This is a genomic window from Serratia sp. H1w, from assembly GCF_000633355.1.
Lineage (GTDB): Bacteria > Pseudomonadota > Gammaproteobacteria > Enterobacterales > Enterobacteriaceae > Chania.
On the sequence record NZ_AYMQ01000055.1, the window covers coordinates 1 to 57,671 of the forward strand.

Here is a 57,671-nt window from a genome sequence, read left to right on the forward strand (position 1 = left end):
CTTGAGGTTTATTGGGTATATCGTATTCATAAGCTTGTTCCAATAAAAAGTATTATGCACGCGCAGTGACTCGCGTGATTATCTAATCCTGTAAAATCAAAATAGATTTCAGAATAGATTCCCTGGGTGTGGCTCACTTACTCTAAATTCCATATTAAATCCCCCATCACGTTATTAGCGTCTTACTAACAAATCAGACATACTTTTTACACCAAGCTTTTTTAAGGCGTTTATTTTATGACTGGTGATAGTTTTAACACTTCGATTACGTGTTAAGGCAATATCAACGAGGGAGACGCCCCTCATTATATCGTTCAAGGTGCTTAACTCCGGCGTGGTTAACTTCCTCTTATAAAAGTCATAACATTTGAAATTTTCGCTGCGGCCAGACTGCATACAGCCATTCATGGCGACTTCTATTTTTTTAATAAAAACATACAATTGATGAAAGAACGAAACCATATCCACATCTTTATCGATGCAGACAATAGATTCATCCTGGGTATCATTAATTAATGTCGTCAGATATTTTTTATCATGTAAAAAAGCACAATGGGTAATAACTTCCTCATCGCAAAACTGCTGAGGAAGGCTTTCAAACAGCTTGACCAAATCAAAGAAATTACCGCAACTATCAATAACAACGCCGTTGTAGTAGCTATTGTCATCCTGCCGGGATTTAAAGGCGAGATAGTTGTTAAAAAAAACCAGCTTTACCTCAGGTAAATAGCTGCGCTCTCTTCTTAACGTCGAAAAGACATACAGCAATGCCAGTCTTAAATAAGAGTTATTCGTTATGCAAGCGACCCTTACCTGGTTCATCTTCAAGTCCCTTTTTTGGTACTGCCCTGGAAAACCGATATTAGTAGTGCTGCGGTTTCCTGGCACTCCGGCCGGATGTAAGCCCACTACCTTTTGCAACTGAGGTTATTAGATAGGAACGACTCTGAGGAAGATGTAAGAGAAGGTTGATAGTTTCTAGGAAAAGTCTTGAAATGCAGTTTTTTACCAATTAAATCAACACCATTTTAAACATTCGAATATCAAAAACCTTCTTGGTAATTAGGAATAACAGCGTATTTACGGACTTTATTCTTAATTCGGCAATAAAATAATAATTAAAGTGGTAGCTATTATCATTTACGGTTGAAGTGAGCAACATTACCCCCCTGGAAGTGCAAAGTTTTATTAACTTGCTAATTCAGCTCTACGTGATGATCACCAGCCACACCCAGAGGGGGACTAGTGGCTTGCAATTCGGAAGTAGGCTCCGATTCGGCCTTCTGTGCTGCCAGGCCGGAGTCGCGACTTAGCGCTCACAGCATAAACTTATGCGAAAATGTCTTTTTCCCTTTTTCATCCCGCCAACCCGCGCCAACGCTTGCTTCAGATGATTATTCCCCAGTGGAAACAGTGTAACCACCGCAGATGGATTTATTCGCCGCGCATCGCTGCGTAAATTGTGATCCCGATCACTCGTACAGCTGTCGTACGAGGTGCGTATTCACCTGAGATGAGCGCTACTATGTTAAATAATAAAGAAAAACCTGCATCATCACCCTGGCTGGCGATCTTCTCGCTGACGGTCGCCTGTTTTGTCATGGTCACCACCGAGTTCCTGCCCATCGGGTTACTCACCAACATCGCCCCCTCCCTGGATGTCAGCACCGGTAAAGCCGGTCTGATGGTCACCATACCCGGCGTGGTCGCCGCCGTGGCGGCTCCCGTTCTGAGCCTGCTCTCTGGACGGCTTGATCGACGGTTGCTGATGCTGGGCCTCTCCACACTGCTGATCGTTTCCAATCTGGTTTCCGCGTTGGCGGTCAACTTCCCCATCATGCTGCTTGGCCGCGTGCTGCTGGGCGTCTGCGTCGGCGGTTTCTGGTCTTTCGCCGCCAACTATGGCCGCCATCTGGTGCCGGTTGCCAGCCAAGGCCGGGCGACCGCGCTGATCCTGAGCGGCATTTCCGTCGGCGCGGTATGCGGCGTCCCTGCGGGAGCATTGATTGGCGATCTGTTCGGTTGGCGCGCCGCGTTCTTTGGCGGTGCGGCACTGGCTGGCATCGTGTTGTTGGCACAAATGCGCCTGCTCACCTCGGTACCACCAAGCCGCCCGGTAACGCCGAGCGATCTGCTGTTGCCGTTCCGTTTGCCGATGGCACGTATTGGGCTAATCGCTATCGTGCTGCTGTTTATCGGCCACTTTGCCGCCTACACCTACCTGCGCCCGCTGTTGCAACAGGTCTTCGTCCTTAGCCCGACGGCTATCTCGTTGCAACTGCTCGCTTATGGTGCCATTGGTTTACTGGGTACCTTCCTAGGGGAGCGGCTGGCGGAGCATAGCCTGCGCGCCACCTTTATCCTGATCACCGCCATGCTGGCCGCAATCCTGATTGTTTCGCCAATCCTGAGCGGGATCCCTGGAGCTACCTTGATGGTGTTGGTCTGGGGGTTGGCATTTGGCGCGGTGCCGGTCTGTGCCACCAACTGGATGTTTGCCGCCGTTCCCCAGGCCCCCGAAGCCGGGCAGGCATTATTGGTGTGTGTGATCCAGATTGCCCTGGCCTCGGGTGCGCTGCTTGGCGGCGAAGTGGTTGACTGGCAAGGCGTCAGCAGCGCGATGCTGTTCGGCGGCGCACTGATCCTGTCGGCTATGCTGGTATTTGGTTGGTCATTACGCAGCAGCATGATTAGCATTAAGCAGCCATAATCATTATTTCCCTGTAGAAACAGCCCCGGCAATGTGCCGGGGCAAGGTATCGAGAGCGTTATGGATCACCATCTGCTAGCTATTCGTGTGTTTAATCGCGTGGTGGAAACCGGCGGCTTTACCCGTGCCGCCGATTCGCTGCGTATGCCAAAAGCCACCGTCACCAAACTGATCCAGAACCTGGAAAATCACCTGCAAACCAAACTGTTCCAACGTACTACCCGCAGCGTTTCGGTCACCTCAGAGGGCGAGTGTTATTACCGGCGTACGGTAAAATGGCTGGCGGAGTTGGAGCAGATGGAAGGCTGCATGACCGAGTCGCAATCCGCACCGCAGGGCGTATTGCGCATTGATGCGGGAGGTTCTACTGCAAGGTTGGTGCTGTTGCCCGCCCTGCCTGAGTTTATCGCCCGCTATCCCCAGATCCAGATCGACCTGGGCGTGGGCGATCGCAACATCGATTTAATCAATGACAGTGCAGACTGCGTGATCCGCAGCGGCCCTTTGGCCGACTCTAGCCTGATCGCCCGGCGCTTGTTCGCATTGCAATGGGTGACCTGCGCTACGCCAGCCTACCTTGCCCGCCACGGCACTCCACAACATCCTTGCGATCTCGAACAGGGATATCCGCTGGCACACTATCGCCACGCACTGAACGACCGTATCCAGCCGCTGCAATTTGTCGATCAAGGCAAAACCATTGATATCCTGCACCGCTACCAGGTCAGCGTTAACGAAAGTAACGCGCATCTAGCCTCCGGGTTGGCTGGCCTGGGTATCATCCAAACACCTCGTTTTATGGCACAGCCGCACCTGGACAACGGCGAATTGATCAGCCTGTTGGATAATTGGCAACCACCGGATGAACAGATGTACGTGGTTTATCCCTCCAACCGCCATCTCAGTGCCAAACTGCGGGTGTTTATCGAGTGGGCGGTAGAGCGATTCCAATCGCTTGCCTGAGGGATCTGCAGGAAGTCTGTGGTAATATTGAGCGTAATATCATTTTGATCCTGTAGGCACACCATGGCATTCATTCCAAAAAACTACGCGAGGCTGGAAACCGGCTACCGCGAAAAAGCACTGAAAATCTTCCCGTGGGTTTGCGGGCGCTGTTCACGTGAATTTGTTTACTCCAACCTGCGTGAGCTAACGGTGCATCACATCGATCATGACCACAGCAATAACCCAGAGGACGGTAGCAACTGGGAAATGCTGTGCCTGTATTGCCACGATCACGAGCACTCAAAATACACCGAAGCCGACCAGTATGGCTCCACGGTGGTCGCTGGTGAAGATGCACAGAAAGACATAGGGCTAGCCACGCATAACCCCTTTGCCAATCTGAAAAACATGATGAAAAAGTAGACTCCACCAGTTAATTGTAGGGGCGCTGCATGCTGCGCCCGATTAGCCACACGCAGCCCCCGATTATCCACACGCTGCGCCCAGTTCTCCCTTTGCCTGCTTGCTACCTTAATCACCGCTCAAATTAACAACTTGCCAAGCTATTAACTTAGGCTGAATTAGCGCCTTTTCGTGGCTTTCCGCCAACTTAATAACCTATCAAGTTATTAAGTTGCCAGATAAACAAACCCGCAAGTTAAGACTTTAGCTACTTGGCAAGTCGCCGCCAATGGGGCATATTGTCGTCATACGCACTTGTTAACTCATTTAATTACCAACCTAACAAGCGCATTAACTTATTAAGTTAGTTGGTTGATAAGTTATCCGCTTGGCAACTTGAGAGATGGCAGCATGATTGTTTTGATCGGTTCGCAGAAAGGTGGCGTCGGGAAATCGACCATGGCGGTAAACATCGCCGGATATCTGATCCTCAAAAAGAAAAAAACGGCCATCATCGTCGATGCCGATGACCAGAAATCCATCATGACCTGGTTCAACGACCGCCAGAATGTCGAAGGCGTGCCACAGATCCCGGTGGTAGCCGCCTCTGGCAAGATCAAAGAAACCCTGCTGGAACTGAATCGTCATTACGATTATGTGATTGTCGATACCGCTGGCCGCGACAGTGCAGAATTGCGCTCTGGGCTACTGGCCGCCGATCTGTTTATCTCGCCGTTGCGCCCTTCACAGATGGACCTGGATACCATCGGCTACCTGTCCGAGATGTTCTCCACCGCGCAGGAATACAATGAAAAGGTGAAAGGCCACATTGTGTTGAACCTGTGCCCAACCAATATCTTCATTAACGAAGCCAACGAAGCGGCCGAAGTGCTGAGCGAATACCCAGAGCTGAAGCTGGTGAACAATCGCCTATGCGATCGCAAAATTTATCGCGATGCCTGGGGCGAAGCGCTAACCGTACATGAAGCGAGCAATGAAAAGGCCCAGCACGAAATCGAAAGCCTGGTAACCGAGGTGATCCTGTGAAAAAGCGTACCCCAACGCACCGCATGTCCGAAGATGAATTTATCAACAGCGCCACGTCGCATACGTTGATTGTTCCCGCCCCTGCCGCAGCCGCCGAAAAACCCCAGGGCCGTAAGCGCATCTATAAAGCGCTGTCCGTCAGCCTGACGGATAACCACGTGGAAATGATCGACGACGTGATTGGCCATGCCGCGCGTAACGGCATCGTACGCATTACCCGTTCCGACGTGATCAAGTTGGCCATCGACAGCCTGGCCGACAAGAGCGAGGCGCAGTTGCTGACGCTGCTAAAGAAGATCTGACCACTCAAAAAATTGCCAGCTTAACAAGTTAACAAACTCGGAAGCTGGCAAGTTTAAGTAATAGATTAACAAGCTGACAACTTATTAACTTACTAAATTAATGATATTGATATCAAAGCCTTAATTCAGAGGCAGCATCCCCATTCGCTGCAAAATCTGCTGTCCTTGTGCACTGAGAATGAAGGCGACCAACTCCTGCGCTGCCACACTCCCCTCCTCCAATAGACACAATCCATAAGTCACCTTGAAGTCGAGCGCGGCTGGCAAACTACGCACTTTTACCTCTGGACAGGTGGCTAATGCCTCGGCATAACTGGCGTAGCCAAGGAAGATATCTGCCTGATGCGTTGCAATCAGATATTCCGCCGCCAGCCGGCCTGCCGGTATCGGTGCCGAATCTGCTCCTCCGACCAACGCCACCGCCCTACTACGCAACACGTCCCCCTGCCCTGGCAATAATTGCTCCAGACGATCGAATAACTGTTGGGCATAATCGCCGGAAGGGTCGGCCAGCGGCGTCGAGGTGCCGACCTGCCATTGGGGATCACACAGTAACGCCAGTAAATCCGGCTGCGTTAACGCCGGAATATTGCGCACCGTGGCACACAAGTGATTACAGGTAAACGGCTGCACCGCCTGCTCAATACCATTAGCCACTAATCGCTGTGGATGTTCAAGGTTGGCAGAGGCGAATATCTGCGGCCTTACGCCTTGTTCAATACGTTGCCGTAATAATCCAGCCGGGCCAAAGGTGGCTTCAACTCGCTGACCGGTTTGTTGCTCGAACTCTGCCAGCAGTGGAGTGAACGCCAGCCGCAGGCTACCTGCGGCAAACAGAGTTATGCTATTCACGGTTACGCTCCCGCAGGCTGTGGAAGATGGGCACCAACGTTTCCAGATGGCTACCAGCAAAGGGCACTGATAACCGCTCAATCGGCAGTTGAAACAACGGCGAGAGATTTTCCGCCGTCAGCACCTGCTGACAATCACCTAACTGATGCCGTCCTTCCGCTCCCAGCAATAATGCCCGATCCGCCACCGCATGGGCGTGGTTGGGCTGATGAGTAGAAAAGATCACCGCCATTTGCCGTTCACGCGCCAGTTGGTCGATCATCGTTAGCACCTTGTCCTGATGGTGCAAATCCAATGCCGAGGTCGGCTCATCAAGGATCAGAACTTCACAGGCCATCGCCAACGCACGGGCTATCAGCACCAATTGGCGCTGCCCGCCGGAAAGGCTGCCAAACTCACGATCGGCAAATGCCAACATATCCAGCGCATGCAGCGCCTGTTTGGCTAACTGATGATCCTGAGCCGAAGGCGAGCGAAATAGCTTCACATGCCGCGCCCGCCCCATCAGCACAATATCCAGCACCTTGTAGGCAAACGGCGGCGTGAAATATTGCGGCACAAATCCTAGCCCGCAGTGACGAGACACGCTCCCTTGGTGCAACGGTAAAGTGCCCAACAAGAGTTGCATCAAGGTGCTTTTGCCACGCCCGTTGGGGCCAAGCACCGCCAGCACTTCACCCCGTTGCAGTTGCAAATCGAGCTGCTGGAACAATGTTGGCTGTCCTGGCCAGCCAAAGCTCAGGTTGTTGACCTGTAAGAGCGTTTCAACCATTCCAACCTCTCACTTGCGCCCGCCGCAACAGCAAAGCAAACAAAGGCGCACCAATTAACGCGGTGAGAATGCCCAGCGGGATTTCGCTGCTGCTCAACGTGCGTGCCAAATCGTCGATCAACACCATATACAACGCCCCAAGGCACATGGCAGCCGGTAATAGACGCCGGTGGTCTGGCCCCACCAGCAAACGGGCCAAATGCGGGATCAGCAGGCCCACCCAACCAATACTGCCGCTGACGGCCACCTGTGCGGCCACAATCACCGCGCATAGCGTCAGGATCAACCAGCGGGTGCGTTCAACGTTAATCCCCAGCGCGGCGGCATCTTCATCCCCCAAGGAAAGCAGGTTGATGCGCCAGCGCAGGCCTAGCAACAGGCCACCGGCCAGCAGCAACGGCAGGAATAACATCAGTAGTTTGTGGCTGTTGGCAGTGGCAAAACTGCCCAACAACCAAAATACGATGCTGGGGAGCTTTTCTTCGCTATCGGCCAGATATTGCACCAGGCTGACACAGGTAGAAAAGAAACCGCTGAGGATCACCCCGGCCAACACCAGCGAAAGAATATTGCGCCGGGCGATGGCGCTGGTGATGGCAAAAATCAGCAACAACGCCGACATGCCGAACACAAAGGCACAGAACAGTAGCATCAACATCGGCAGGCCCAGCAGGATAGCCAAGGTCCCGCCAAAGGCCGCCCCGGAGGAAACGCCGATAATATGCGGATCGACCAACGGGTTACGAAAGACCCCTTGCAGTGCCGCCCCACATAATGCCAGAGCCGCCCCCGCCCCCATGGCTAACAGCACACGTGGGACACGTACACCAAGGATCACCTGCCGCTCGATTGCCGTGATATCTGCATGCTGGCCGATAAACGGTTCCAGCAAAATCATCAGGCTATGACCAGCCGATACCGGATAACGGCCAATGCCCAAAGAAAGCAGCGCACAACAGGCCGTTAGCAGTAGTAATAACCCCAGCTTCATTTCACGGTCTGGCAGCAACTGGCGCGGTAATAGTGCTGATAATACGCATCGACATGTTGCTGTAGATCGACATCGTGAAAACGCTGTGGGTAGAGCGCTTTTGCCATCCAGAGTTCCCCCAACGCCAGGGCTTCCGGCATTGGATAGCCCCAGGCTTTGGCATATTCTGGCATCAGGTAAACCCGTTTGTGTTTCACTGCATCAATCTGCTGCCATTGTGGTGAAGTGAGGATCTGCTGTACGACTTCAGGATAGCGCTCCTGCACAAAGATAACCGCCGGGTTCCACTTCAGCACATCTTCGATCGAAACCTGCTTGAAGCCCTGGATATCTTTTGCCGCTACGTTGACAGCGCCTGCGTGCTGCATCATCAGACCGGTGTATTTACCCGAGCCGTAAGTGGTGAGATCCGGGTTAGCCATATAGACCCGCACCCGCTGTGCCTCTGGAATATCTTGCAGGCGAGCGGCTACCTGTGCGCGCTGTTGGAAGACATCTTTCACCATCGCCTCCGCCTGGGCCTCACGCCCCATCACTTTGCCAATCAGGCGGATACCGTCCTGCAAACCGAGGTTATAGGCCTGATCTTCATCTTCCAGCACCGGGTTGATTTTCCCGGCCTGATCCGCCGGTTCACGACGCAAAGAAATGGCTACCACCGGAATTCCTACCTGCTCGATCTGGGCGATCATATCCGCCGGAGCATAGTTGGCGACAAACACCACCTGCGGATGCAGGCTCAGCAAGCTTTCGATATTGACCGCCGTGAGATCGCCCGGCATTGGCATCTTGGCCAGGCTCGGAGCCAGACGCAGATAGTTTGGCCCCAGCTGTTTCTGCCAGCTGCTGAGCACCCCCACCACCTGTGGCATGGCATCAAGCTGTACTAACAGGTTTAACGTCTGATGTTGTAACACCACGGCGCGGGTGATGTGATCCGGCAGGGTGACGGTACGGTTCAGTTGATCGGTGACCTGGCGCTCCGCAAAAACGCTGGAGGAAAAAACAAGCAAAATCAGTAATAAGCGAGGAATACGTTTAAACATAAGGTGGTCTCTATGGGTTATCGTTATATATAAAATCATATAGCGATAGCCACATTGAAACAATCAGCCGGATCAAACAAGACATGAAAAGGTGAATAGATAGCGAAAGCGCCCCCCCTCACCCTAGCCCTCTCCCAAAGGGAGAGGGCTAGGGTGAGGGGGGAATAAACGTTAGCGATTAACCGAGCGGGCAATGCGCGTATAAGTATGCCAAACACCACGGATCGCCACGCTGTAGGCAAAAATATTCTCCGGCAGCGCCAGGCCAAGGTAACCGGTATCGCCGATATGGTGCAGATCGGCCCCGGCCATTTTGCTCATCAGGGCAATCTGGCGGATGGTTTGGACATCGGCCCCTTCCTGAGAAGTACCGATGGCGGTCATCGCCAGCGCGCCCTGCTGCTGAGTGAAGGCAATCAACGCAGCGACCTTTTCCTGCGACATGCCGGGGATGGTTCCCGGTGCGGGCAGCAGGACGCTATCGGCGCCGTTTTCGATAAACAACGCAATATCCTGTTCGGTGATTAACTGGCTGCCACTTTCGCGCACAATCCCGGCACTGTGCATCTTCCCGGTGACCAGCACCAGCTTGTCACCCACTTCATCACGAATGTGTTTCAGCGCCTCGGCGATGGCCTGGTTGCTGACGCCGTTGTTCGGGTTGCCGGTCAATACCACCATGCGGGCACCCAGCTCATACAGTTTACGGGCGTTTTCTGCCGTGGCGGCACGCCCTGCCGTCATCTGCCAGAACTCATTATGCGCGGTGGCAAACGCCGGATCGACGGCCTCCAGGTTTACGCCAATAACGCGCCTGGTCAGCCGTTGTAGCTCACGTATGGCGTCTTCGGGTGCAACATCGGCAGGCAGCCCGGCAATATGCGGCTGATTAACATCGAACAGATTCAACAGCAGCAGGTCGGCCCCCTGGCTGGCGGCCAGTTCGGCATTGGTGACGTTATTGAGCAATGGCTGAGTCACCGCAATACTTTCACTGACCAGGATACGCCCTTCACTGGCACGGATGGCGTAGATCAGCTCGTCTTTGCTGATGTTGGCCAGATCGCTGGCGCTACAGTCCAGATATCTCTTCATGGTGCACTCTCCCGATGGTTGTTATCGAACCTGTTGGCGACGAATGAGGCTTCTATTGTCACTCGGTCCCCTCACCCTCTCCCAAAGGGCGAGGGGACCGAACGTGCCATAATTTGCCCCCCGTATCTGACCTTGACACGGGCGCAGCATGCAGCGCCCCTACCGTAGTGCAACATTGCCAACTAACGACGCAGGACTAGTTCCCTCTCCCTGTGGGAGAGGGTTGGGATGAGGGGGATACAGCGAGTGTAAACACTCACAAACTTACTTCAGAGTAAAGCTCTGCTGTTGCACGTTGTCCGAGTCCAGACCGACAAACACGTTGAATTTGCCCGGCTCCGCGCTCCATTTCAGGCTGGCGTTATAAAACTTCAGATCATCCTCGGTAATGGGTAATTCCACCCGCTGTTGCTGCCCCGCATGCAACGTCACCTTCTTGAAGTTACGCAGCTCCTTGACTGGGCGGCTGACCGAGGCGGTCACATCCTGCACATACAGCTGTACCACGGTAGCGCCGTTGTACTTGCCGGTATTTTTCAGCATCACGCTGGCGGTAATTTTGCCATCGCGCGCCATTTCCGGGCTGGAAAGCTTGAAGTCCGACAGTTCAAACTGGCTATAACTCAGGCCATAACCGAACGGGTACAACGGGCCATTTGGCGAGTCAAAGTAACGCGAGGTGTACTTGCCTGGGTTTTCCTTACCGAACGGACGGCCAGTATTCAGATGGTTGTAATACATCGGGATCTGCCCCACCGAACGTGGGAAGGTCATGGGCAGCTTGCCGGAAGGGTTATAGTCGCCAAACAGCACATCGGCGATGGCGTTGCCGCCTTCGGTACCGCTGTACCAGGTTTCCAGCATGGCGTCTGCATGTTCACTTTCCCAGCTCAACGCCAGCGGGCGGCCATTCATCAGCACCAGTACCAGCGGCTTGCCGGTGGCTTTCAACGCCGCAATCAGATCGCGCTGGCTTTGCGGAATAGTGATATCTGCCCGGCTGGAGGCTTCATGGGCCATCCCCTGCGCTTCACCCACTACCGACACCACTACGTCGGCCTGTTTGGCGATGTTCACCGCTTCATCGATCATCTGCTGTGGCGAGCGCGTGTCAAAGGCCACCGCGGGCTCATATTCATTCAGATAATCGATAATGCTTTTATCCTGCGTGATATTGGCCCCTTTGGCATACAGGATGTTGGCCTTATCCTTCACCGCGTTCTGCAACCCTTCGCGCACGGTGATCGACTGCTTCACCACGCCTGCCGCCGACCAACTGCCCATGATATCGCGCTGGCTGTCGGCCATCGGCCCGATCAACGCAATGGTGCCCTGCTTTTGCAATGGCAGCGTCTGGTGGTCATTTTTCAGCAACACCATGGTCTTGCGGGCAATCACGCGGGCTTCCGCACGGTGCAGACGGCTTTCGGCATTGGTATCCTGCGGATCGGAGCCCACCGGGCCAAGGTGGTTATACGGATCTTTAAACAGGCCCATATCATATTTGGTATTGAGCACATCGCGGCAGGCGCGGTCGATCTCGCTTTCTGAAACCAGGCCCTCCTTCACCAGCCCTGGCAAGTATTGGTCGTAATACTCGTCGCTCATGCTCATGTCGACACCGGAGGTGATCGCCAGGCGCACCGCGTCACGCGCATCCTGCGCCACGCCGTGTTTAATCAGCTCTTTAATCGCACCGTGATCGCTGATGGTAATGCCTTTGAAACCCCATTGGTCGCGCAACAAATCTTTCAGCAGCCACGGGTTGGCGGTCGCAGGCACGCCGTTGATCGAGTTGAGCGATACCATCACGCCACCGCTGCCGGCATCCACCGCCGCTTTATACGGCGGCAGGTAATCCTGATACATACGCAACGGGCTCATATCAACGGTGTTGTAGTCGCGCCCCCCTTCTGTAGCACCATACAGGGCAAAGTGTTTCACGCTGGCCATCACCGATCCCGGCTTGGACGGATCGCCATTCTGGTAGGCATCCACCATCACTTTAGCGATCTTCGATACCAGCCAGGTATCCTCACCGAACCCTTCGGAGACCCGGCCCCAGCGCGGATCGCGGGTAATATCCACCATCGGCGAGAAGGTCATGTTGAGGCCGTCGTCGCTGGCTTCCTGTGCCGAAACGCGGCCACTCAGAGCGATAGCCTCCATATCAAAGCTGGCTGCCAAGCCCAGGCTGATTGGGAAAACGGTACGCTGACCGTGTACCACGTCATAGGCAAAAAACAGTGGGATCTTCAGGCGGCTGAGCTGCATGGCCTGATCTTGCATCACGCGGATATCATGGCGAGTCACGGTATTGAAGATGGCGCCGATCTGCCCTTTACTGATGCCATCACGGATGGCCTCTTTCGGGTTATCCGGCCCAACGCTGATCAGGCGCAACTGGCCGATTTTCTCTTCCAGCGTCATCTGTTTCATCAGGTTGGCGACAAAAGCATCACGCTGCTGCGCATTGATCCCCTGCGTCACGCTGGTTTCCTGCGCAAAAACCGGGCTGATAGCCAGACCGGACAACATACTCACCACACAAAGCCATTTCATATTTTGATTCTCAGGCACGTCCCCGCCGCCAGTGGCGGCCAGGCATATTAATAGATGTGAGCACGCAGTTTGCCATAGCAGAATCAATTCGTCTGCGTTGACGTCAACAGATGATGCAATCTGGTCCGGCTGGCTTGTGCCTCGGCCCCCAACCACTCGACCAGTCGGGTTAATGAAGCAGGCACCACCGCGTGTTCGGGATAAACCAGATAATAGGCGGCACCGCTGACCACGCTGATGGGGAACGGCGTGATGATGCGGTTAGCCTGAATATCCTCTTCCAGCAGGCACAGATCGCCGATGGCGATACCACAGCCCTGCAACGCAGCGCTCATGGCCAGATCGAGCGTATCGAAATGCTGTGACTTGGCGGAAGGCAAGGTGGTCTGCCCCGCCGCCTTCAACCACAGCAGCCAGTCGCGGCGATCGCGCGTGGGATGCAGCAAGGTGGTCTCTGCCAAATCGGCAGGTTCCACAGGTTGAGCCAGATCGGGCAGATAGTTTGGGGTACAGACCGGCGTCAGGATCTCATCAAATAAATGGTGTACCACCAGCCGTTTGCCCTGCGGCTTGCCGAACACCACCGCCGCATCGAAATGTTCGCTGCCAAAATCCAGCCCGTGTGACACCGACGCGGTCAGTTCGATGTGCATCTCTGGCCGCTCATTCTGCAGGCGAATGATGCGCGGCAATACCCAGCGCATCGCGCAGGTTGGGCATTTGACGCGCAACGTCCCCGGCTGTTCCCCGGCCTTGGCCAGCGCTTGTGCCAGTTGCTCTAACGCCAGCTGTACCGGTGCCAATAGCTGCGCACCCTGTGGCGTTAGCGTCAGCCCGCGCGCTCGGCGGCTGAACAGCGGATAACCCAACTGCTGTTCCAACCCCAGGATCTGGCGGCTGACCGCGCCCTGTGTCAGATGCAGCGTTTGGGCTGCATGGGTAAAATTGAGGCGCTCGGCCACCACCACAAAGGTTTTCAGCACGTCGAGCGAGGGCAATGATGTTTGCATAACAAGTCTCAATAGCTGCATTTATTTTCATTACCAGCCATGATCTGACTGCATGGCAAGCATGACGAATTTTCTCTTGTTAGCCCATCCTAACTGATGCTTAATCATTCGACACCCGATTCTTTTGCCAGGAGCCCACCATGCAGAGCGCCTGCTCGCAACGTTCGAAACTGCCGGACGTTGGCACCACCATTTTCACCGTTATCGGCCAACTGAGCGCCGAACATCACGCCTTGAATCTGTCGCAAGGTGCTCCCAATTTTGCCTGCGACGTGCAACTGGTCGAGGGCGTTGCCCAAGCCATGCGTGCAGGACATAACCAATACGCCCCGATGAGTGGCGTGGCCGCACTGCGTCATGCACTGGCGGACAAAGTTGAACGTCTGTATGGCGCACGCTTCGACGCCGACGACGAAATCACGGTGATCGCCAGCGCCAGCGAAGGGCTGTACTCCGCCATCAGTGCGTTAGTGCATCCCGGTGATGAAGTGACCTATTTCGAGCCGGCCTTCGACAGCTATGCCCCTATCGTGCGTCTGCAAGGTGCCACGCCGGTAGCCATCAAGCTTTCCCTACAGGATTTAACCATTGACTGGGATGAGGTCGCCGCGGCAATCAACAGCAAAACCCGCATGATTATCGTCAACAGTCCGCACAACCCTACCGGCAGCGTATTTACCGAGCACGATATCGAGCGCCTGACGGCCCTGACCCGTAACACCGATATCGTCATTCTTTCCGATGAAGTGTATGAGCACGTGGTGTTCGACGGCGGCATCCATCACAGCATGGCCTGCCATCCTGCTCTGGCAGAGCGCAGCGTGATCGTCTCTTCCTTCGGCAAGACCTATCACGTCACCGGCTGGCGCGTGGGCTACTGCATGGCACCGGCCACCCTGATGGAAGAAATCCGCAAGGTGCACCAATTTATGGTGTTCTCTGCCGATACGCCGATGCAATATGCCTTTGCCACCGCCCTGAATAATCCACAGAGCTACCTGGGCTTGGCGGAGTTCTACCAGCAAAAACGCGATCTGCTAGCCAACGCGCTGCAAAGTTCGCGCTTTGAATTACTGCCCAGCCGTGGCAGTTTCTTTATGCTGGCCCGCTTTAGCGGTTTCAGCAATGAAAGCGACAACGACTTTGCGGTGCGCCTGATCCGCGAAGCGAAGGTTGCGACCATCCCGCTGTCGGCCTTCTACAGCGACGGCACCGATACCGGCATTATCCGGCTTAGCTTCTCAAAAGATAATGACACCCTGTTAGAAGGCGCTCGCCGCCTGTGCCAGGTGTGATCCATTGATTGCTTACCATGGGAAAAAGACCTCGATGAAGAAAACATTAAAGACGCTGATCGCCGCAGGATGTTTACTGGCAGCCGGTTCCACGCTAGCGACAGAGAACAGCCTGCGCTTTGGCCTTGAAGCGCTATACCCGCCCTTCGAGTCCAAATCCGCCAGCGGCCAGTTGGAAGGGTTTGATATCGATCTGGGTAACGCCGTGTGTGCCGCCGCGCAGGTCAAGTGCAGCTGGGTAGAAACCTCGTTCGACAGTCTGATCCCGGCGTTGCAGGCGCGCAAATTTGACGTAATCAACTCGGCGATGAACGTCACCGAACAGCGCAGGCAGGCGATTGCGTTTACCGATTCGATCTATCAAGTACCCAACCGCCTGATCGCCAAGGCCGACAGCGGCCTGAAACCCGATGCCAAATCACTGGCAGGTAAACATGTCGGCGTGTTGCAGGGCTCGATTCAGGAAAACTACGCCAAGGCGCATTGGGCACCTGAGGGAGTCGATGTGGTGTCCTACCAGGATCAGAATCAGGTCTATCTGGACCTTACCGCTGGCCGCCTGGATGCCACCTTGATCATGGCTCCTGCCGGCCAGAGTGGATTCCTGGCGCATCCAGATGGTAAGGGCTTTGCCTTTGTTGGTGATGCGGTACAGGACGACAAAATCCTGGGAGAAGGCATCGCCTTCGGCTTGCGTAAAGACGACACCGCAACGCTGAAAAAGCTCAACGAGGCCATTGCCAAGGTGAAGCAGCAAGGCACCATTGGCGAGCTCTCCAAGAAGTACTTTGGCGATATCGATGTGACGGTGAAATAAAATCGATATCCTCTGGCACTCTTCAGCTGCAAGAGTGCCAGGAAACTCAATTTACTGGCGATCAAACACCGAGCTGTTTAACCCGCGATCCTGCTGATGCCGCTCCAGCGCCAACTCAATCAATGCAGTAATCAACTCGGTATAGCTCACCCCGCTGGCTCCCCACAATTTCGGGTACATGCTGATATTAGTGAAGCCGGGCAGCGTATTAATTTCGTTGATAATAACCTGGTTATCCGACGTCAGGAAAACATCGACGCGTGCCATACCTAAACAATCCAGCGCTTTGAAGGCCTGCAATGCCACATCGCGGATTTTGTCGCTAACGTCCTGCTCAAGATCCGCTGGCACCACCACCTGCGCGCCCTGCTCATTAATATACTTGGTGTCGTATGAATAGAACTCATCGCTCAGAACGATTTCGCCACACACGCTGGCCTGCGGATTATCGTTACCCAGTACCGCGCACTCAATCTCACGGCCAACAATGGCCGACTCCACCAGTACTTTGTGGTCAAAACTGAATGCCAAAGCGATAGCCTGTGCGAACTCTGCCTCATCATGTACCTTGCTGACGCCAACGGAGGAACCCTGGTTCGCCGGTTTAACAAACAGCGGTAACCCAAGGCTTGCCGTTAATTGGGCAAAAGTGTATTTGTTGCGATTAGAGCGCGTCAGCGTCACAAAGGGTGCCACGGACAACCCGGCATCGCGCAGCAAGCGCTTGGTGACGTCTTTGTCCATGCTGACCGCTGAACCCAGCACGCCCGCACCAACAAACGGCATGTTGGCCATACGCAGCAATCCTTGCAGCGAGCCGTCTTCCCCCAGTGTGCCATGCACGATCGGGAATACCATGTCGAGCTGCCCCAAGGCACCGGCACCATCGGCCTGGATCAGCTGTTGTTTCTCATACCCAGGGACCAGCGCCACGTTTTTATTCGAGTGGTTCAGCGCGATCAACGCCGGGTTTTCCGCATTCAGCAGGAAGTTGGAGGCATCGTTAAGGTGCCACTGCCCCTGCTTATCGATCCCCAGCAGCGTGACGTCAAACTTGTCTTTATCGATGGCATCCAGAATGTTTTTTGCCGACTGTAGCGAAACCTCATGCTCCGCCGATTTGCCCCCAAAGATCACCCCAACACGTAGTTTAGTCACGCCCTAAATCCTTCTTGAAAATGTCATGGCAACAAAGCCAGCCTTCACAATAAACGCATTGAGCAGCCCCGGCAATTACCATTCGGCCGAAAATGCTGACGCCACGGAATGACAAACCAGCAGCATCCAAAACGTATACACTTCGTATATTTTTGACTTCAGGAGTAGGTTATGGGGATCGTAAAAATTTCTGATGCCTTGCATGACGATCTCAGGCTCGCCAGCCTGACCATGTCGCGTTCTATCAACGCACAGGCAGAACATTGGATCAGGATCGGCCTGCTGGCAGAGCTCAATCCTGAGCTAACCTATCCGCAACTGGTAAAGAAAATGATGAAAGAGAATGCGCTGACGCTAAAGGAGATTGTCGGGTGAAAGATATTGTGATCAAAACGCCGCAGGAGATTGCCATCATGCGTCACTCCGGCGCACTGCTGGCCAAGGTGTTTGCTATGCTCGACGAGGTGATCGGTGAGGGGATCACCACCATGGAAATCAATGACCGTACCGAAGCCTTTATCGTTAATGAGCTGAAATCGCGCCCCGCCAGCAAAGGCCAGTATGATTTCCCTTACGTGCTCAATACCTCGATCGACGAGGTGATCTGCCACGGTATCCCTTCCGCCAGCAAAATCCTGCGTTCCGGAATGATCGTCAACGTAGATATTACGCTGGAAAACAACGGGTTTATTGCCGACTCCAGCAAGATGTATTGCATCGGCCAGATCACCCCGGTGGCCAAGCGGCTGGTCAATAACGTGTATGAGTCGATGTGGCAAGGTATCCGAACCGTGAAGCCTGGTGCTACGCTAGGTGACATCGGCCACGCCATCCAGCGCCATGCCGAACAGGCGGGTTACAGCGTGGTACGGGAATATTGCGGACATGGCATTGGCCGCGAAATGCACGAAGGCCCGGCGGTGCTGCACTTCGGCCAGCCTGGCACCGGCACGGTGTTGCAGGAAGGCATGGTGTTTACCATCGAACCGATGATTAACCAGGGCGACCACCGCATCAAACAGAAGAAAGATGGTTGGACCGTGGTCACCCGCGATAAAAAACTTTCCGCCCAATGGGAGCATACTGTGGCGGTCACTGCCGACGGCGTGGAGATCCTGACGCTGCGCGCAGAAGAACGTGAGGCGGGATATCAGGAACGCTATTAACAATTAAACTCCCGTTACAATCAGGCGGGTGACATGGAGATGGGCATGACGCAGGCATTTATCACTCAGTTGAAAAATATCGTCGGTAGTGCGCAAGTGCTGACCGGCGAGCGTAGCACCGAACGTTATCGCAAAGGCTTCCGCTCCGGCGGTGGCAAGGCATTAGCCGTAGTGTTCCCCACCCGCCTGCTGCAATTGTGGCAGATCCTGCAAACCTGCGTCGCTGCTGACAAGATTGTCATTATGCAGGCGGCCAATACCGGTTTGACCGAAGGCTCCACCCCCAGCGGCCAGGATTATGATCGCGAGATTGTGATCGTCAGCACCTTGCGGCTCGATCATATTCAGGTGTTGGATAACGGCAAGCAGGTGGTCGGTTTCCCTGGCAGTACGCTCAATAAGCTGGAAAGGTTGCTGAAACCCTATGGCCGCGAACCGCACTCGGTGATCGGTTCTTCGTGCATTGGCGCTTCGGTGATCGGTGGGATATGCAACAACTCTGGCGGGGCGCTGGTCAAACGCGGCCCGGCCTATACCGAAATGGCACTGTACGCCAAACTGGACGCCGATGGTCAGCTACGGTTGGTCAATCATCTGGGGATCAAGCTGGGCGATACGCCGGAAGAGATCCTCACCCGGCTGGAAAAGGGTGATTACCGGCCTACGGATGTTGAACACGGCGAGCTGCGCGCTTCGGATAACGAATACGCCAGCCGGGTACGTGATGTGGATGCCGACACCCCTTCCCGTTTTAACGCCGATAAACGCCGCCTGTTCGAAGCCTCCGGCTGTGCCGGTAAGCTGGCGGTGTTTGCGGTACGTCTGGATACCTTTGCCAAAGAAGACAAAGAGCAGGTGTTCTATATCGGTACCAACGATACCGCCGTCTTGACCGAGCTGCGCCGCCATATGCTCAGCCAATTTGAGAATCTGCCGGTGGCGGGTGAGTATATGCACCGCGATATTTTCGATATCGCCGAGGTGTATGGCAAAGACACCTTTATGATGATCGACAAGCTCGGCACCGATCAGATGCCGCGCTTCTTCACCCTGAAGGGCCGGGTGGACGCCACGCTGAATAAACTGCCGCTGCTCCCGCACAATCTCACCGACAGTCTGATGCAAAAGCTGAGCAAGTTGGCTCCTAACCACCTGCCGCCGCGTATGAAACAGTATCGCCAACGCTTTGAGCACCACCTGCTGCTGAAAATGGCCGGACCGGGGATAGCGGAGGCCCAACAGTATCTGCAAAGCTACTTTGCCCAGGCAGAGGGGGACTTTTTCGTCTGTACGCCCGAAGAAGGCAAGAAAGCGTTCCTGCATCGTTTTGCCGCAGCGGGAGCCGCCGTGCGTTATCACGCGGTACATGCCGATAAGGTAGAAGATATTTTGGCATTGGATATCGCCTTACGCCGCAACGATAGCGAATGGTTCGAAACCCTGCCCGCGGAAATCGACAGCCAACTGGTGCACAAGCTGTATTACGGCCACTTTATGTGCCACGTATTCCACCAGGATTACGTAGTGAAAAAAGGGGCAGACAGCCATGCGCTGAAGGAGCAGATGTTGGCGATCCTCAATCAGCGTGGTGCGGAGTATCCCGCCGAGCACAACGTCGGCCATCTGTATCATGCCAAAGCCGATTTACAGGCGTTCTATCAGGATGCCGATCCCACCAACAGTTTTAACCCCGGCATTGGTAAAACCAGTAAGCAAAAACACTGGGGTAACAACATCCAGTAACATTTTATCCTGCCCCTCACCCTAACCCTCTCCCCAAGGAGAGGGGACTGAACGTGCTACACATTGACTTCTGCACCTACCTGCGGCTCTGGGCACACTCCCTCTCCCCATCACTGCGCATATAGTATCCCTAAGCTCTATATCGGGAGAGGGCTGGGGTGAGGGGCTATTTCGATATATTAGGCCCCCTCATGCGGGGTGCTGACGCGCTACCGCCCTTTTTGCCCCTCCTTCTTAGCCCTGTCGTCTAGACTTAATGTTCTGCATAAGGCGTCTGTCAGGCGTCAACATGAGCGACGAAAGGAGCATTTCATGCCGTACCAGACAGTAAACCCTTTTAATAATCAGCTAATTAAAGAATATACCCCGCATAACGACGATCAGGTGGAGCGGGCCTTGGCACAAGCCGATGCGCTTTATCACTCCGACTGGGCCAAAGGTGATATCACTCAGCGCCTGCCGGTGCTACACAAATTGGCCGATCTGATGGACAGCCGGGTGGAGGAACTGGCTAACATTGCCAGCGTTGAGATGGGTAAACTCATCGCCCAAAGCCGTGGCGAGGTCAAACTGTGCGCCCAGATTGCGCGTTACTACGCCGATAATGCGCAAAAATTCCTGGCTCCGGTACGCTATGAGTCCAGCCTTGGCGAAGCCTGGGTGGAGCATCATCCCATTGGCGTGTTGATGGCGGTCGAGCCCTGGAACTTCCCTTTTTACCAACTGATGCGCGTGCTAGCCCCTAATCTGGCGGCTGGCAACCCGGTGTTGGTCAAACATGCCAGCATCGTGCCGCACTGCGCCGAAGCGTTCGAAAAGCTGGTCCATGAAGCCGGCGCGCCAAAAGGTGCCTATACCAACCTGTATATTTCCCAGGATCAGGTAGCCGATATCATCGCCGACGATCGGGTGCAAGGTGTGGCGCTGACCGGTTCGGAAAAAGCGGGCAGCATAGTGGCGGCTCAGGCAGCCAAAAAGCTGAAAAAGGCTACGCTGGAGCTTGGCGGTAACGACGTTTTCGTGGTGCTGGATGACTGCGATCTGGATAAAGCTGCCAAGGTGGGCGCGCAGGCAAGGCTGAACAATGCCGGGCAGGTGTGTACCGCCGCCAAGCGTTTTATCGTGCAGGAGAAAGTGGCAGAACAGTTCCTGCAAAAGCTCACCGACCATTTCCGCGCGGTGAAAATGGGCGATCCACTGGACGCATCAACTACGCTCGGCCCGCTATCCTCCAAGTCCGCTCTGGAAGGGCTGATCGAACAGGTCAATGACGCGGTGAAACAAGGGGCCAAACTGCATCTGGGCGGCAAAGCGCTCCAGCATGAGGGTAACTTCTTCGAACCGACCATTCTCACGCATATCAGCCGTGACAACCCGGCCTATTTTACTGAATTCTTCGGCCCGGTGGCTCAGATCTACGTGGTGAAAAATGACGAAGAGATCGTTAAGCTGGCTAATGACTCCCACTACGGGCTTGGCGGTGCCATCTTCAGTAGCAATATCGAGCGCGCCAAAAAGCTGGCCTCCGGTATCGAAACCGGCATGGTGTATATCAACTCATTGACCGATACCGCGCCTGAATTGCCGTTTGGCGGTGTGAAACGTTCCGGCTTTGGCCGCGAACTGTCGGATCTGGGGATCAAGGAGTTTGTGAACCAGAAACTGGTGGTGGTGAGCAATAGCTAATGCTTTAGCCTGACGTTCCCTCTCCTTTTCAGGAGAGGGAAACCCAAATCCTACGGATTAAGCTTGGCCAGCCCCTCAACGGCCATTTCAAGATAGGCGCGTGGGCAGCCGAGGTTGATGCGGATAAATCCCTCCCCCTGCTCGCCGAATGCACACCCCATCGAAGGCGCAATCTTGGCCTGCTGACGCAGGGCTAACTGCAAAGCTTCATCATCCAACCCCAACGCACGGCAATCCAGCCAGGCCAGGTAAGTGCCCTGAGCGGTCACCATTCGGCACCAGGGAACCGCCTGCTCCAACGCCTGTGCAAACCAGCGCCGATTCTCGGCCAGATAAGCCAGCAAGGCATCCAGCCACGGGCCGCCCTGTTGGTAGGCTGCGGTCGCCGCCGTCATGGAAAGCGCGTTGAAAACATCCAGCCCGTGCGCATTGAGCCGTTTGACAAATTGCTCACGCAGCGCCGTATGCGGGATCAAGAAGTTGGAGATGCGCAGCGACGACAGCCCAAAGGTTTTACTGGCCGAGGTTGCCACAATCACCCTATCGTGCCACTGCGGCCCAAGGTGTAACACCGAGGTAAAGCGAGCTTCCGGCAGTATCAAATCCGCCCAGATCTCATCAGAGATCACCGTCACCCCGTGTTGCTGGCATAGCGTCAGCAATTGCGTCAGTTCCTGCCGATCCCAGCAACGGCCGGTCGGGTTATGTGGATTGCACAACACCAGTAACGGCGGCTTCTCGCGCTGCAACAACTCGACCAACTGGATAAAGTCAAAGTGATACTCTCCTTCCCGCTCCTGTAGCGGATTCTCCAGTACCCGTCGGCCATTGAGAGTGATCACCTTCTTGAAGGAGCCGTAATAAGGCCCTTGTACCACGACGCCATCACCGGGTTGACTGAGCATCTGGATCAGCAGCGCAATCCCCGGTACAACCCCTTCGATCGAGGTGAACCATTGCCGCTCGAGCGATAATTGGTGACGTTGAGCAAACCACTCAATGGCAGCACGATAGTAGTCATCATCACGCTCGCTATAGCCAAATACGCCATGATCGACGCGCGCATGCAGCGCCTGCTGCACCGCCTGCGGGCAAGGAAAGTCAAAGTCGGACACCCACATCGGCAACAGATCGGTTTCACTCAATTGCAGATAGTGCTCCATGAAATCCCATTTCACCGAGCTGGTGTGATGGCGATCGACCACCTGGTTGAAATCAGGCTGCTTCATTTGGCGTCTCCTGTTGCTGAACCTCTGGGGCTAGTTTGGCGATGCCAAAACCAGTAAAACCGTAAATCAAGGCGAAGAAGACCGCCGCATAACACTGTACCGCCCAAGGCAACAGATCCAGGGTGCTGACACCCAACGTTGTCGCCATATAAACACCCGCCGCCGTCCAGGGAATAAGGGGTTCAATCACCGTTCCGGCGTCTTCGATGGTGCGTGACAGGTTGGTGTTGTCCAATCCCATACGGCGATAAGCGTCCTTATACAGCTCTGCCGGAATGAGCAGCGCCAACTTGCCATCGCTGGTAGCCCCGGTGACCAGGATCGTGGTTCCCACCGTGGCAGCGATCAGTTGGCCCGTGGTATGCACCACTTGCAGCAACCGGTTGATAATTACCGTCAGCGCACCGGTCAACGTCAGCGCTCCAGCAAACGAGAAGGCACACAATACCAGCAGGATGGTACTCATCATTGAGAACATGCCACCCCGGTTAAGCAAGCGCGGAACATCGGCGATCACGCCGCTGATATCGTGCCCACGTTCAGCAAACATCGACAGATTGAAGCCATCCATCAACGCGTTCAGGCCTTGCTGCAGGTTAAAGCCCTGCATTACCACGGCGAGACCGATCGCCAGCACGCAGGCCGCCAGCATGACAGGGATCACTGGCCGTTTGGTCACTGCGCCCCACAGCACCAGCACCGGTGGCAGGATCAGCAGCAGGTTGAAATGGTACAAGCTTTCCAAGCCTGCAATGATGTCGGTCACCCGTTGTGGCGTGGCAACCGTCCCCACCACGCTGCTATGACCCGCGATCAGATAAACGGTTGCTGCCAGCACAAAGCTGGGCAGTGTGGTGTACATCAGGTGTTTGATATGTGCATAGAGATCGGTTTCGGCCACGATAGCGGCAAAGTTGGTCGAATCCGACAGCGGAGAGATTTTATCGCCGAAGTAGGCACCGGAAACCACCGCGCCCGCCGCCGCTGCCAATGGCACATCCAGCCCTGCTGCAACCCCCATCAGCGCGACGCCGACGGTCCCCGCAGATCCCCATGAAGTGCCGGTACAGACGGAAATCACGCTGGTGAGGAAGAAGGCCGCGATCAGAATATATTGCGGGCTGATCACTTTCAGCCCCCAGTACACCATGTAAGGAATGGTGCCGCTGATCATCCAGGTGCCAATCAGCCCGCCGACGCAGATCAGGATCATGATCACCGGCATGGCCTTGGCCAGTTTGCTGACGATCGAGTTGATAATGTCATCCCAGCGATAGCCCTGCCACAATGCCAGCCCGGCAGCAACGGCCGCCGAAAGCAGTAACAGCGGTTCAATACGTAATTCCCACACTCCATAACCGACGATCAACAGCGTCAGCATGGCAACGATCGGCAGCAAAGCCAGCCAAAGGTTGAGCGTTTTCTTACCATCCATAGGTCACCCCGAGTTGTTATTGATGTGCCGCTAGCGTAGTGGTTCCAGCTTTACCGGGGTGTGAGCTAGCGCCTCAAGCCATGTAACCGCTTTCATGGCGCATAACTTTGTGATGTAGATCTCGGTACAGGCACTAGACAGGCGATCCCTGCCAGCGAGTAACCGAGTCACGCAGCACCAGTTCGGCGCTAAACATGTTATTTTGCGGCGGTAGCCCAAGCTGTTGCTGGCTCAGCAGTGCCAGCTTGGCCGCCCGTTTGGCCATACGTTCGATGGGATAGTGCATGGTACTTAACGCCGGATACAGATAGCGCGCCAGCACCACATCATCAAAGCCGATAATCGACAACTGCTGCGGCAAGGGGATTTGGCGCTGATGCAAGGCTCGCATCATGCCGGCGGCCATCACGTCGTTAAACGTCACCGCGGCCGTAAAGTGATGATTGCTGGAAAGTATTTGCTCTGCGGCCAATTCGCCCCCCTCCTCATCAAAGGGCACGCTAATCACCCACTCTCCTGGAACGTCGATCCCCGCCTGTGCCATCGCGTTGCGATAGCCTTGCAAACGCAGCTTGCGATCATCGATAGGCAAATCGGCGGTCACACAGGCAATGCGCCGATGCCCCTGTTGCAGCAAATATTCGGTCGAAGCCTGAGCCGCACTGACGTTATCCAGCCAGACGCAGCGGTTGGCAATGGCAGGAAAGTAGCGATTGATGATGACCATTCCGGGGGTATGCGCGGCATAGCGCAGCACATCGGCATCGCTCATGCGGGTGATATGGGCGACAATCGCCTCACAACCCTGATTAATCAAAAAATCCAACCCGGCCTTTTCGCGCTCCGCCTGATGCCCACCACTGCACACCATCAGCTTGGCCCCTTCTTTGCGGGTCACTTCCTCCACCCCACGAGCCAGACGCGAGAAAAAGGGATCGGCCAGGTTACCGGTCAACAGCCCCAGCATGTTGCCACTGCGTTTGGCTAACGCCAGTGCCGCCGCGTTGCGGTGGTAATTAAACTCGCGCATCGCTTTTTCGACACGTTCGCGGGTCACCGGCTCGACATAGGCGGTATTGTTGATCACCCGAGAGACCGTCGCAGCGGAAACCCCGGCTCGCTGCGCCACCTCTTTCATTGTCGCCATCAATTGTTCCATTTAATACTATTTATTGGGTTGATAATAAGCAGGCGGGAACAACAAATCCAGATGGGTGAGTACGGCTTCTTGCAATAAAAAACCCCTCAAACCACAGGGTATGAGGGGTTACGATCGCGCTAACGTTAAAATAGCCAGGAACCATACCCCCATAGCAGCACCGTCAGCCCTAACAGCAGCTCAAGTACCAGAATGCCGATAGCCAAGGTCGAACTCGAGAAAATAAACCCCTCTTGACGGTCGATATTCAGGAAGTGCGGGATGCCGAGATACAGCAGATAGCCCGAGTAGGCCAGACCGATAACCCCGACAAACAGACACAGCCAGACCACCGGATACAGCGCAATCAGACCACTAAGGAACATCGGGGTAGCGACATAGCCCGCAAACACCATGCACAGATGCAGGCTTGGCCGCGACTCATAACGTCGGGCCATCCAGTGGATCACTTTGCCCATGACTGCCACACCGGCCAGCATCAGCAGATAAAATGCCACAGCGGTGTAGAACGCGGTGAACATATCCAGGCGGATCGCCTGCCCCTCACCAGAAAGCCAGCCCGTCTGAGTGGTACCGATGAACGCACTGATGACCGGTATCAACGCCATTAACAACACGTGGTGGGTGTATAGGTGCGTGACGCTTTCATTCTCGCTTTTGATCTGTTTTAACTCGGCATTGGGATGTGCCAACAGACCCCAGACATGATTGACCATGAGACACCTCCTCATTTCGCCGCAACCGCAATCGGCGAACGGAAACACACCACTGGCGGCTCAAACACCGCGCGAGGGTTGCGGTTAGAGGACTCTAGCCCCTGGTTCAATTATAGTCTTTGGCCGAAAAAACGTACGCTCCCGCGGCCAGTAGGTTACTCTGACTATAATCAATATGTTGCGCTATCCGATGGAGGGAAACCATGACCAGCAAGATCCGCACCCGCCAAAGCGGGATCAATAACGTGCAGGCCGGCCAGAACGTAATGGTGATCGAACCCAGCAATCTGTACGGCTGCCAGTTGGCTGACGACGTGTTTGTCGGCCCGTTTGTCGAGATCCAGAAAAACGTCAGCGTGGGCGCTCGCAGCAAGATCCAGTCGCACAGCTTTATCTGTGAATACGTCACCCTGGGCGAAGATTGCTTTATCGGCCATGGCGTGATGTTTGCCAACGACCTGTTCAAAGATGGATCTCCCAACGCCGATCCGGCAAGCTGGGGACACACGCGGCTCGGTAACCGGGTTTCAGTGGGCTCTGGTGCAACCATACTGGCCGTTGATATCTGCGATGACGTGGTGATTGGTGCCGGTGCGGTGGTCAGCAAGAGCATTACCCGCAAAGGCATCTATGCGGGCAACCCCGCGAAACTGCTAAGGGAGCTGGAATAATTGCATCAGGCGATCGGCATCGAAGCTATCAGCGCACTTCCCTTCGGTTACCTGGAATACGGTGATTTCTCCTTTTCCGTCGCCTGTTATGCCCAACCCCGTTTTGATCAACCTGTCGAACAGTGGCCAACCCAGCCGGTGCTCCCTTTCAATAAGGCCTATCCGCTGGCCCCGTTCCTTAATGACGATGGGGAAACCTTCCTCGCTCGTTATCAGGGAGAGGCCGTGGGCCACATCACGCTCAGCAAAAACTGGAACGACTATACGCTGATCGAGGAAATTGCCGTCAGCCGCCATGCCCGCCGCCAAGGCGTGGCCACAGCACTCTTGGATGCCGCACGCCTCTGGGCACGGGATCAGGACACTGCCGGGCTGATGCTGGAAACGCAAAACAATAACCTGAACGCCTGCCGTTGCTATCAGCGCTATGGCTTTGTACTGGGCGGCATCGATCATTTACTTTATCGTGGGCAGCCGGACATTGCCGATCATGAAATCGCCCTGTTCTGGTATCTGCCGTTCAATAACGAAGTGGGTTATTGATAGCTGGCGCAAGCCATACTGGCCGCATACATGATCGTTTGGGAGAGAGGGATGCGTTACCTGACCCTGATAATATTCAGCACGATACTGATGGGTTGCAGCGGTAAACAACCGGCCAAAATCCCGGTAGAATCACCACCACCACAGGTGAAATCTCTGACAATGGCGATAGCAATGGACGATTACACAGTAAACAAACTGCAAGCGGCACTGGCATTGCGTGCAGCGGTGCCGAAGATCGATAAAGGGCGGGCCATCGAGCTGCTCTCACAGACTTTTCTGGATACCCCTTACGTGGCCAACCGGCTGATCGGTTCCGCGACCACTGCGGAACAGTTGGTGATCGATTTCCGCGGGGTGGACTGCTTTACCTATCTGGATTACGTTGAGGCGCTCAGAACCGCCACCAGTGAAAACCAGTTCGTCGAAAATGTGATCCAGACGCGCTACATCAATGGCGATGTCAGTTTCCAACAGCGCAAGCATTTCTTCACCGACTGGGCGCACACCCGTCAGATACTTGCCGACGACGTCACCGCACAGCTCAGCCCACATGCCGTTACCGTGGTCAAACAGCTCAACCGCAAAGCGGATGGCGAACTCTATCTGCCTGGCGTCGCGGTAACCGAACGCAGCGTGACCTACATCCCCAGCGAATTTATTGACCAGCAACTGATAAGCCAATTGCAGACCGGCGACTATATCGGCATCTACACCAAGCTGCCTGGGCTGGACGTAACCCATACCGGTTTCTTTATCATGACCCAGGGCGGGCCCGTGCTGCGCCATGCCTCCTCACGCCCGGAAAACAGGAAAGTGATGGACTCGGCCTTTGCCAGCTATGTGCTGAATACGCCAGGCATCGTGGTGCTACGGCCACGCTGATCGATGAGTTATTAGCTAGATGATTTTATGCTTAACAACGATTTGACTTGGCTACGGCCATAGGTTTAGCTGTTGACACAATACTGACCGATCTTATTGTTTTTACAGGGAGTCACTCATGGCAATTGTTTGGCGCGGCACGGCTTTGGCCGCAGCATTGGCAGCAACGCTGTTATTACAAGGGTGCGATCAGAAAGCCGATCAGAACCATATCAAAGTTGGCGTGATTAACGGCGCCGAGCAGGACGTGGCAGAAGTCGCCAAACGGGTCGCCAAAGAGAAATACGGCCTGGACGTTGAACTCATCGGTTTCAGCGGTTCACTACTGCCCAATGATGCCACCGACAAGGGTGAACTGGATGCCAACGTGTTCCAGCACCGCCCTTTCCTGGAACAGCAAAACAAAGATCACGGTTATAAACTGGTGGCGGTAGCGAATACCTTTGTTTTCCCGATGGCCGGTTATTCGAAAAAGATCAAATCGCTGTCCGAGTTGCAGGACGGCGCAGTGATTGCCATCCCTAACGACCCGACCAACCTGGGCCGCGCGTTGTTGCTGCTGCAAAAGGTTGGGCTGATCGAGCTTAAGCAGGGTAAAGGCCTGCTGCCCACTTCGCTGGATATCAGTGCCAACCCGCACAATTACCAGATTATGGAACTGGAAGGCGCGCAGCTACCCCAACTGCTGGACGATCCGAAAGTTGCCGTGGCGGTGATCAGCACCACCTACATCAACCAGATTGGCCTGACGCCGACCAAAGACGGGATTTTTATCGAAGATAAAGATTCGCCGTACACCAATATCGTGGTGGCACGCGAAGATAATAAAGATGCACAGAACGTGCAGAACTTCGTTAAAGCCTACGAGTCCGATGAAGTTGCCAAAGCGGCAGAGAAGATCTTTAACGGCGGTGCCGTCAAAGGCTGGTAACACCTTTCTCTCGATTGCAGGTGCCGGTTAGCGGTGCCTGCAACATTTCACTAAAAATTCCCCGTCGCCCTGCTTGACCCTCACGTAACGTCAGGCTGTAGTATCTCTGCACACACCAGGGAGATATTCAGCATGTTATTGAAAGTCGGCGAATTGGCTCGTCGTTCGGGGATCACCGTAAGAACCTTGCATTACTACCACAGCATTGGGTTGTTGATCCCCTCGGCACGTTCCGATGCGGGTTATCGTTTGTATAACCGGTTGGATATTACTCGCCTGCACCATATTCAAGCCTTGCGGCGGATGGGGGTGGCACTGGCAGAAATCGAATCCATTCTGGCGCACTCCGGGCTGGCGTTGCCAACGGTGATTGAACAGCAGATTGCCATGCTCGATCGGCAACTGACGCAGATAACCACGCTGCGCAACCGTCTAAAGCATATGCACGCCCAATTGACCCAGGGTAATGAACCCGAACTGAATGATTGGTTGACCACGTTGGAGATGATGACCATGTACGACAAATACTTTACCGCCGACGAACTGGCGCAACTGCCGTTCTATCAGGCCGATGAGACGCGTAATCGGGAATGGCAGGAGATGGTCAGCAGCGTACGGCTGTTGATGGAGAGTGGGGTACTGGCCGAAGATCCGCGTGCTCAGGCCATTGGTCGCCGTTGGATGTGCACGCTGGAGCGTGACACCGCAGGCAATCCGGCTTTCCTTACTCGCCTCAACGCCATGCACGCCGATGAGCCTTCGATGCGCGAACAAACGGGGATCACGCCAGCGATGACCGATTACATCACCCGTGCCTTTGCCGAAACCAAGCTGCGAATCTATCAGCAATACCTCTCTGCCGACGAATATGCCTATGTCCGCACTCACTATTTTGACCGCATTCATGAATGGCCGCCGCTCATTGCCCAATTCCAGCAGGCCATGAAGCAGGAGGTTTCGCCCGATTCGGCCCAAGCGAAACGGTTGGCGGCCCTTTGGCTGGAGCTGTTCCAGTCCTATGCCAGTGACAATCCGGCCACCCAGATGAAGATCCGCCAGGCAATGGAGCAAGAGCCGACCTTGACCGAAGGTACCTGGCTCACTCCTGCACTGCTGGACTATCTACGCCAGTGCATCATGCAGCTGATGCGGGGATAAGCGATTTCCCCTCACCCCACCCCTCACCCACAGGGCGAGGGAGCTGGTACGGAGCTGTTGTCAGGAAAATGAGCTAACTGTCCATCGCGTTTTCTTATCATCGCCAGATAAAAAGCCAATTTATCTGACCGACGGAAGAAGTGCATAATGCCTTTATGCTCTGATTTCTCATCATAAAAGGGAACATTATGTCACTTGCCACCCTGCCGCAAACCACGCTGAGCGTCACGGATGCCAGCATTGAGGATATGGCCGCCATTCAACAGATCTACGCCCATCATGTGCTTTATGGCCCGGCCTCGTTCGAAGAAACGCCCCCGACGCTGGAAGAGATGCAACAACGCCGTAATAACGTCTTGGCTGCGGGGTTGCCGTGGCTGGTGGCGAAGATGGAGGAGCGCATCGTGGGGTATTGTTATGCCACCACATACCGGCCACGGCCCGCCTATCGCTATACCATCGAAGATTCGGTTTATGTCGCGGAAGGCATGCAGGGGCACGGTATTGGCAAGGCATTGCTTGGCGCATTGATTACCCGCTGTGAAGGCGGCCCGTGGCGGCAAATGTTGGCAATGATTGGCGATGCCGCAGGCAACGCTGGCTCTCTGGCCCTGCACCGTAAGCTAGGTTTCACCAGCATCGGCACCTTGAGCGGCGTAGGGTTTAAATTTGGCGGCTGGCTGGATACGCACATCATGCAGCGGCCACTGAGCGACGGTAATCATTCGCTGCCTTAACCCGTTTCCGGGCAAGCTGCTGATTTTCATCTATAGTTAATTCTGTCGTGGCTTAGCGATCTCAGCGTGCTTTCACGCACTCACTAAACATACTCAGTCGGGAGAGACGGATGAAAATTTTTCTGTGGATTATTGCGATTATCTTTATTGTTGGCCTGTTGACCATTACTGGCGTATTTAAACTGATCTTCTAGTACTGATTATTTGCATGATTGGGCGCATTAATGCGCCCAAAGTGTGAGGCTGGTGAAGGTTTGCCCACAAACTAAAAGGCCCCGCAGGGCCTGTTAGTGTTACGCTTTAAAACGGGAACGTAGCGCGCTTATCCCAGAAACCACCACCATCACCACGCCACCGGCAATCAGGCCAAACAACGCATTCAGCAGCGTTGGAGTGACGCCCCCGAGGATTTCACCGACGCCTGGCACCACCGTAGAATAACTCGCCCAGTCGGTAAACAGGTGATGCACCGGCGGTAACCCGTGGGTCAAGATCCCGCCCCCCACCATAAACATGGCCAAGGTACCCACCACCGACAGCGTTTTCATCAGGTAAGGTGCTGCGCTGACAATACCGCGCCCTATCGATTGTGCCAGTGCGCTACGCTTACGGGCCAACCAGAACCCCAGATCGTCCAGCTTGACGATGCCCGCGACAATGCCATACACCCCGGCCGTCATCACAATGGCGATACCACACAGCACAATCACCTGCTGGCTAAAGGTAGCCCCGGCGACGGTCCCCAGCGTAATCGCAATAATCTCGGCGGAAAGCACAAAGTCGGTGCGAATTGCGCCTTTGATTTTGCGCTGTTCATATACCGCAGCGTCCTCACTGGTATCCAGTTCCGCTTTCTCTTCTGCCTCTGCGCCCTTGCGGTGCATCAGGCTGTGGTAAACCTTTTCAAATCCCTCAAAACAGAGGTAAGCCCCACCGACCATCAGCAACGGCGTAATTGCCCAAGGGGCGAAAGCGCTGATCAGCAATGCCAGCGGCACCAGGATCGCCTTATTGATAAACGAGCCTTTGGCCACTTTCCATACCACAGGGATTTCGCGATCGGCCTTAACACCGCTGACCTGCTGGGCATTGAGCGCCAGATCGTCTCCCAGCACCCCGGCGGTCTTTTTGGCCGCCATTTTCGTCATCAGCGAAACATCATCCAGTAACGAAGCGATGTCGTCGATCAGGGTTAATAAGCTACTGCCTGCCAAAATGCACTTTCCTTATCAAAAGGTGAAATCACCCTACCGGTTTAGCATAGCGGGTTGAAAACATGAAGGGGGGAAATCTTAATGAAAGAACGGAGGTTTTAACACACGGATGGGGAAACGATAACCTGCCGTGCTGGACGGCAGGTTAATAAAAACGTTATTCCGTGTCGTTCTTCGCCAGGGCTGCATCTTTCTGGCGGCGATAATCTCGCGCCGCAGCAGGGATCGGCGTCACTTTGCCGGTTTCAATCCAGGTACGCAGACGGCTGGCATCGGCGAAATGGGTGTATTTGCCGAAGGCGTCCAACACCACCAATGAAACAGAGCGGTTGCCGATCACGGTACGCATCGCCAAGCAATGCCCGGCCTGATTGGTAAAACCGGTTTTGGTCAGCTGGATATTCCATTTCTGGTTGTAGACCAGGTGGTTGGTATTGCGAAACGGCAAGGTATAGTTGGGACCCTTGAAGGTCGCCATCCGCTCGGTGGTGGTGCTCAACTGGCCGATCAGCGGGTATTGCTTGGTCGCCAACATCAACTTGGTGAGGTCGCGGGCAGTAGAGACGTTATGAATCGATAATCCGGTCGGTTCAACATAATGCGTATTGGTCATCCCCAGCGCTTTGGCCTTGGCATTCATCGCCCTGATAAATGCGTCATAACCACCAGGATAATGATGCGCCAGACTGGCCGCAGCACGGTTTTCCGACGACATCAGCGCCAACAACAGCATATCCTTGCGGCTGATTTCGCTATTCAAACGCACCCGGGAGTAGATGCCTTTCATTTCTGGCGTCTGGCTGATATCAACCGACAGCATTTCATCCAGCGGCAGGCGGGCATCCAATGTCACCATCGCCGTCATCAGCTTGGTGATTGAGGCGATAGGCACCACTTCATCGGGGTTACGTGAATAAATCACCCGATGGGTTTGCATATCCAGCACCATGGCACTGCCAGAGGCCAGTTCCGGCTGGTTGGCGTGCACTGCGGCGGTTTTTTCACTGGCTAATGCACGCGGCACCAAGCCGGTACCCGCTTGCAACGCGAGTAGGGTTAGAACCAAAACACGGATTTTCACAAGTATTACTCTGTAACGGAGGAGAGAACCGACTGCGATGAATTATAAGTGAGGGCTATAGAATTGCACTGTGATTGTGAGCAGCTATTTGTGACAAATCTTAACGGCGCAAAATTTGTGCAAACCGCGAGCGTACTGGCTTGTACGCCCGCGAGATAAAAGTTACAGCGCTGGCTGCCAGGCAGATTGCGGCAACAGGTACAATCCGGCCTCATGCTGCTCACCGACCCCGACAATATGCCCGATCCCGGCGGCCATCACGGCCAGGGTCACATCGAAGGCGTTCAGGCTATCACCGTAGCCCGCCGTCAGGTTGAACATCGACCCGTTGGCCAACAGATACAGCGTCTTATCTGCCAGTTGGTAAGCATTCACAAATGGCATTGGCTCGTGGTGCGGCAAGGCTTGCAGGAAAGCCACGTCGATCTCTTCAGCCACATGCCCAACGTTGAGGATAAACACCCCATCCTTGGCCCGCTCCAGATGCCGTGCAGACAGCACGTTCTTGGCTCCGGTAGCCGTGGCAATGACGTCGGCCTGCTCTACGGCAGTGGCTAAATCAACCACCGCCCAACCATCGTAACGCGCCTGCAAAGCACGGGCCGGATCGATTTCCGCCACGATAACTTGCCCGCCGTAGGCCTTGGCAGAAGCGGCAACCCCCTGGCCAACCAGCCCGTAACCAATCACCACCACACATTTTTCGTGCAGCGTCAGGTGAGTGGTCTGGAAGAAGGTATGCCAGGCGGTCAAGCCAACCATATGGCGATTATGCAGCCCTTCTTTTACCGGCAGGTCATCCCAGTTAAAGATCGGGTAACGTGGGGCAATACCTCCCAGGCGGCTGATGCCTGAACCGGTCGCTTCCAGCCCGGCCTTGATCTGCGGGCCGTTAGCGGATTGGTGCAAGCGGGTGGTCAGATCGGCTCCCATCTCGCACAGGTGAGTCGGCCCCCAGGCCAGCGCACGATCGAAAGAGTCAGACCAGTCGGCATCGCTCATATCACGCCAGGCGTGCGCCTCGGTACCGTGGCGTTCCAGCCAGGCCACTACATCATCCTGCACCGTGGTCGGGTTGCAGGTGGTGAGATAGATGGCGGCCCCTTTGTCCAACAGCCCGGCAACCAACGGCGCCATTTTCAGATCCAGGTGCATATTGCACGCCAGACGCACACCATGCAGATCCGGTAACGCCGCCACTGCCGCTCGGGTGCGCGGCATATGACGCATGGCCCACTTCAACTCACTGTCAAAATCCTGATACATCAGTTACTCCTCTACTACGCCACGCCGCCGGGGCATGGCCGAATGATTCCATCTGAACCGCATGGCGGCTATTATCACTCAGATCGAACGCAAAAACCGAGGTGACTATCATGGCAGATAAGTTAGTGATTGTTTTTCCGATCTACCAAGGCGTGACGCAGTTGGATTTCACCGGGCCACACCAGTTTTTATCTCGTTTACCTGGAACTGAGGTCATTGTTGCTTCTATGGGAGGGGAAACGGTCACTGCGGATGGGTTGCATTTTGCGGCACTGCGCTCACTTGAGATGATTGAACGTTGTGATGTCTTATGTGTTCCCGGTGGAGGTGGCTGTACCGCAGCCATGCAGGATGCAAATTTCCTTAAGCAAATTCGCCGTCTGGCAGCCGGAGCCCGGTACCTGACCTCCGTATGCACCGGTTCCCTGATCCTGGCCGCGGCGGGATTACTGAAAGGCAAACGCGCGACCTGCCACTGGTCAATGCGCGACAGCCTGGCGTTGTTTGGTGCCATTCCTTGTAATGAGCGTGTGGTGCGCGATGGCAATATCATCAGCGGTGCAGGCGTTAGCGCTGGCATCGATTTTGCCCTCACGCTGATTGCCGAACTGCATGGGCAGGAAACGGCTCAGGCGATCCAGCTCTCGATGGAATATGCCCCGGCTCCTCCTTTCGCAGGAGGAAACCCCGAGCCTTCCCCTGCCGCGATTGTGCAACAGGTGCAGGCCGCGATGGCGGAAAACCTGCAGCGCCGCAAAGACTTGGTGGCGCAAATCGCGGCCCAGTATCAATAATAGCGTTAGAACAGGTAACGCACGCCTAAAGCAACCTCGCTGGAAACCAGGCGTGCTTTCATTTGCTCATCTTTCAATCCACGGGCGTTGGTGAAGTTATTATAACCACTTTCAATATTGCCCATGTCGACGTAGCGGTAGCCTAAATCAACGCTGAGGCGCTCCAGCGCGGCATAGCTGACCCCGGCACCTACAGCATAGGCCAGGTTATTTTGCGTGCTTGAGGCATATTGACGTGACGTATTACCCTGCCAACCATCGGACTTCACCTTGGCGATCCCCAGGCCCACAGTACCATACAGCGAGAAATTGTAGCCTAACGCATAGTCGCGATAAACGTTGAGCATCAGACGTTCAGCGTCCACTTTATGGTGGTTGTAGCTGCTGGCAAAAGTCGTTGAACCGCTGGTGTATTCACTTTTCTTTTTGAACACATACTCCGCCTCGCTGCGCCAGCCATTGCCAAATTGGTAGCCTGCGGCGATAGCACCGTTATAGAAGTTGTGTTTTTCATCACCGCTGACAAATTGCCCCACGCCAGGGCGACTGCTGGTATCCATATTCTCGGCAGATTGTCTGGCATGCAGTAGTTTCGCCGCAGCGTAATAACCGGACAAATAATCATCGGCAACAGCGCTAAAGGACATAGCGGCTAAAGAAACCAGCATTAAGGCAGGTTTGATATTCATGCGTTCCTCGCTTGAAAAGGTTATTTATGATGAGTAATAAAGACGCATCTAAAATAACCAGCGAGACGCAGTAGAACAATTCGGTCAATTACCTAACCTTCTAGGTATTTTTACTTAACTCTTTCCAGGGAGAATAACGCCCCATAAATTTTCATTAACTTCACCGAAGAGTTAATACCCAATTTGGCAAACACATTGGCACGATGGGCCTCCACCGTGCGCGGTGAAAGGGTCAGCTCATTGGCAATTTCCTTACTCGATTTTCCTGCCATAATCAGCCCGGTTATCTCTTGTTCCCGTGCCGACAGGGTGCTGATTTTTGCTGTCCGTTCAGCCGTTTCTTGCCGCTGTTGCTGTAAAACTCGCTGATGCTCCAGAGCGCCACTCACCGTTTCGATCAGTAAATCGGCGTCAATCGGTTTGGTCAGGAACTCGAACGCCCCATTTTTGAAGGCTCGGCGGCACAGCTCAATATTGCCGTGCCCGGTCATAATAATCACGGGCAATGCCAGACCTTGCTGTTGCCACTCTTCCAGCAAGATTAAACCACTTTTACCCGGCATACGGATATCCAGCAACAAGCAGCCGGACAACGCCTGCGGTTCAGAAATCTGCTGCTGAAAATCCAGGGTATTTTGGAATGTTACCGTTCGCCAGCCCATGGTGGCCAATAGCGAACTGAGTGAGCAGCGGATGGCATGATCGTCATCAATCAGATAGATAAGCTGTTCCATCACTCCTCCTGAGTGTTAAGCGGGAAACACAGCGTAAAACAGGCACCTTGGCTGGCAATATTTTCCGCGCTGATCGTACCGTTAAGGCGTTGAACCAGGGTCTCCGTCAGTGCCATTCCCAACCCCAATCCCTGTTGGCGGGTGGTGAAGAAAGGAATAAAGATCTGCTGCAAGGCTTGCTCAGAAAGGCCAGGGCCACCGTCGGTGATCGTCAGCCGGATAGCTTGATCCGAATACTCGGCATCAATGGCCACCCAAGCCTTGCCCGGATTGAGGTGTTGCTGGGCCTGAATGGCATTGGTCACGATGTTATGAAAAATCTGTTCGACCTGCAAAGGATCGGCCCACAACGTCGGCAACGTGGCCGGTAGGCGGTTAATGACCTTCACCTTTCCGCGGCTGATCTCAACTTCCAATAGCATCGTGACACGCAGCCAGACCTGATGCAGATCGACCTGCTGGTAAACCACGTGGTCATGGGACAACTTGTGCCGGAACTGCAACAACAACGTGTCGATCCGTTTGATTTGTATCACCGCGGCATCAAGCAGTGGCGCGGCTTGATCCGCCTGTTGTTGGTTAATCAGGCGCAAGGCAGCCTGGTTATAGCTCAATATGGCCGTCAGCGGCTGATTCAATTCATGCACCATACCGGCGGTAATTTCCCCCATGGCGTTAAGCCGCGTCAGTTGGGAGAAATGTTCACGCAAAACGGCAATATGGTGTTGGCGTTTTTGTTGCCGATACTGGCCGATAAAATAAACGACGGCAGCCCAGAAAACAGACAATAGTAAACACATCAGCCAGGGTAAACGAGCCAAATCCGGATCGTTACCGGCGGATAATGCAAAAGGTTGCAAGGCGCTGTTTACCCCTTTATCCCAACGCCAGTAGGTAGTTTTGGCTCCATCTCCCTGTTCGAACAAAGGCATATTGCGCCAACTCAGGCTAATATGGCGAAAGTCATGGCTCTGAGGAATTTCAGCCAGTAGTGTTCCAAGATCAATCAGCAGCGAAAAATGCGGGCTCGCCAGCCAGTAAGTCCCCTCTCCGGTTGGCATCAACGTTGGGTTGGTATCCACCTTGGGCACAGGTTTCCAAGCAACAATCTGCGGAAATTTTTGCTGCACAATGGCAGGATCGCTGGTCACGGACAGTAAAGAAAGCACCGTTTCAAGCTGGGATAATTTAACCGTAACCTCGCGATATAAAATGCGATAGGTAACTGATTGCTCTTCATATTGCTGTTGCAAGGCATAAATTATCACCCCGCTGCCTGAAAGCAGGGATAAAACCAACCAGAGACCCACTTTGAGCATATTAACTCCATGTCATGCAGACGCCTTTATTAATAACGGATTAAACACTATGCCAATGCAACAATCTATTATTAAGATCGGGTTGCCTCAATTCATCTGCCGTTGCCGTGACAGGGTGTTATAATCCTATTTCCTCGTGACCAAGGAATAACAATGACAGATTTGGCCCACTACATTACCCAATACGGCTACTGGGCGCTGCTGATTGGCTGCCTGCTCGAAGGGGAAACCATCACCCTGTTGGGAGGAATTGCGGCACACAACGGGTTGCTACGCCTGCCACTGGTGATTGCGGTAGTGGCGTTTGGCGGAGCCTTGGGCGATCAGGTGCTCTATTTTGCCGGACGTCATTTTGGTGGACGGGTACTTGCCCGTATCGAGAGCCAACAGGCGCGTATTGAACGCGCCCAGAAACTGATTGCCAGCCACCCGATCCTGTTTGTGATTGGCGTGCGTTTTATGTACGGATTCCGTCTTATCGGCCCGGTACTGATCGGTGCCAGCAAGCTGCCCCCATCACGCTTTATCCCGCTGAATATCCTGGGCGCTATCCTGTGGGCAACGCTCTTTGTATTACTAGGCTATTTTGGCGGCCAGGCTATCAGCAGCTTTGTCAGCGGCAGTGATAAAAAACTGTATAGCCTGCTGCTCTGCGTGGTGGTGATCGCCGCTATCTTCTTGCTGCGCTACTGGTGGCGGCGGCGTCAGACACAATAAGGCTACTTGTTAAACATCAGCTTCAGGCCCAACAGGGCTAAAACACTGCCGCCCAGGCGATCGAACCAGGCTTTGAAACGTAAGTAGACGCTACGTGGGCGCGGTGACGACAGCACAAACGCCACAAAGGCATACCACAGCAGGTCGACGACCAATGCGATCAATGGCAGTACGATATACAGCACCATCGGGATTTGATGGCTAAGCAGCGCCGCAAATACGCTACCGAATACGATGGCGGTATTGGGGTTGCCAAGTTGCGTCAGTAGCCCGGTGGTAAACGCTCGGCGCAAGCCTAACTGTTGGCCGCCAACGGCTTCGATCATCAACGGTTGATTGGCTCCGCGCAGCATTTTGAACGCCAGATAGATCAGATAGGCACCCCCTAGCATTTTCAGTGTGGTATACAGCCAAGGCAATGCCAGCAGCAGCGATTGCAACCCCAATAACGCAATCAAGGCGAAGATAAAGCAACCGATCCCCATCCCCAATGCCACCGCCATCCCATCGCGCCGTGACGAAGCCACCGCGGTGCGCGCTACCAGAATAAAGCTTTGCCCAGGGCTCATCGCCCCTAGCGTTATCGCCCCGGTAATACTGAGTACCGACAGCATCGTTTCGTTGATCATGTCCTTTCCCTTCAGCGGATCCCGTCATTCAAATTAACGCGGCGGCCAAAATAAAAGCAACAGAAACGTGAAAATACGGGAGTCAAACAGCCGCTCTCCCACAGGGAGAGGGAGCCAGTTCAGCGTCGTTGGCAGCTAATGTGGCACTGCGTAGGGGCGCTGCATGCTGCGCCCGTGTTAAGGTCAGATGCGAGAGTAAAACTGTAGCACGTTTAGTCCCCTCGCCCTGTGGGAGAGATTTAGGGTGAGGAAGGCATCATCAATGCTACCAGTTCCCGCGCTGCCTTCTGTTGCGGCTGATTCTTCAACCAGATCAGGTGTACCGGCAGGCGTAATTCATTTTTGGTATTTTTAAATTTCAACCGGATCAACCGGCCCTGCTCCAGCAAGGGTGCCGTTAACGACAGCGGGAAATTGCCCCAGCCCAGCCCGGCTTCCACCATGCTTAACGCCATCGGCAAGCTGTCGGTACGCCAGAAGGATTCCGCTACCTGCGGGCGTTTGTCGGCCATAGGCAAGTCGCGGCTGGCCACCACGATCTGCCGCACGTTGACCAGTTCCTCCAGAAACAACTCTGCACCCGTCGCTCCCAGGGCCAAATGCTGCGCCGCAATGGTTGCCACTAACGACTCACTCCCCACGAAGTGAAACTGTTCCTGGCTGTTCACATCCAGCCCGCCGAACGCCAGACACAGGCTAACCCGCTGCTGATGTAACAGATGCAACACCTCATCCTGCGGCGCGGTCAGTACCTCGATATCCAACAAGGGGTAACGTTCGGCCAACGTTTTCACCGCCACCAGCAGATCGCTGCTGTTGATATCCGATGCTACACCGATCGACAACCTGCTCTCCAACCCCTGAGAAAGCTCAATGGCATGGATCTGCAACTGCTTGAGCTGTTCGGCGATCAGGCGAGCGTGGGGAGCCAGCGCCAATGCCAGCGCGGTGGGCACCGGTTCGCGGTGCGAGCGGTCAAACAGCTGAAAGCCCAGCTCCGCCTCCATATTGGCGATCCCCATGCTGACCGCCGAAGGCACACGCCGCAACGCCCTGGCCGCCGCAGAAAAAGAACCGCGATCCAGCACCGCCAAAAACAGTTCGATATTGTCACTGGAAAAATTCATCGCCTCATCTATCAGTTAAACTGACAGCTCCTGACTTTATCTATCAATAGCATTGACGCTATCTTACGCATCGGGTTGCCGGACGTCATCAGGCACGAAACATAAAGCAGGAGAAAAACATGCAAGGCGTGAAACGCAAACTGGTCTACGTGACCGCTTATGAAATTATCGGCATGGTCATTTCGGCCCTTGGGCTGGCACTGCTTTCCGGCACCGCCCCCAGCAGCACCGGACCTTTGGCGGTGATCATCACCACCATCGCCGTCAGTTGGAACGTGATTTACAACTACCTGTTCGAATTCTGGGAAAGCCGCCAGGCTTCGCGTACCCGCACGCTGAAACGCCGCATTCTGCACGCGGTAGGCTTCCAGCTGACGCTGGTGGTGTACCTGATCCCGCTGATCGCCTGGTGGATGGAGATTTCTCTGGTGCAGGCCTTCCTGCTAGATATGGCGCTGATCGTGATCATCCCTTGCTATACCTTTGTCTTTAACTGGGCCTTCGACAAGATATTCGGGTTGCCGACCTCCGCCCTGCCTGCCGCAGAGTCGGTCTGAGTGACATTGTCTCCCTCTGTCTGGATAACGCAGAGGGGGACATTATTGGTTGATATTCGTCATAACCTTCTGCTTCCCCAGTCATAATCAATATCCCCGCCTATTCCCTCCAAGCCGCAGTTTTTTTGCCTCAATGGTGCAGAACGGGTAGCATGCCTCGCCGTTATTTACGCTACGGCTAACAGTGGAATGATGCCATGACGTCATCCCCAAGAGGCAAACAGACAGGAAACAGGACGAATAATGCACTCAGACAAAACGCCTGCACACGATCTACAGGCGGCGAGAAAACGTTGGTTGGATTCGCACGAATCCGGTTACCACAAAAGCATGGGCAAACGGCAGATACAAATGATCGCCATCGGCGGTTCTATCGGTACAGGTCTGTTCCTGGGTACCGGGGCGCGTTTGCAGATGGCTGGCCCAGCGCTAGCGCTGGTCTATCTGGTTTGCGGCATCTTTTCTTTCTTCATCCTGCGCGCCTTGGGCGAACTGGTATTACACCGCCCTTCCAGCGGCAGCTTCGTTTCCTATGCACGTGAGTTTCTGGGTGAAAAAGCCTCCTACGTGGCAGGCTGGATGTACTTTCTCAATTGGGCGATGACCGGCATTGTCGATATCACCGCCGTGGCGCTGTATATGCATTATTGGGGTACCTTTGCCGAGGTTCCACAGTGGCTGTTTGCCCTGGGGGCGCTGGGGATTGTGGCCACCATGAATATGATCGGCGTGAAATGGTTCGCCGAAATGGAATTCTGGTTTGCACTGATCAAGGTCGCCGCCATCTCTCTGTTCCTGGTGGTGGGAGTCATCTTCCTTGGTGTCGGTACGCCGGTAGCCGGTAACCCAACCGGTATCCATCTGGTCACCGATAACGGCGGCATGTTCCCGCACGGTCTATTGCCTGCTCTGGTGTTGGTACAAGGGGTGATTTTCGCCTTTGCGGGTATCGAACTGATCGGTACTGCCGCTGGCGAGTGCAAAGACCCGGAAAAAATGATGCCGAAAGCGATCAACAGCGTGATCTGGCGTATCGGCCTGTTCTATGTCGGATCGGTGGTATTGCTGGTGCTGCTGTTACCGTGGAACGCCTATCAGGCCGGGCAAAGTCCGTTCGTTACCTTCTTCTCCAAGCTAGGTGTGCCTTACATCGGTACCATCATGAATATTGTGGTTCTGAATGCGGCCCTTTCCAGCTTGAACTCTGGTCTGTACTCCACGGGCCGGATCCTGCGCTCGCTTTCCATGGGCGGTTCAGCGCCCAAGCTGATGGCTAAAATGAGCAGCCAGCAAGTGCCCTACGCCGGTATTTTGGTAACCTGCGGCATCTACGTCATCGGCGTGGTACTAAACTATCTGGTGCCTTCACAGGTGTTCGAGATCGTGCTGAATATCGCCTCGCTGGGCATTATCTGCTCCTGGGCGTTTATTATCGTCTGCCAGATGCAACTGCGTAAGGCCATCAAGGCGGGGAAAGCCAAGCCGGTGGCATTCAAAATGCCGGGAGCCCCTTTAACTTCGTGGCTGACACTGTTGTTTCTGTTCGCGGTGGTGATCATGATGGCCTTTGATTACCCGAACGGCACCTGGACTATTGCCACCATCCCGGTGCTGGCCGTGCTCCTGCTGCTTGGCTGGTTTGGCCTGCGCAAGCGTGCCGCAGAGGTGAAACAGGAACAGCAGGCTCACGAACAACAGAGCGAGCATTAACCCCATCTCATTGGCAGATCTACCCGGCGCACTCGCTGGGTAGATCTGGCTAGGCGAAACGTGATTTAACCCATTCGCGCAGCCGTTGAATATGCAGATACAGCGCCGGGATAAAGAAGATCCCGACCAGCGTCGCCAGTAACATCCCACCAAACACGGTAATACCAATGATTTGGCGGCTCATCGCCCCCGCCCCGGTAGCAAACACCAACGGCATCACACCAAGAATAAAGGAGATGGCCGTCATCATTACCGCCCGGAAACGTTGTCTGGCCCCGTCCTGTGCGGCTTCGCGAATGCTGGCTCCTTCTTCACGCCGTGCCTTGGAGAATTCGACAATCAGGATGGCATTCTTGGCTGCCAGGCCGATTAGCAACACCAGCCCGATTTGAACATAAACATCGTTGGCAAACCCCATCATGCGTAAACCGGCAACCGCCCCCGCCACCGCGAAGATCACCGAGAGCATCACCACCAGCGGGATACTCCAGCTTTCATACTGAGCCACCAGGAACAGATAGGCGAATACCAGCGCCGCTAGATAGATCAGCAGCGCCTGATCGCCAGTCTGCTGTTCCTGCCAGGATAGGCCGCTCCAACTATAGCCATAGCCCTTTGGCAATTGCTCCGCCAGTAAGGATTCCATGGTTTTCATCGCCTGCCCGGAGCTAACCCCTTCGGCCGCAGAACCGTTCACCGAAACCGACGGAAACTGGTTGAACTGGTTGATAAAAGGCGCGCCGATGGAAGGCGTGAGTCGTACCAGGTTTGCCAGGCTCACCAGTGTGCCGGTATCACTACGCACGTTCAGGCGGTTTATCTGCTCGGTGCGTTGCCGGAAATCGCTATCATTTTGCAACAGCACCCGGAACATGCGGTTATTGACCGAGAAATCCCCGACGTTCAGGCCACCGAGCGAAACCTGCAACGTATTGAAGATGCGGCTGACCGGCACCTGCAACAGCGCTGCCCGTTCACGATCGACCGCCAGATCGATATCCGGCACCACGGCGCTAAAGGTGGTAAATACCCGGCTCAATTCAGGCCGTTGGTTGGCGGCAAAAATAATTCCCTGAGCCACCTGAGCCATCTGCTGTGGCGTTTGCCCTTCCAGCGCCAGCAGGCGTAAATCAAAACCAGCGGCGTTGCCCAGCCCGGCGATTGCCGGTGGATTGACCACCATGATCATCGCCGAAGGGATAGCCGCCAGCCGGCCCTGAAGATCGGCCAACACCTGGTCAACATGTTCACGTTGGCCCCAGGGTTTCAGCATCACGATGGCGAAACCGGCATTGGGTGAATTGCCCCCGCTCAGCAGGCTGAAGCCGGTAATTTTGATCACATCCTCCACCGCCGGATTTTGCGCTACCTGTTGGTGCATCTGATCCATTACCGCCTGGGTGCGCTCAAGGGAAGCGCCATCCGGCAGTTGGACGTTGACGAAGAAGTAGCCCTGATCCTCCTCAGGCAGAAAAGAAGTTGGCAGGCGGCTGTAGCCGTACCAGGTGGCTACGCCAACAACCAGCAGGGCAATCACCGTGGTTAATGCCCGCTTTCTGGCCAAGGCGGCCAGACCGACATAGCCATCGCGCATCCGATCCATACCCCGATTGAAACCGCCAAAAAAGCCGGTTTGCGCCAGCTCACGCCGTCGGATCAGCGTGGCACACAGCGCCGGGGACAGCGTAAGCGCATTGATGCTCGACAGGATCACCGCTGCCGACAGGGTCACAGCAAACTGACGGTACAGCTCACCGGTAATGCCCGGCAGCACCGCAATGGGGACAAACACCGCCATCAACACCAGCGTCGTGGCCACGATCGGCCCGGCAATCTGGCTGATCGCCTTGCGGGTAGCTTCGGCCGGGCTAAGAGCCGGATCTTGTGCCAGCAGGCGCTCCACGTTTTCCACCACCACAATGGCGTCATCCACCACGATGGTCAGCGCCAGAATAATAGCGAACAGGCTTAGAGTGTTGGCGGAATAGCCGAAAACGTACAGCACGGCAAAGGTACCGAGCAATGAAACCGGAATGGTCAACGCCACAATAAAGGTGGCCCGCAGGCTCTGCAAAAACAGGTAAACCACCAGCAGCACCACCGCCAAGGTTAATGCCAGCGAGATGGCTATTTCATGCAACGTTGCCGTTACCGGGCGGGTGGAGTCATATTTGATGTCATAGCTCATATCACTGGGGAAAGATTGCGACAAACGAGCCATCTCCTGGCGGACCGCATTGGCGACATTCAGCGCATTGGCCCCCGGCGTGGGGTAAACCACCAAAAATGCCGACTCCTGCTGGTTCATTGAGGCATTGACCTGGTAGTTTTGCGCCCCCAGATCCACCCGAGCCACGTCACCCACCCGCACCGTGCCCCCGTTGGCACCGCTGCGGATAATCACTCTGGCAAACTCCTGCGGATCGGTTAAGCGCCCCTGCCCGCTAATGGTCAGGGTTTGCTGCTGGCTTGAAGGCGAAGGTGCGGAACCGATCTGACCTGCGGCAGCCTGCACGTTCTGTTGCTGCAATGCCTGGACAATATCCTGTACGCTGATATTGAGCGATTCCATACGCTGTGGATCGAGCCAGACGCGCATGCTGTAATCGCGGGCACCAAAGACCTGGACGTCCCCTACACCGCTGATTCGGGCCAGCGCGTCGCGCAGTTGGATACTGGTGTAATTGCTCAGAAACAGCGTATCGCGGCTGCCTTTGGGAGAAAACACGCTGACGCCAAGCAGCAGGTTCGAGGCCCGTTTGCGCACCGAAACCCCGTTGTTATTCACCTCTGCCGGTAGCTGGGCGCTAACCTGCGAAATACGGTTTTGCACCTCCACTGCGGCCATGTCCGGATCGGTCCCGCTGGCAAAGGTGATGCTCAGTTGATAACCGCCGTTGTTGGCGCTGGTGGATTCCATATACAGCATGTTGCTGACGCCGTTGACCTGCGCCTCGATCGGTGATGCCACCGCCTGAGCCACATCGCGGGCGCTGGCTCCAGGATAAAGCGCGCTGACGGAAACCACCGGTGGTGTGATATCAGGATACTGTTCCACCGGGATCACCTTGAGGGAAACAATCCCCACCAGGGTGATCACCAGCGCAATCACGATGGCGAATTTTGGCCGCCGAATAAAGAAGTGCAGCATCAGCGTCCCCTTATGGTTGCGCGTTGGCGCTGGAGAGAATGGCGTTTACCTGCATACCAGGTCTGACGTGCTGCACACCGGCGATAATCACCTTTTCGCCAGCGCTGAGCCCGGCGTTAACCTGATAATACTGCTGGTGCTGTTCACCCAGTGTCACCGCACGAACCTCAACGATATTCTCCGGTGAAACCACCAAGACAAAGTGACCTTGCTGGTTTTGCTGAAGCGCGGCGATCGGCACCAGCGTGACCGTCTGCGGTTGTTCGGCGGTCAGGATCACGTTCACCACGCCCCCAGGCAGCAACAGATGATTAGGATTGGCAAAACGGGTACGTAACGTGACGGTACCGGTGTGGGCATCGATCTGGTTATCTACCGATTCAAAACTGCCCGGCTCTGGGTAGGATTTGCCGTTAGCCAGCTCAAGACGGGCGGAAAACTGCCCTTCAGCAAGCTTGCCCTCCCCATGCTGACGCTGATAGGCGGCGGTAATATAGTCCCGTTCATTGATGGAGATCGCCACGCGGATCGGATCGAGCTGAATAATGTTAACCAGCGTGCCGCTCGCCGCGTTGACCAGGCTACCCACATGAAAACGGCTGTGGCCAACGCGCCCGGCAATCGGCGCATAAATACGGGTATAGCTGAGTTGTAACTGCTGAGTGTTGAGCATCGCCCGCGCCTGGGCTACCGCTGCCCGGCTGGTATCCCGCTCGGCTGCGGCGGCATCGATATCCGCTCTGCTGACCGCGCGGTTATTACCTAACTGCTGCAAGCGCGTCAGATTGACCTGTGCCAGATTGGCCGAAGCCGTGGCACTATCGAGCTGCGCCTGAGCCTGCGCTACGGCAGAATGATGCAAAGCAGGCTCGATTTCGTACAGCAAGTCTCCCGCCTTGACCATCTGCCCTTCGGTAAACGGCCGTTGGGCGATAAACCCTTCGGTACGGGTCTTCACCTCCACGGTTTGTATAGCCTCGATGCGGCCAAGATAGTGCAACGCACGTTCGGGTTGGCTTTGCTCAATCAGCGCCACGGTCACCGCAGGCAGCGGCGCGGCAACGATCGGAGCGGCAATAACCAGCAGCCACAAGGCCATAAAGCGGGAGAACGAAGGTTTAGTCATACGTACAGAGCCACTCATCAATTAGTTACCAGCTAAATTGATGAAAATTATAGTTCACCCAGAGAAAGTCAGTGCGAGCGCTGTTAACGATTAGCGGGCACAGCATGCAGCGCCGCACAACCGTGGTTTATTGCGCGGTATAACCGCCATCAATGCTGTAAAAGGCCCCGGTGGTGAAACTGCTGTCTGAAGAAAGTAAAAAAACCACCGTTTTCGCCACCTCTTCTCGCGTGGCCATACGCCCCATCGGATGGGTGGCCGCCATTTTCGCCCGCAAACAGGCGGGTAGTTCGGCCATTGCAGGCGTATCGACATAGCCTGGCCCAACGGCGTTAATGCGTATCCCTTGTTGGGCAAATTCCAGAGCGGCGGCCCGCGTCAAACCGATGATGCCGTGCTTGGCCGCGGTATAAGGGGCAATACCCGCAATGCCGACCATGCCATTGACGGCGGAGAGATTAACCACCGCTCCGCCACCTGCCGCCGCGATAGCTGGCAAACCGTACTTCATGCCATAGAAGGTGCCGCTGAGATCGGTTTCAATCACCGCGTGCCAATCTTCAATGGCGTATTCATTCAGCGGCACGTCATGTGGCCCGGTAATACCGGCATTGTTGACCAGCAGATGCAACTGCCCGTAGAAGGCCAGCGTCTGCTCTACCGCACCGCGTACCGATTCAGGATCGCGGGCATCCAAAACCTGCGGAAATACCGATTTGCCAGTCGGATCCATCCGTTGCGCCGTTGCTACCAGCCTGGCACGATTTCTGGCGGCAATGACCACCTGCGCCCCACGATCCAACAGCTCTTGAGCAATGGCTTCACCAATACCGGTTGACGCACCGGTCACCAATGCCACTTTACCTGTGAAATCTTGCATAACGCCCCCTGTTCACTTTGAGTTAGGCGTTCAGGTTAAGGCTGGCCGATGACAGTTTCTGGCAGTGGCGAACCGCCAAACCAGACAAAAGGTGCAACGAAAAAGCCCTGACATTATTTGCCAGGGCTTTTAGGTTACTATCAAATTAAAATTCAACATTCATCAACTTACTAACTTGGTGTTACTTTCGATACTACGTAAAAATGTACTTGTTTATCACAGATAATATTGGGTATTGAACAGCTAACTACATCCTCCCATATACTGATTGATTTACAAAATATTCACTTACTTACCTCGAAATAATTTACCGAGATAGAGCAAGCTAAACTGGTACATTCCCCCTCGCGATATAAACTATTTGACGCATGGCTTTACTTTCATTGCAGCACACTTACAGAAAAACCTCACAAACTGCAACATTAACACTTAACAAACAGAGCCTTACATCATCGCGTTGTCGTACACACCCTTCGATAGTAGAAACTGACTACGTGGCCTTAGAACATTGCCGAGTGAGTCTGAACAGGCTACTCAACGGCGACTTCCCCATACAACAAACTTCGTGGCCTTTATCGCAATATCACTAAACAACTTATTAAAGATACCCTTTCAATCTGTTATTTAGCTAAGCAGCTAACTTTCATTTTCCTGCTGCTGAATACTAATCTACGGTGTTTTCAAACTAAGTCAATACTGTTTTTAACAACATGCGTTTATTCTCTAAGTGGCTAATTTTAAACGAAGTGAAATTGATTGGCATTTGCTTTTTTAATCGGTAATTACGGGGTGAGTTGCAGCAACAGCGCTCCCGCCAGTACCGTCATCACGCCTAGCCATTGCACGTTCGATAACCTTTCCCCCAGCAATAATGCCCCTAACAACGCAGCAATGCCGCCGGAAAGCGTGCTCAGTACCGTCACGACCGAAACCGAACCGTGCCCACTGCCCACGGCAAAAGCCGCAAAACCAGCCAAATTTAACAGGCTGGCAGCCAACAATAGCCCACTCTGCCGCCGAGTAGGACGCGCCAGTAATTTTCTACGATCACCGAACATCAGCAATGCTGCCAGGCCAAAAGCGTAGCCCATCCACAGACTGAGATTTGGCCCTAGCACCGCTAAGGTATAGCGGCCCTGTAACCAGAAACTGCAGCCATAACACAGAGAAGCCAACAGAGCGAACAACAGCGGGAGCAGCATTGTAGATGTCTCTGCCTGCCGGTTCACATTTACGGCAGTCAGGACCACACCCAACAGGCAGATAGCTAATCCCAGGACGGTGAATGCACCAAGCTGTTCACCACTTATCCATGACAACAACGCCGTCACTGCACCATAACTGGTGACCAAGGGTGCTACCAGTGCCGCTTTACCCAACGCAAACGCATGGGATAGGGCCAGCGCCCCAATAACAATCAAGCCCGCAGCCAGCAGCGCCAGCCCCCAAATGGTTATCGGTATGTGGGACGCCTGTAACGGCATGCTCAGCAGCAACAGAGATAAAATAACCAGTCCAATCAACTGCGAGAAAAATACCGCGCGTCTGACGCCAACCGCTCGGGCATTGATCCCCACCAAAAAATCGGTGCCCCCCCAACATGCGGCGGCCATCAACCCCATCAAGATATCCATTATTTTCTCTCCATCCAGTGCTTATCGCAGGTTAAGAGAAATAGTGCTTGTGCAACATCGATAGATTGGCAATATGGTTGCATGAAACTCAAGCTCAACGCTCGCCAACGTCTGCCTTCACTAAAGGCTCTACACACTTTCGAGGTGGCGGCACGCTGCAGCAGTTTAACCGTGGCCGCCGATGAGCTGAATGTCACCCTCGGTGCCGTCAGCCGCCAAATACGGCTGCTGGAAAGTGAACTGGGCGTGACGCTATTTCACCGTAAAGGTAATGCGGTGGCCCTGAATGATACCGGTAAGCAACTGTCTGCTGAGGTTATCAAAGCCTTTATGCAACTGAGGAAATCCTGCGAGCGTGTGCGCCCGGAAGAGCAAAGTACGCTTAAGCTAACCTGCACTCTGGGGATCGCCAGCCACTGGTTAGCTCCACGATTACCCGCATTGCACCAACAAGATCCCGAAACTGCGTTGATCGTTGATGCCAATGAAAACGTGCGCGATCTTGGGGCTGGTGAGGCAGATATCGCCATCCGCTACAGCCCGATTAACAGCCCAATGCACCATTCACGACGTTTGCTGACAGACGCCTTTTCCCCCTTGGCCAGCCCAGAATTCTTGCGCTCTTGCTCAGGAATGACCGCCCCCGAACAGTTGCTGGGATTACGCCTGATCCACTCTCCGTGGAAAGATGCACAAGGCCAAGGGGTTGCCGCCTGGCAAGATTGGTTTCATGCCTACAACGTTGAGGGTAAGTCCGGCTCGCTACTCACCTTCAACAGCGTTGGCCATGCTCTGCAAGAGGCCATCGACGGAAACGGTGTGGTGCTTGGCAGTCTGGCGGTAGCGCAGGATGCTCTACGCAGCGGGAAACTGGTGGAAGTCTTCGCCGGACGCTGGCAGCTCCCTTCTACCTATGAATTCCGCCTCTGTTGGGCAGAACATGAATTTCTTGGGGCAACGACGCGTCGCTGGATAAATCTGCTGTTAGCGGCGGCTGAACATCCCGCCAACTTTTAACACCGCACGTATTGCTCTCCCCACCACCGCAAATCCCGCTAATTTAGGCCAAATTTTCCGTTCAGCGAGAACTCTGGTGGATATAGCACGCTATCTGCAACACATTGGCTTCTCAGGCACGCCACAGGCCGATCTGCCAACCCTGCAACAGTTGCATCGCTGCCACATGTTGGCGGTGCCGTTTGAGAATTTGAGCATCATCTACCATCAGGAGCTCGATCTCAGCGAGGCCGGGCTGTTCAGCAAAATCGTCGAGCATAATCGCGGTGGGTTTTGCTATGAATTAAACCGGATATTCGCCCTGCTGTTGCAGCAGATCGGTTTTCAGGTGACGTTCATCTCCGGAGAAGTCCACGCCAGAGACGGCTCTTTTGGCCCACAGTTTGACCATATGGCGCTGGTGGTGACCTTGGATCAGCCCTATCTGGTGGATGTGGGGTTTGGCGATTCTTTCCTCGCCCCGCTGAAAATTACCACCAGCGAGCAACAGCCCCAGGCCAGCGGCACTTTTCATCTCGAGCAACACGACGACTGGTATCATCTGGAGCGCCGCAATGGCGATCGGACTTCCCACGCCAAGACGCTATATCGCTTTACCCTGCCCCCCCGGCAGCCGGAAGAGTTTAACGATATGTGTCACTATCACAGCACTTCGCCACAGTCGCACTTTACCCAAAAGTTGGTGTGCTCCCGCCCAACGGAGGATGGCCGCATCACTCTCAGCGAGTTAAAGCTGATCGTGACCCAAGACCATCATCGTAAGGAATCGACACTGCATTCAGAAGAGGAACGGCTAGAGGTGCTACGCCAATACTTTGCCATTGAGCTGACAAGCTAGCGGCAAATCACTCGCGCAATGTCCTTGGAGTTGTTTAACGTGCGGATCTCGGTAAACAGCTCTGTGGCTTCCTGATACTCTTTGCGCAGGTAGCTCAGCCACTGTTTGATGCGGGCTACGTGGTATAAACCGGTATCACCCTGCTTTTCCAGATGCACATACTTTTGCAGCAGCTGCACTACCTGCGGCCAAGGCATACGCGGTTCGTTATATTTAACCACCCGGCTCAGGTTGGGGATGTTCAATGCGCCGCGCCCCAGCATCACCGCATCGCAGCCCGTTGCCGCCATGCAGTCTTGTGCACTTTGCCAGTCCCAGATTTCCCCGTTGGCGATCACCGGAATGGTCAAACGCTGGCGGATCTCGCCGATCGCCTGCCAGTTGATGCGATCAGCTTTGTAGCCGTCCTCTTTGGTACGGCCATGGATGGTGATTTCGGTCGCACCCGCTTGTTGCACCGCATCGGCAATTTCAAAGCTGCGGGAATCCGAATCCCACCCCAGACGCACTTTTACCGTGACTGGCAGCTCTGCTGGCACCGCGGCACGCATTGCCTTGGCACCCTGATAAATCAACTCGGGATCTTTGAGCAAGGTGGCCCCGCCGCCGCTGCCGTTGACATGCTTGGACGGGCAGCCGCAGTTCAGATCGACACCGTAAGAGCCTAGTTCAACCGCCTGAGCCGCATTTTCCGCCAGCCATTCGGGATATTGGCCAAGCAGTTGCACCCGCACCTGAGTGCCGGAAGGCGTTCTGCTGGCATGGTGCAGTTCCGGGCACAGGCGGTAAAAAGATTTAGCCGGCAGCCGTTGATCGATCACCCGCAGGAATTCGGTGATGCAGAGATCGTAATCGTTCACCTCGGTGAGCAATTCCCGCACCAGAGAGTCGAGTACCCCCTCCATTGGAGCCAATAATACGCGCATGCCTACCTCTGCTATCAAAGAGGGCGCAATGATACGGGCGAAAAGCAGTGCCAGCAACATGAGATGGCCGAGTTAGCTAGCAAAAGCTGTTGGGACTGCCCTGCAACACAAGGGCAGACCTCTCTATTCGACAGGCCGATAAGCAATAAAACCGCCATCGGCGTCATAGAGGACATCAAAACCATTTAAAAAATGCACGCCTGTATTGACGAATGGCGTCGGACGCGTGGTGTTGAGATGGATAGACGTCGGTGTGAGTGGGGTAGCTTCGCCTCCTACGGTCAACTCATATTGCGCTGCGTTGGCGGCGTTATCGGCGCCAGGAAAACTCAAACTCAGGGTGGTGCCGGATGAAAGCGTCTTGGCCCCCTCAAGCATGGCTGGTGGCAGAGTCAAAAACATCGCGGTCACTCCGGTGTCGACTAACGAAATACCGCAGGCCGCTGGCGGTTTGTGGTTAATCGTCATGCAGACCGAGGCACTCATCCATTCGTGCTCTACGTTTGGGTTCGGCGCGAGTTTGACGTAACTGAATTGGCGCTGGGTGTTAGCCGAAGTGAGTCCAATATGAACGCCGTTGCGTGTCACGATATACCCGTGACGCATCGGCTGCTCGCTGGTTACATTCAGGAAAGGGTTGTTGCGCGGCGTGCTTTGAGCTTGCCCATCGGACTCCCGGTCAAACCCGATGCCCATCATGGCGATCCCGCGAGGCTCGTCACCTGGCTCACACTCACGAGCATCAGGCAGGCATTCAATACGCGTTACAGCCAAAACGGGGATCGACGTGGTCGTAACGCTGGCACCATTTTCTCCAGCGATGGTCACTGGCACAGTAACCCAAACGCCAATCATGATCCGGCCCGAGCTGCTATAAGTCAGACGCCCCGGAGTAACGGGGAGTTGATCAAAATGGGGGATCCGATCTGCTGAAACAACTATGCCAGTTGAGCCAGTGTCCATGACGATGGGATGCAGTCCGCTGCTGCCGTCACCGAAAGCAATCCGCAATTTTGGGACATGGGCCAGGCGGGAGGGGTCAGTCTCGTCAACGTTTGGCAGGTACGTGAGATAGCTACCTGCATGATAAGCGCTGTAGTCGGGTGCAGTGGACGCCGACGCTATCGAACCACACACAGAAACAGTGAACAAGCCAACCAAGGATAACAACTTGTAAGCCTGGATGATTAGGAAATCTACATTGATGTTCAAAATACTTCTCCTAACTGCATTTCGGTTGAGCGGGAGACAACAGCCATCTTGGTGATGGCTATTACCGCCACCAAGGACTTCTAAGGTGTGTCCCTAGAACTTGGGAAGGCATTGACATTATTTTTCACTCAACTCGTTAACTTGCGCAGCGACTCCCCGGCCATAAACGCCTGGATGTCGGCTACCGCTTCACTGAAATAGGTACGGTAATTGTCATCCGCCACATAGCCCACATGCGGGGTAGCAAGTACATTAGGCAAACGGCGCAGTGGGTGGTCGGCAGGCAGCGGTTCGACTTCAAACACATCCAGCCCGGCACCGGCGATCTGCCCGGATTGCAGCGCTTCCACCAACGCTTGCTGATCGACAATCGCCGCGCGTGAGGTATTGATCAGGAACGCGCTATTTTTCATCTGTGCCAGCGCCTGGCGGTCGATCAGCTCACGGCTGCGATCGCTCAGCACCAGATGAACGGAAACAAAGTCGCTCACTGCCAGCAACGCCTGTTTTGACTCGGCAAGCTGCACGCCGAACTCTTGTGCTCTTTCCGCCGTCAGATTCTGGCTCCAGGCCACCACGTTCATCCCAAACGCCTGCGCCACTTTCGCCATCTGACCGCCGATCTTACCCAACCCCAGTAAACCTAACGTTTTGCCATGCAAGGTGACGCCGACATGCTGCTGCCAAGGCCCGTTGGCACGTAATCCGCTGTTTTCGGCCACCAGATGTTTAGCCAAACCAAGGATCAGCGCCCAGGTCAGTTCCATCGGCGCTGCAGATCCACTGGCGGTGCCACAAACCGTAACACCTTGCCTAGTCGCCGCTGGCAGACCGATAGAAGCATTGCGCATGCCTGAAGTGATCAGCAGTTGCAGCTTCGGCAAACGGGAGAGTAATGCGGCAGTGAACGGCGTGCGTTCCCGCATAATCACCACGATTTCACAGTCACTGATGCGACTCACCAGCTGATCCTCATCGTCAATATGCTCGCGCATGGAAAAGACGTCGACCTGCTCGCCGAGGACAGACCAATCCGCCATCGAAAGCGCCACACCTTGGTAATCATCAAGAATTGCACACTTCAATTTCATCGCTAACTCCCGGAAGACAGACGAAAAAAAACCGCCAACAAATGGCGGTTCAGTATAGATCATCTACGCAGGATCATTCAGACGGTTTACGGCTATGCGGACGGCGCGATGGAGCACCTGAACGCGGTTTGCCTTCGCCTTGCGGACGAGCACTGCCGCCGCCGCGATTTTCACGCTGACCGCCGCCGTTGCCACTACGCTGGCCGCCACCATTCCCCGTGCGCGGAGCACCGCCGCCGTTACCACGTGGAGCACCACGGCCACCGCCAGCCTGACGGCCATTGATGATCGGCTCAGCCTTGATGCTTGGATCTGGCTCATAGCCTGGCAGGGCAATACGTGGAATTTCACGCTTGAGCAAGCGTTCGATATCCCGCAGCAGTTTGTGTTCATCCACGCAAACCAACGAGATCGCCTCACCTGTACGTTCAGCACGGCCAGTACGGCCAATGCGGTGGACGTAATCTTCCGGCACGTTTGGCAGCTCGTAGTTCACTACGTGTGGTAACTGATCGATATCCAGACCACGCGCGGCGATATCGGTAGCCACCAGCACGCGGATTTTACCGTCTTTAAAGTCTGCCAGTGCACGGGTACGGGCACCCTGACTTTTGTTGCCGTGGATAGCAGCAGCGGTGATGCCATCTTTATTCAGCTGTTCGGCCAAATGGTTGGCACCGTGCTTGGTACGGTTGAACACCAGTACCTGTTTCCAGTCACCTTCGCCGATCATCTGGGAAAGCAGTTCACGCTTGCGTCTCTTATCGACGAAGTGAACGCTCTGTTCAATCTGCTCGGAGGCGGTGTTGCGGCGCGCCACTTCTACCGACGCCGGGTTGGTCAGCAGTTTGCTGGCCAGCCCTTTGATCTCATCGGAGAAGGTGGCAGAGAACAGCAGGTTCTGACGCTTGGCAGGCAGCTTGGACAGCACACGGCGGATATCATGGATAAAGCCCATATCCAGCATGCGGTCGGCTTCGTCCAGCACCAGAATTTCAATTTTAGACAGATCAACCGCGTGCTGATGTTCCAGATCCAGCAGGCGACCCGGTGTTGCCACCAGAATGTCGACACCGCCGCGCAGTTTCATCATCTGCGGGTTGATGCTCACACCACCAAACACCACCAGCGAACGCAGGCGCAGGTGCTTGCTGTAAGCCTCAACGTTTTCGCCGATCTGTGCGGCCAGTTCACGGGTTGGCGTCAGGATCAACGCACGTACCGGACGGCGGCCTTTGATTGGGTGATCGTGTTTGCTCAGCAGCTGTAACAGCGGCAAGGTAAAACCGGCAGTTTTACCTGTACCGGTCTGGGCGCTGGCCATCAGGTCACGGCCTGCCAATACCACCGGGATTGCCTGGCGTTGAATTGGCGTAGGTTCGCGATAGCCCTGTTCTTCAACAGCGCGCAGAATTTCAGCACTTAAGCCGAGGGTTTCAAATGACATAGTAGAGAAAAACTCCAGATCCCCCCTAACCTAAACAAACGTTCGGTGCAGTTTCCGGGAGGATGATCAGACGGGGCATAAGGAGGTACTCGCACTTTTTTGCGGCACATCCTCGGCATGACCTCGAGGGATTGGCACAAACTGCAGTGCACCAAGCGCCAGAGTGTAGCAGAAATCCGAGCGGAAAAGATAATTTTACGTGTTTACCGCACATTTCTCCGATATCGCGAGTGACAAACAATAATATTCTGAGCTGTGGTTTACATTTCGTCCTGTCCAGACTAAAGTTAATCATATGATTGATTAACTTTTCAGGTCAACCAATGACTGCTGCAGAAAGCCAACCTGCCATTCCCCTGTCGCGCGGTGAACAAGCCCGCCAACAGCTGCTGGCCGCCGCGATTGAAGTGTTCGGCGAATACGGTATTTCAGGGGCTACCACGCGGCAAATCGCCCAACGCGCCGGGCAGAACATCGCCGCCATTACCTATTATTTCAACTCAAAAGAGGGGCTCTATCTTGCGGTGGCACAGTGGATTGCCGACTTTATCCAACAAAGTTTCCGTCCACTCAGCGAAGAGATCGAACGTTTCTACCAGCTGCCCGCAGAGCAACGCCAGCCAGAGCACTACCTGTACCATCTTAAAAGTGGGTTGTTAGCTTTCAGCCAACTGATGACCCAGCCCCACACGCTCAACCTGAGCAAGATCATGTCTCGCGAACAGCTTTCGCCCACCGATGCCTATCCGCTGATCCACCAGCAGGTAATAGCTCCACTGCACCACTTACTGTGTCGTCTGCTGTCGAGCTATACCGGCATCGATGCGCACTCTACCAAAATCGTGTTGCATACCCATGCGCTGATCGGCGAGGTGCTGGGCTTCCGCGTTGGCCGCGAAACCCTGCTACATCAGGCAGGTTGGCAGCAGATAGCGGCAGAAGAAGCCGAGCAGATTAGCGAGGTGCTGTCCGAACATATTGAGATCCTGCTCAACGGGCTACGTCAACGTTACGCCGTATAACTTTCCGTCTTACAAGCTGGGAGCGTTATGAACAAGAAAAGAGTTGCCATTCTGGGTGTCGTAATCGTGCTGATTGCCGCTGCGGCCTACGGTTTCTGGTATTACCAACGCCAGCAGGAAAAGCCCCTGACGCTGTATGGCAATGTCGATATCCGCACGGTGAATCTGGGCTTCCGGGTTAATGGCCGGTTGGCCACGCTGGCGGTCGACGAAGGGGATAACGTGCAGCCTGGGCAACTGCTGGGCAAGCTGGACAATGCCCCCTACCAGAACGCATTGCTACAGGCGCAGGCCAACGTAGCCAACGCCAAAGCCAAACTGGATTTATTGCAGGCTGGCTACCGTAATGAAGAGATCGCCCAAGTGCGTTCGGAAGTCGCCCAACGGCAATCGGCCTTCAGCTATGCCGACAGTTTCTTCCAGCGCC

General features: G+C 54.7%; 54 protein-coding genes (1 of these 54 running past the window's edge). 25 read left to right on the plus strand and 29 right to left on the minus strand.

The window, feature by feature from the left end:
- Positions 1-174 precede the first annotated feature (174 nt).
- A complete protein-coding gene (locus U869_RS32550; RefSeq protein WP_025120149.1) occupies positions 175-822 on the minus strand; it encodes a LuxR C-terminal-related transcriptional regulator in 648 nt (215 codons plus the stop codon).
- A 703-nt stretch (positions 823-1,525) separates the two neighbouring features.
- Between U869_RS32550 and U869_RS0112625 the strand changes: the two genes are divergently transcribed.
- The 5 genes from U869_RS0112625 to U869_RS0112645 all read left to right on the plus strand — a co-directional run bounded on the left by U869_RS0112625 (position 1,526) and on the right by U869_RS0112645 (position 5,406).
- A complete protein-coding gene (locus tag U869_RS0112625; protein ID WP_025120150.1) occupies positions 1,526-2,710 on the plus strand; it encodes an MFS transporter in 1,185 nt (394 codons plus the stop codon).
- Positions 2,711-2,770: 60 nt separating this feature from the next.
- Entirely contained in the window at positions 2,771-3,673 is a 903-nt protein-coding gene (locus U869_RS0112630; protein WP_025120151.1) for a LysR family transcriptional regulator, read from the plus strand.
- 63 nt (positions 3,674-3,736) lie between these two features.
- The gene (gene yajD, locus U869_RS0112635; protein WP_025120152.1) at positions 3,737-4,078 is read left to right on the plus strand and encodes an HNH nuclease YajD; all 342 of its coding nucleotides are present in this window, start codon (positions 3,737-3,739) and stop codon (positions 4,076-4,078) included.
- Between the two features lie 390 nt (positions 4,079-4,468).
- Positions 4,469-5,104 carry a division plane positioning ATPase MipZ gene (locus U869_RS0112640; protein WP_025120153.1) on the plus strand — a complete coding sequence of 212 codons (636 nt, stop codon included), beginning with the start codon at positions 4,469-4,471 and terminating at the stop codon, positions 5,102-5,104.
- Positions 5,101-5,406 carry a hypothetical protein gene (locus tag U869_RS0112645; RefSeq protein WP_025120154.1) on the plus strand — a complete coding sequence of 102 codons (306 nt, stop codon included), beginning with the start codon at positions 5,101-5,103 and terminating at the stop codon, positions 5,404-5,406. Before U869_RS0112640 ends, U869_RS0112645 begins: the two co-directional genes overlap by 4 nt.
- A 120-nt stretch (positions 5,407-5,526) precedes the next feature.
- On the opposite strand, the gene modA is transcribed toward U869_RS0112645, so the two are convergent.
- The 7 genes from modA to U869_RS0112680 form a co-directional block, all read right to left on the minus strand.
- Positions 5,527-6,258, minus strand: coding sequence for a molybdate ABC transporter substrate-binding protein (modA, locus tag U869_RS0112650; protein WP_025120155.1), 732 nt, complete (start codon positions 6,256-6,258; stop codon positions 5,527-5,529).
- Complete coding sequence (locus tag U869_RS0112655) at positions 6,251-7,030, minus strand: ABC transporter ATP-binding protein (RefSeq protein WP_025120156.1); 780 nt, start codon at positions 7,028-7,030, stop codon at positions 6,251-6,253. The genes modA and U869_RS0112655 overlap by 8 nt, the downstream gene beginning before the upstream one ends.
- On the minus strand, positions 7,023-8,021 hold the full coding sequence (locus U869_RS0112660; protein WP_025120157.1) for an iron ABC transporter permease: 999 nt from the start codon (positions 8,019-8,021) through the stop codon (positions 7,023-7,025). The genes U869_RS0112655 and U869_RS0112660 overlap by 8 nt, the downstream gene beginning before the upstream one ends.
- A complete protein-coding gene (locus tag U869_RS0112665) occupies positions 8,018-9,067 on the minus strand; it encodes an ABC transporter substrate-binding protein (protein ID WP_025120158.1) in 1,050 nt (349 codons plus the stop codon). The genes U869_RS0112660 and U869_RS0112665 overlap by 4 nt, the downstream gene beginning before the upstream one ends.
- A 171-nt stretch (positions 9,068-9,238) precedes the next feature.
- Positions 9,239-10,162 (minus strand): hypothetical protein, encoded by a 924-nt coding sequence (locus U869_RS0112670; RefSeq protein ID WP_025120159.1) that lies wholly within the window; start codon positions 10,160-10,162, stop codon positions 9,239-9,241.
- A gap of 264 nt (positions 10,163-10,426) precedes the next feature.
- Positions 10,427-12,724, minus strand: coding sequence for a beta-glucosidase BglX (gene bglX, locus U869_RS0112675; RefSeq protein ID WP_025120160.1), 2,298 nt, complete (start codon positions 12,722-12,724; stop codon positions 10,427-10,429).
- A gap of 83 nt (positions 12,725-12,807) precedes the next feature.
- Entirely contained in the window at positions 12,808-13,734 is a 927-nt protein-coding gene (locus U869_RS0112680) for a LysR substrate-binding domain-containing protein (RefSeq protein ID WP_025120161.1), read from the minus strand.
- 140 nt (positions 13,735-13,874) lie between these two features.
- Between U869_RS0112680 and U869_RS0112685 the strand changes: the two genes are divergently transcribed.
- Together U869_RS0112685 and U869_RS0112690 are read left to right on the plus strand one after the other, a co-directional pair.
- Positions 13,875-15,029 carry a pyridoxal phosphate-dependent aminotransferase gene (locus U869_RS0112685; RefSeq protein ID WP_025120162.1) on the plus strand — a complete coding sequence of 385 codons (1,155 nt, stop codon included), beginning with the start codon at positions 13,875-13,877 and terminating at the stop codon, positions 15,027-15,029.
- A 34-nt stretch (positions 15,030-15,063) separates the two neighbouring features.
- Entirely contained in the window at positions 15,064-15,846 is a 783-nt protein-coding gene (locus U869_RS0112690; protein ID WP_025120163.1) for an ABC transporter substrate-binding protein, read from the plus strand.
- A gap of 51 nt (positions 15,847-15,897) precedes the next feature.
- Here the strand turns inward: U869_RS0112690 and ddlA are convergent, their stop codons facing one another.
- A complete protein-coding gene (ddlA, locus tag U869_RS0112695; protein WP_025120164.1) occupies positions 15,898-17,004 on the minus strand; it encodes a D-alanine--D-alanine ligase in 1,107 nt (368 codons plus the stop codon).
- Between the two features lie 171 nt (positions 17,005-17,175).
- On the opposite strand from ddlA, the gene U869_RS0112700 reads away from it, so the two are divergent.
- The 4 genes from U869_RS0112700 to U869_RS0112715 all read left to right on the plus strand — a co-directional run bounded on the left by U869_RS0112700 (position 17,176) and on the right by U869_RS0112715 (position 21,599).
- Complete coding sequence (locus U869_RS0112700; RefSeq protein ID WP_025120165.1) at positions 17,176-17,379, plus strand: ParD-like family protein; 204 nt, start codon at positions 17,176-17,178, stop codon at positions 17,377-17,379.
- Positions 17,376-18,170, plus strand: a complete 795-nt coding sequence (gene map / locus U869_RS0112705) for a type I methionyl aminopeptidase (RefSeq protein ID WP_025120166.1) — start codon at positions 17,376-17,378, stop codon at positions 18,168-18,170. The genes U869_RS0112700 and map overlap by 4 nt, the downstream gene beginning before the upstream one ends.
- A gap of 45 nt (positions 18,171-18,215) precedes the next feature.
- Positions 18,216-19,913: a D-lactate dehydrogenase gene (gene dld, locus U869_RS0112710; RefSeq protein ID WP_115650696.1), complete on the plus strand. Its 1,698-nt coding sequence runs from the start codon at positions 18,216-18,218 to the stop codon at positions 19,911-19,913.
- A gap of 312 nt (positions 19,914-20,225) precedes the next feature.
- Positions 20,226-21,599 carry an NAD-dependent succinate-semialdehyde dehydrogenase gene (locus U869_RS0112715; RefSeq protein ID WP_025120168.1) on the plus strand — a complete coding sequence of 458 codons (1,374 nt, stop codon included), beginning with the start codon at positions 20,226-20,228 and terminating at the stop codon, positions 21,597-21,599.
- Positions 21,600-21,649: 50 nt separating this feature from the next.
- Here U869_RS0112715 and U869_RS0112720 read toward each other — a convergent pair whose 3' ends face one another.
- The 4 genes from U869_RS0112720 to U869_RS0112735 all read right to left on the minus strand — a co-directional run bounded on the left by U869_RS0112720 (position 21,650) and on the right by U869_RS0112735 (position 26,138).
- A complete protein-coding gene (locus U869_RS0112720; protein WP_025120169.1) occupies positions 21,650-22,828 on the minus strand; it encodes a MalY/PatB family protein in 1,179 nt (392 codons plus the stop codon).
- Positions 22,815-24,263, minus strand: coding sequence for a Na+/H+ antiporter NhaC (gene nhaC, locus U869_RS0112725; RefSeq protein ID WP_025120170.1), 1,449 nt, complete (start codon positions 24,261-24,263; stop codon positions 22,815-22,817). Before nhaC ends, U869_RS0112720 begins: the two co-directional genes overlap by 14 nt.
- Before the next feature lie 133 nt (positions 24,264-24,396).
- Positions 24,397-25,410: a LacI family DNA-binding transcriptional regulator gene (locus U869_RS0112730; protein WP_025120171.1), complete on the minus strand. Its 1,014-nt coding sequence runs from the start codon at positions 25,408-25,410 to the stop codon at positions 24,397-24,399.
- 137 nt (positions 25,411-25,547) lie between these two features.
- The gene (locus U869_RS0112735; RefSeq protein WP_025120172.1) at positions 25,548-26,138 is read right to left on the minus strand and encodes a Yip1 family protein; all 591 of its coding nucleotides are present in this window, start codon (positions 26,136-26,138) and stop codon (positions 25,548-25,550) included.
- A 203-nt stretch (positions 26,139-26,341) separates the two neighbouring features.
- On the opposite strand from U869_RS0112735, the gene U869_RS0112740 reads away from it, so the two are divergent.
- From U869_RS0112740 to U869_RS0112765, 6 genes are all read left to right on the plus strand, one after another.
- On the plus strand, positions 26,342-26,809 hold the full coding sequence (locus tag U869_RS0112740; RefSeq protein ID WP_025120173.1) for an acyltransferase: 468 nt from the start codon (positions 26,342-26,344) through the stop codon (positions 26,807-26,809).
- A complete protein-coding gene (locus tag U869_RS0112745; protein WP_025120174.1) occupies positions 26,810-27,352 on the plus strand; it encodes a GNAT family N-acetyltransferase in 543 nt (180 codons plus the stop codon).
- A 51-nt stretch (positions 27,353-27,403) separates the two neighbouring features.
- Positions 27,404-28,237, plus strand: coding sequence for a DUF1460 domain-containing protein (locus U869_RS0112750; RefSeq protein ID WP_025120175.1), 834 nt, complete (start codon positions 27,404-27,406; stop codon positions 28,235-28,237).
- A gap of 118 nt (positions 28,238-28,355) precedes the next feature.
- Positions 28,356-29,168, plus strand: a complete 813-nt coding sequence (locus U869_RS0112755) for a MetQ/NlpA family lipoprotein (RefSeq protein ID WP_025120176.1) — start codon at positions 28,356-28,358, stop codon at positions 29,166-29,168.
- Positions 29,169-29,300: 132 nt separating this feature from the next.
- Positions 29,301-30,326, plus strand: a complete 1,026-nt coding sequence (locus U869_RS0112760; RefSeq protein ID WP_025120177.1) for a MerR family transcriptional regulator — start codon at positions 29,301-29,303, stop codon at positions 30,324-30,326.
- A gap of 188 nt (positions 30,327-30,514) precedes the next feature.
- A complete protein-coding gene (locus U869_RS0112765; protein WP_029987370.1) occupies positions 30,515-31,063 on the plus strand; it encodes a GNAT family N-acetyltransferase in 549 nt (182 codons plus the stop codon).
- Between the two features lie 293 nt (positions 31,064-31,356).
- Here the strand turns inward: U869_RS0112765 and U869_RS0112775 are convergent, their stop codons facing one another.
- The 3 genes from U869_RS0112775 to U869_RS0112785 all read right to left on the minus strand — a co-directional run bounded on the left by U869_RS0112775 (position 31,357) and on the right by U869_RS0112785 (position 34,624).
- The gene (locus U869_RS0112775; protein WP_025120179.1) at positions 31,357-32,277 is read right to left on the minus strand and encodes a DUF808 domain-containing protein; all 921 of its coding nucleotides are present in this window, start codon (positions 32,275-32,277) and stop codon (positions 31,357-31,359) included.
- A 157-nt stretch (positions 32,278-32,434) separates the two neighbouring features.
- Positions 32,435-33,364 carry a D-alanyl-D-alanine endopeptidase gene (pbpG, locus tag U869_RS0112780; protein WP_025120180.1) on the minus strand — a complete coding sequence of 310 codons (930 nt, stop codon included), beginning with the start codon at positions 33,362-33,364 and terminating at the stop codon, positions 32,435-32,437.
- Between the two features lie 156 nt (positions 33,365-33,520).
- Positions 33,521-34,624, minus strand: coding sequence for an adenosylhomocysteinase (locus U869_RS0112785; protein WP_025120181.1), 1,104 nt, complete (start codon positions 34,622-34,624; stop codon positions 33,521-33,523).
- Between the two features lie 110 nt (positions 34,625-34,734).
- Between U869_RS0112785 and U869_RS0112790 the strand changes: the two genes are divergently transcribed.
- Positions 34,735-35,418: a DJ-1/PfpI family protein gene (locus U869_RS0112790; RefSeq protein WP_025120182.1), complete on the plus strand. Its 684-nt coding sequence runs from the start codon at positions 34,735-34,737 to the stop codon at positions 35,416-35,418.
- 5 nt (positions 35,419-35,423) lie between these two features.
- Here the strand turns inward: U869_RS0112790 and U869_RS0112795 are convergent, their stop codons facing one another.
- The 3 genes from U869_RS0112795 to U869_RS0112805 form a co-directional block, all read right to left on the minus strand.
- Complete coding sequence (locus U869_RS0112795; RefSeq protein WP_025120183.1) at positions 35,424-36,107, minus strand: outer membrane protein; 684 nt, start codon at positions 36,105-36,107, stop codon at positions 35,424-35,426.
- Between the two features lie 110 nt (positions 36,108-36,217).
- Positions 36,218-36,841 (minus strand): response regulator transcription factor, encoded by a 624-nt coding sequence (locus tag U869_RS0112800; protein WP_025120184.1) that lies wholly within the window; start codon positions 36,839-36,841, stop codon positions 36,218-36,220.
- The gene (locus tag U869_RS0112805; RefSeq protein ID WP_025120185.1) at positions 36,841-38,160 is read right to left on the minus strand and encodes a sensor histidine kinase; all 1,320 of its coding nucleotides are present in this window, start codon (positions 38,158-38,160) and stop codon (positions 36,841-36,843) included. Before U869_RS0112805 ends, U869_RS0112800 begins: the two co-directional genes overlap by 1 nt.
- Before the next feature lie 153 nt (positions 38,161-38,313).
- Here U869_RS0112805 and U869_RS0112810 point away from each other — a divergent pair, with 153 nt between their 5' ends.
- Positions 38,314-38,877, plus strand: a complete 564-nt coding sequence (locus U869_RS0112810) for a DedA family protein (RefSeq protein WP_025120186.1) — start codon at positions 38,314-38,316, stop codon at positions 38,875-38,877.
- A 2-nt stretch (positions 38,878-38,879) separates the two neighbouring features.
- On the opposite strand, the gene U869_RS0112815 is transcribed toward U869_RS0112810, so the two are convergent.
- Entirely contained in the window at positions 38,880-39,506 is a 627-nt protein-coding gene (locus tag U869_RS0112815; protein ID WP_029987372.1) for a LysE family translocator, read from the minus strand.
- A 239-nt stretch (positions 39,507-39,745) separates the two neighbouring features.
- The gene (locus tag U869_RS0112820; protein WP_025120188.1) at positions 39,746-40,633 is read right to left on the minus strand and encodes a LysR family transcriptional regulator; all 888 of its coding nucleotides are present in this window, start codon (positions 40,631-40,633) and stop codon (positions 39,746-39,748) included.
- A gap of 119 nt (positions 40,634-40,752) precedes the next feature.
- Here U869_RS0112820 and U869_RS0112825 point away from each other — a divergent pair, with 119 nt between their 5' ends.
- Together U869_RS0112825 and ansP are read left to right on the plus strand one after the other, a co-directional pair.
- On the plus strand, positions 40,753-41,190 hold the full coding sequence (locus U869_RS0112825; protein WP_025120189.1) for a PACE efflux transporter: 438 nt from the start codon (positions 40,753-40,755) through the stop codon (positions 41,188-41,190).
- 243 nt (positions 41,191-41,433) lie between these two features.
- Positions 41,434-42,900 (plus strand): L-asparagine permease, encoded by a 1,467-nt coding sequence (ansP, locus tag U869_RS0112830; protein WP_025120190.1) that lies wholly within the window; start codon positions 41,434-41,436, stop codon positions 42,898-42,900.
- A 49-nt stretch (positions 42,901-42,949) separates the two neighbouring features.
- Here ansP and U869_RS0112835 read toward each other — a convergent pair whose 3' ends face one another.
- The 4 genes from U869_RS0112835 to U869_RS0112850 all read right to left on the minus strand — a co-directional run bounded on the left by U869_RS0112835 (position 42,950) and on the right by U869_RS0112850 (position 49,691).
- Positions 42,950-46,051, minus strand: a complete 3,102-nt coding sequence (locus U869_RS0112835) for an efflux RND transporter permease subunit (protein ID WP_025120191.1) — start codon at positions 46,049-46,051, stop codon at positions 42,950-42,952.
- Between the two features lie 10 nt (positions 46,052-46,061).
- The gene (locus tag U869_RS0112840; RefSeq protein ID WP_051588646.1) at positions 46,062-47,150 is read right to left on the minus strand and encodes an efflux RND transporter periplasmic adaptor subunit; all 1,089 of its coding nucleotides are present in this window, start codon (positions 47,148-47,150) and stop codon (positions 46,062-46,064) included.
- A 154-nt stretch (positions 47,151-47,304) separates the two neighbouring features.
- The gene (locus U869_RS0112845; RefSeq protein WP_025120193.1) at positions 47,305-48,057 is read right to left on the minus strand and encodes an SDR family NAD(P)-dependent oxidoreductase; all 753 of its coding nucleotides are present in this window, start codon (positions 48,055-48,057) and stop codon (positions 47,305-47,307) included.
- A gap of 782 nt (positions 48,058-48,839) precedes the next feature.
- Positions 48,840-49,691, minus strand: coding sequence for a DMT family transporter (locus U869_RS0112850; RefSeq protein WP_025120194.1), 852 nt, complete (start codon positions 49,689-49,691; stop codon positions 48,840-48,842).
- 81 nt (positions 49,692-49,772) lie between these two features.
- Here U869_RS0112850 and U869_RS0112855 point away from each other — a divergent pair, with 81 nt between their 5' ends.
- Together U869_RS0112855 and U869_RS0112860 are read left to right on the plus strand one after the other, a co-directional pair.
- Positions 49,773-50,708 (plus strand): LysR substrate-binding domain-containing protein, encoded by a 936-nt coding sequence (locus U869_RS0112855; protein WP_025120195.1) that lies wholly within the window; start codon positions 49,773-49,775, stop codon positions 50,706-50,708.
- A gap of 76 nt (positions 50,709-50,784) precedes the next feature.
- On the plus strand, positions 50,785-51,546 hold the full coding sequence (locus tag U869_RS0112860) for an arylamine N-acetyltransferase (RefSeq protein WP_025120196.1): 762 nt from the start codon (positions 50,785-50,787) through the stop codon (positions 51,544-51,546).
- Here U869_RS0112860 and dusC read toward each other — a convergent pair.
- The 4 genes from dusC to rhlE all read right to left on the minus strand — a co-directional run bounded on the left by dusC (position 51,543) and on the right by rhlE (position 56,222).
- A complete protein-coding gene (gene dusC, locus U869_RS0112865; protein ID WP_025120197.1) occupies positions 51,543-52,472 on the minus strand; it encodes a tRNA dihydrouridine(16) synthase DusC in 930 nt (309 codons plus the stop codon). The genes U869_RS0112860 and dusC overlap by 4 nt on opposite strands.
- A gap of 123 nt (positions 52,473-52,595) precedes the next feature.
- Positions 52,596-53,684: a hypothetical protein gene (locus tag U869_RS31435; RefSeq protein WP_025120198.1), complete on the minus strand. Its 1,089-nt coding sequence runs from the start codon at positions 53,682-53,684 to the stop codon at positions 52,596-52,598.
- 128 nt (positions 53,685-53,812) lie between these two features.
- On the minus strand, positions 53,813-54,775 hold the full coding sequence (locus tag U869_RS0112875; protein WP_025120199.1) for a D-2-hydroxyacid dehydrogenase family protein: 963 nt from the start codon (positions 54,773-54,775) through the stop codon (positions 53,813-53,815).
- Between the two features lie 73 nt (positions 54,776-54,848).
- On the minus strand, positions 54,849-56,222 hold the full coding sequence (gene rhlE, locus U869_RS0112880; RefSeq protein ID WP_025120200.1) for an ATP-dependent RNA helicase RhlE: 1,374 nt from the start codon (positions 56,220-56,222) through the stop codon (positions 54,849-54,851).
- Between the two features lie 323 nt (positions 56,223-56,545).
- Here rhlE and cecR point away from each other — a divergent pair, with 323 nt between their 5' ends.
- Both cecR and hlyD read left to right on the plus strand, forming a co-directional pair.
- Positions 56,546-57,244: a transcriptional regulator CecR gene (cecR, locus tag U869_RS0112885; RefSeq protein ID WP_025120201.1), complete on the plus strand. Its 699-nt coding sequence runs from the start codon at positions 56,546-56,548 to the stop codon at positions 57,242-57,244.
- A gap of 27 nt (positions 57,245-57,271) precedes the next feature.
- Positions 57,272-57,671: the 5' end (the start) of a secretion protein HlyD gene (gene hlyD, locus U869_RS0112890; protein WP_025120202.1), read on the plus strand. Its footprint extends 587 nt past the window's final position; the window shows 400 of its 987 coding nt (coding positions 1-400); the start codon lies at positions 57,272-57,274; its stop codon lies beyond the right edge, outside the window.

Coding starts and splice junctions, on each gene's coding strand:
- U869_RS0112740 (WP_025120173.1), top strand. CDS start 26,342: ATGACCAGCAAGATCCGCACCCGCCAAAGCGGGATCAATAACGTGCAG.
- U869_RS0112800 (WP_025120184.1), bottom strand. CDS start 36,841: ATGGAACAGCTTATCTATCTGATTGATGACGATCATGCCATCCGCTGC.
- U869_RS0112825 (WP_025120189.1), top strand. CDS start 40,753: ATGCAAGGCGTGAAACGCAAACTGGTCTACGTGACCGCTTATGAAATT.
- rhlE (WP_025120200.1), bottom strand. CDS start 56,222: ATGTCATTTGAAACCCTCGGCTTAAGTGCTGAAATTCTGCGCGCTGTT.
- cecR (WP_025120201.1), top strand. CDS start 56,546: ATGACTGCTGCAGAAAGCCAACCTGCCATTCCCCTGTCGCGCGGTGAA.
- dld (WP_115650696.1), top strand. CDS start 18,216: ATGACGCAGGCATTTATCACTCAGTTGAAAAATATCGTCGGTAGTGCG.
- U869_RS0112690 (WP_025120163.1), top strand. CDS start 15,064: ATGAAGAAAACATTAAAGACGCTGATCGCCGCAGGATGTTTACTGGCA.
- nhaC (WP_025120170.1), bottom strand. CDS start 24,263: ATGGATGGTAAGAAAACGCTCAACCTTTGGCTGGCTTTGCTGCCGATC.
- U869_RS0112840 (WP_051588646.1), bottom strand. CDS start 47,150: ATGGCCTTGTGGCTGCTGGTTATTGCCGCTCCGATCGTTGCCGCGCCG.
- U869_RS0112730 (WP_025120171.1), bottom strand. CDS start 25,410: ATGGCGACAATGAAAGAGGTGGCGCAGCGAGCCGGGGTTTCCGCTGCG.
- U869_RS0112750 (WP_025120175.1), top strand. CDS start 27,404: ATGCGTTACCTGACCCTGATAATATTCAGCACGATACTGATGGGTTGC.
- U869_RS0112670 (WP_025120159.1), bottom strand. CDS start 10,162: ATGAAGAGATATCTGGACTGTAGCGCCAGCGATCTGGCCAACATCAGC.
- U869_RS0112680 (WP_025120161.1), bottom strand. CDS start 13,734: ATGCAAACATCATTGCCCTCGCTCGACGTGCTGAAAACCTTTGTGGTG.
- U869_RS0112855 (WP_025120195.1), top strand. CDS start 49,773: ATGAAACTCAAGCTCAACGCTCGCCAACGTCTGCCTTCACTAAAGGCT.
- U869_RS0112655 (WP_025120156.1), bottom strand. CDS start 7,030: ATGGTTGAAACGCTCTTACAGGTCAACAACCTGAGCTTTGGCTGGCCA.
- U869_RS0112820 (WP_025120188.1), bottom strand. CDS start 40,633: ATGAATTTTTCCAGTGACAATATCGAACTGTTTTTGGCGGTGCTGGAT.
- U869_RS0112875 (WP_025120199.1), bottom strand. CDS start 54,775: ATGAAATTGAAGTGTGCAATTCTTGATGATTACCAAGGTGTGGCGCTT.
- U869_RS0112765 (WP_029987370.1), top strand. CDS start 30,515: ATGTCACTTGCCACCCTGCCGCAAACCACGCTGAGCGTCACGGATGCC.
- U869_RS0112685 (WP_025120162.1), top strand. CDS start 13,875: ATGCAGAGCGCCTGCTCGCAACGTTCGAAACTGCCGGACGTTGGCACC.
- U869_RS0112660 (WP_025120157.1), bottom strand. CDS start 8,021: ATGAAGCTGGGGTTATTACTACTGCTAACGGCCTGTTGTGCGCTGCTT.
- U869_RS0112755 (WP_025120176.1), top strand. CDS start 28,356: ATGGCAATTGTTTGGCGCGGCACGGCTTTGGCCGCAGCATTGGCAGCA.
- U869_RS0112720 (WP_025120169.1), bottom strand. CDS start 22,828: ATGAAGCAGCCTGATTTCAACCAGGTGGTCGATCGCCATCACACCAGC.
- U869_RS0112795 (WP_025120183.1), bottom strand. CDS start 36,107: ATGAATATCAAACCTGCCTTAATGCTGGTTTCTTTAGCCGCTATGTCC.
- U869_RS0112785 (WP_025120181.1), bottom strand. CDS start 34,624: ATGTATCAGGATTTTGACAGTGAGTTGAAGTGGGCCATGCGTCATATG.
- U869_RS0112715 (WP_025120168.1), top strand. CDS start 20,226: ATGCCGTACCAGACAGTAAACCCTTTTAATAATCAGCTAATTAAAGAA.
- U869_RS32550 (WP_025120149.1), bottom strand. CDS start 822: ATGAACCAGGTAAGGGTCGCTTGCATAACGAATAACTCTTATTTAAGA.
- U869_RS0112850 (WP_025120194.1), bottom strand. CDS start 49,691: ATGGATATCTTGATGGGGTTGATGGCCGCCGCATGTTGGGGGGGCACC.
- U869_RS0112630 (WP_025120151.1), top strand. CDS start 2,771: ATGGATCACCATCTGCTAGCTATTCGTGTGTTTAATCGCGTGGTGGAA.
- U869_RS0112845 (WP_025120193.1), bottom strand. CDS start 48,057: ATGCAAGATTTCACAGGTAAAGTGGCATTGGTGACCGGTGCGTCAACC.
- U869_RS0112835 (WP_025120191.1), bottom strand. CDS start 46,051: ATGCTGCACTTCTTTATTCGGCGGCCAAAATTCGCCATCGTGATTGCG.
- U869_RS0112640 (WP_025120153.1), top strand. CDS start 4,469: ATGATTGTTTTGATCGGTTCGCAGAAAGGTGGCGTCGGGAAATCGACC.
- dusC (WP_025120197.1), bottom strand. CDS start 52,472: ATGCGCGTATTATTGGCTCCAATGGAGGGGGTACTCGACTCTCTGGTG.
- bglX (WP_025120160.1), bottom strand. CDS start 12,724: ATGAAATGGCTTTGTGTGGTGAGTATGTTGTCCGGTCTGGCTATCAGC.
- U869_RS0112700 (WP_025120165.1), top strand. CDS start 17,176: ATGGGGATCGTAAAAATTTCTGATGCCTTGCATGACGATCTCAGGCTC.
- U869_RS0112625 (WP_025120150.1), top strand. CDS start 1,526: ATGTTAAATAATAAAGAAAAACCTGCATCATCACCCTGGCTGGCGATC.
- U869_RS0112790 (WP_025120182.1), top strand. CDS start 34,735: ATGGCAGATAAGTTAGTGATTGTTTTTCCGATCTACCAAGGCGTGACG.
- ansP (WP_025120190.1), top strand. CDS start 41,434: ATGCACTCAGACAAAACGCCTGCACACGATCTACAGGCGGCGAGAAAA.
- U869_RS0112805 (WP_025120185.1), bottom strand. CDS start 38,160: ATGCTCAAAGTGGGTCTCTGGTTGGTTTTATCCCTGCTTTCAGGCAGC.
- U869_RS0112665 (WP_025120158.1), bottom strand. CDS start 9,067: ATGTTTAAACGTATTCCTCGCTTATTACTGATTTTGCTTGTTTTTTCC.
- U869_RS0112735 (WP_025120172.1), bottom strand. CDS start 26,138: ATGGTCAATCATGTCTGGGGTCTGTTGGCACATCCCAATGCCGAGTTA.
- U869_RS0112815 (WP_029987372.1), bottom strand. CDS start 39,506: ATGATCAACGAAACGATGCTGTCGGTACTCAGTATTACCGGGGCGATA.
- yajD (WP_025120152.1), top strand. CDS start 3,737: ATGGCATTCATTCCAAAAAACTACGCGAGGCTGGAAACCGGCTACCGC.
- U869_RS0112760 (WP_025120177.1), top strand. CDS start 29,301: ATGTTATTGAAAGTCGGCGAATTGGCTCGTCGTTCGGGGATCACCGTA.
- U869_RS0112810 (WP_025120186.1), top strand. CDS start 38,314: ATGACAGATTTGGCCCACTACATTACCCAATACGGCTACTGGGCGCTG.